This is a genomic window from Clostridium estertheticum, from assembly GCF_018861295.1.
GTDB classification, from domain to species: domain Bacteria; phylum Bacillota; class Clostridia; order Clostridiales; family Clostridiaceae; genus Clostridium_AD; species Clostridium_AD estertheticum_D.
Genome location: NZ_JAHLDM010000036.1, coordinates 1 through 51,385 on the forward strand (window position 1 = coordinate 1; position 51,385 = coordinate 51,385).

At 31.2% G+C, this 51,385-nt stretch carries 51 protein-coding genes, 1 pseudogene and 1 other annotated feature; of the genes and pseudogenes, 19 read left to right on the forward strand and 33 right to left on the reverse strand.

What is annotated here, in order from left to right; all coding sequences use genetic code 11:
- Window positions 1–407: 407 nt before the first annotated feature.
- Window positions 408–638, reverse strand: a complete 231-nt coding sequence (locus KPL54_RS23275) for a glutaredoxin family protein (protein WP_216108885.1) — start codon at window positions 636–638, stop codon at window positions 408–410.
- A gap of 294 nt (window positions 639–932) precedes the next feature.
- On the opposite strand from KPL54_RS23275, the gene hydE reads away from it, so the two are divergent.
- Window positions 933–1,976, forward strand: a complete 1,044-nt coding sequence (gene hydE / locus KPL54_RS23280) for a [FeFe] hydrogenase H-cluster radical SAM maturase HydE (protein ID WP_216108886.1) — start codon at window positions 933–935, stop codon at window positions 1,974–1,976.
- 37 nt (window positions 1,977–2,013) lie between these two features.
- Here the strand turns inward: hydE and KPL54_RS26650 are convergent, their stop codons facing one another.
- The 7 genes from KPL54_RS26650 to KPL54_RS23310 all read right to left on the reverse strand — a co-directional run bounded on the left by KPL54_RS26650 (window position 2,014) and on the right by KPL54_RS23310 (window position 8,759).
- Window positions 2,014–2,148 (reverse strand): hypothetical protein, encoded by a 135-nt coding sequence (locus tag KPL54_RS26650; RefSeq protein ID WP_257786571.1) that lies wholly within the window; start codon window positions 2,146–2,148, stop codon window positions 2,014–2,016.
- 83 nt (window positions 2,149–2,231) lie between these two features.
- A complete protein-coding gene (locus KPL54_RS23285) occupies window positions 2,232–4,010 on the reverse strand; it encodes a methyl-accepting chemotaxis protein (protein ID WP_216108887.1) in 1,779 nt (592 codons plus the stop codon).
- Window positions 4,011–4,246: 236 nt separating this feature from the next.
- The gene (gene aroD / locus KPL54_RS23290) at window positions 4,247–5,011 is read right to left on the reverse strand and encodes a type I 3-dehydroquinate dehydratase (protein ID WP_216108888.1); all 765 of its coding nucleotides are present in this window, start codon (window positions 5,009–5,011) and stop codon (window positions 4,247–4,249) included.
- A 17-nt stretch (window positions 5,012–5,028) separates the two neighbouring features.
- Complete coding sequence (locus tag KPL54_RS23295) at window positions 5,029–5,316, reverse strand: putative quinol monooxygenase (RefSeq protein ID WP_216108889.1); 288 nt, start codon at window positions 5,314–5,316, stop codon at window positions 5,029–5,031.
- A gap of 80 nt (window positions 5,317–5,396) precedes the next feature.
- Complete coding sequence (locus KPL54_RS23300; protein ID WP_216108929.1) at window positions 5,397–6,179, reverse strand: Cof-type HAD-IIB family hydrolase; 783 nt, start codon at window positions 6,177–6,179, stop codon at window positions 5,397–5,399.
- Between the two features lie 138 nt (window positions 6,180–6,317).
- Window positions 6,318–8,198 carry a molecular chaperone HtpG gene (htpG, locus tag KPL54_RS23305; protein ID WP_216108890.1) on the reverse strand — a complete coding sequence of 627 codons (1,881 nt, stop codon included), beginning with the start codon at window positions 8,196–8,198 and terminating at the stop codon, window positions 6,318–6,320.
- Window positions 8,199–8,366: 168 nt separating this feature from the next.
- Window positions 8,367–8,759 carry a bacteriohemerythrin gene (locus KPL54_RS23310; protein WP_216108891.1) on the reverse strand — a complete coding sequence of 131 codons (393 nt, stop codon included), beginning with the start codon at window positions 8,757–8,759 and terminating at the stop codon, window positions 8,367–8,369.
- Between the two features lie 411 nt (window positions 8,760–9,170).
- Window positions 9,171–9,476: a binding site (T-box leader), on the forward strand.
- 51 nt (window positions 9,477–9,527) lie between these two features.
- On the opposite strand from KPL54_RS23310, the gene trpE reads away from it, so the two are divergent.
- The 7 genes from trpE to trpA are packed head-to-tail and all read left to right on the forward strand — an operon-like array spanning window position 9,528 to window position 15,843.
- Window positions 9,528–10,958, forward strand: a complete 1,431-nt coding sequence (trpE, locus tag KPL54_RS23315; RefSeq protein ID WP_216108892.1) for an anthranilate synthase component I — start codon at window positions 9,528–9,530, stop codon at window positions 10,956–10,958.
- Window positions 10,958–11,548 (forward strand): anthranilate synthase component II, encoded by a 591-nt coding sequence (locus KPL54_RS23320; RefSeq protein WP_216108893.1) that lies wholly within the window; start codon window positions 10,958–10,960, stop codon window positions 11,546–11,548. Before trpE ends, KPL54_RS23320 begins: the two co-directional genes overlap by 1 nt.
- Window positions 11,526–12,527 (forward strand): anthranilate phosphoribosyltransferase, encoded by a 1,002-nt coding sequence (trpD, locus tag KPL54_RS23325; RefSeq protein ID WP_216108894.1) that lies wholly within the window; start codon window positions 11,526–11,528, stop codon window positions 12,525–12,527. Before KPL54_RS23320 ends, trpD begins: the two co-directional genes overlap by 23 nt.
- Window positions 12,524–13,291 (forward strand): indole-3-glycerol phosphate synthase TrpC, encoded by a 768-nt coding sequence (gene trpC / locus KPL54_RS23330; RefSeq protein ID WP_216108895.1) that lies wholly within the window; start codon window positions 12,524–12,526, stop codon window positions 13,289–13,291. The genes trpD and trpC overlap by 4 nt, the downstream gene beginning before the upstream one ends.
- Window positions 13,284–13,880, forward strand: coding sequence for a phosphoribosylanthranilate isomerase (locus KPL54_RS23335; RefSeq protein ID WP_216108930.1), 597 nt, complete (start codon window positions 13,284–13,286; stop codon window positions 13,878–13,880). The genes trpC and KPL54_RS23335 overlap by 8 nt, the downstream gene beginning before the upstream one ends.
- A complete protein-coding gene (gene trpB / locus KPL54_RS23340) occupies window positions 13,880–15,055 on the forward strand; it encodes a tryptophan synthase subunit beta (protein WP_216108896.1) in 1,176 nt (391 codons plus the stop codon). Before KPL54_RS23335 ends, trpB begins: the two co-directional genes overlap by 1 nt.
- The gene (gene trpA, locus KPL54_RS23345; protein WP_216108897.1) at window positions 15,052–15,843 is read left to right on the forward strand and encodes a tryptophan synthase subunit alpha; all 792 of its coding nucleotides are present in this window, start codon (window positions 15,052–15,054) and stop codon (window positions 15,841–15,843) included. Before trpB ends, trpA begins: the two co-directional genes overlap by 4 nt.
- A 270-nt stretch (window positions 15,844–16,113) precedes the next feature.
- Here trpA and KPL54_RS23350 read toward each other — a convergent pair whose 3' ends face one another.
- The 11 genes from KPL54_RS23350 to KPL54_RS23400 form a co-directional block, all read right to left on the reverse strand.
- Window positions 16,114–16,611, reverse strand: coding sequence for a shikimate kinase (locus KPL54_RS23350; RefSeq protein WP_216108898.1), 498 nt, complete (start codon window positions 16,609–16,611; stop codon window positions 16,114–16,116).
- A gap of 3 nt (window positions 16,612–16,614) precedes the next feature.
- Window positions 16,615–17,439 carry a shikimate dehydrogenase gene (gene aroE, locus KPL54_RS23355; RefSeq protein WP_216108899.1) on the reverse strand — a complete coding sequence of 275 codons (825 nt, stop codon included), beginning with the start codon at window positions 17,437–17,439 and terminating at the stop codon, window positions 16,615–16,617.
- 30 nt (window positions 17,440–17,469) lie between these two features.
- Window positions 17,470–18,591 carry a prephenate dehydratase gene (gene pheA / locus KPL54_RS23360; RefSeq protein WP_216108900.1) on the reverse strand — a complete coding sequence of 374 codons (1,122 nt, stop codon included), beginning with the start codon at window positions 18,589–18,591 and terminating at the stop codon, window positions 17,470–17,472.
- A gap of 15 nt (window positions 18,592–18,606) precedes the next feature.
- Window positions 18,607–19,677 (reverse strand): chorismate synthase, encoded by a 1,071-nt coding sequence (aroC, locus tag KPL54_RS23365; RefSeq protein WP_216108901.1) that lies wholly within the window; start codon window positions 19,675–19,677, stop codon window positions 18,607–18,609.
- Window positions 19,658–20,950 (reverse strand): 3-phosphoshikimate 1-carboxyvinyltransferase, encoded by a 1,293-nt coding sequence (gene aroA, locus KPL54_RS23370; protein WP_216108902.1) that lies wholly within the window; start codon window positions 20,948–20,950, stop codon window positions 19,658–19,660. The genes aroC and aroA overlap by 20 nt, the downstream gene beginning before the upstream one ends.
- Before the next feature lie 29 nt (window positions 20,951–20,979).
- Window positions 20,980–22,056 (reverse strand): 3-dehydroquinate synthase, encoded by a 1,077-nt coding sequence (gene aroB, locus KPL54_RS23375; protein WP_216108903.1) that lies wholly within the window; start codon window positions 22,054–22,056, stop codon window positions 20,980–20,982.
- A complete protein-coding gene (locus tag KPL54_RS23380; RefSeq protein ID WP_216108904.1) occupies window positions 22,049–22,909 on the reverse strand; it encodes a prephenate dehydrogenase in 861 nt (286 codons plus the stop codon). Before KPL54_RS23380 ends, aroB begins: the two co-directional genes overlap by 8 nt.
- Before the next feature lie 12 nt (window positions 22,910–22,921).
- Entirely contained in the window at window positions 22,922–23,935 is a 1,014-nt protein-coding gene (gene aroF / locus KPL54_RS23385) for a 3-deoxy-7-phosphoheptulonate synthase (protein ID WP_216108905.1), read from the reverse strand.
- 170 nt (window positions 23,936–24,105) lie between these two features.
- Window positions 24,106–24,273: a hypothetical protein gene (locus KPL54_RS23390; protein ID WP_162855523.1), complete on the reverse strand. Its 168-nt coding sequence runs from the start codon at window positions 24,271–24,273 to the stop codon at window positions 24,106–24,108.
- A 107-nt stretch (window positions 24,274–24,380) separates the two neighbouring features.
- On the reverse strand, window positions 24,381–25,019 hold the full coding sequence (locus KPL54_RS23395; protein ID WP_216108906.1) for a histidine phosphatase family protein: 639 nt from the start codon (window positions 25,017–25,019) through the stop codon (window positions 24,381–24,383).
- A gap of 237 nt (window positions 25,020–25,256) precedes the next feature.
- On the reverse strand, window positions 25,257–25,826 hold the full coding sequence (locus tag KPL54_RS23400) for a glycerol-3-phosphate responsive antiterminator (RefSeq protein WP_216108931.1): 570 nt from the start codon (window positions 25,824–25,826) through the stop codon (window positions 25,257–25,259).
- A 311-nt stretch (window positions 25,827–26,137) separates the two neighbouring features.
- On the opposite strand from KPL54_RS23400, the gene KPL54_RS23405 reads away from it, so the two are divergent.
- From KPL54_RS23405 to KPL54_RS23425, 5 genes are all read left to right on the forward strand, one after another.
- Window positions 26,138–27,577: an NAD(P)/FAD-dependent oxidoreductase gene (locus KPL54_RS23405; protein ID WP_216108932.1), complete on the forward strand. Its 1,440-nt coding sequence runs from the start codon at window positions 26,138–26,140 to the stop codon at window positions 27,575–27,577.
- A gap of 15 nt (window positions 27,578–27,592) precedes the next feature.
- Window positions 27,593–28,852: an NAD(P)/FAD-dependent oxidoreductase gene (locus KPL54_RS23410; protein WP_216108907.1), complete on the forward strand. Its 1,260-nt coding sequence runs from the start codon at window positions 27,593–27,595 to the stop codon at window positions 28,850–28,852.
- A gap of 6 nt (window positions 28,853–28,858) precedes the next feature.
- The gene (locus tag KPL54_RS23415) at window positions 28,859–29,224 is read left to right on the forward strand and encodes a DUF1667 domain-containing protein (RefSeq protein ID WP_216108908.1); all 366 of its coding nucleotides are present in this window, start codon (window positions 28,859–28,861) and stop codon (window positions 29,222–29,224) included.
- Between the two features lie 131 nt (window positions 29,225–29,355).
- A complete protein-coding gene (glpK, locus tag KPL54_RS23420; RefSeq protein ID WP_216108909.1) occupies window positions 29,356–30,846 on the forward strand; it encodes a glycerol kinase GlpK in 1,491 nt (496 codons plus the stop codon).
- A 78-nt stretch (window positions 30,847–30,924) separates the two neighbouring features.
- Window positions 30,925–31,632, forward strand: a complete 708-nt coding sequence (locus KPL54_RS23425; protein ID WP_216108910.1) for an MIP/aquaporin family protein — start codon at window positions 30,925–30,927, stop codon at window positions 31,630–31,632.
- 101 nt (window positions 31,633–31,733) lie between these two features.
- On the opposite strand, the gene hisE is transcribed toward KPL54_RS23425, so the two are convergent.
- From hisE to KPL54_RS23475, 10 genes are read right to left on the reverse strand one after another with little or no spacing between them, the layout of a single operon-like run.
- The gene (hisE, locus tag KPL54_RS23430) at window positions 31,734–32,057 is read right to left on the reverse strand and encodes a phosphoribosyl-ATP diphosphatase (RefSeq protein WP_216108911.1); all 324 of its coding nucleotides are present in this window, start codon (window positions 32,055–32,057) and stop codon (window positions 31,734–31,736) included.
- Between the two features lie 59 nt (window positions 32,058–32,116).
- Window positions 32,117–32,446 carry a phosphoribosyl-AMP cyclohydrolase gene (gene hisI / locus KPL54_RS23435; RefSeq protein WP_216108912.1) on the reverse strand — a complete coding sequence of 110 codons (330 nt, stop codon included), beginning with the start codon at window positions 32,444–32,446 and terminating at the stop codon, window positions 32,117–32,119.
- Between the two features lie 35 nt (window positions 32,447–32,481).
- Window positions 32,482–33,243: an imidazole glycerol phosphate synthase subunit HisF gene (hisF, locus tag KPL54_RS23440; protein ID WP_216108913.1), complete on the reverse strand. Its 762-nt coding sequence runs from the start codon at window positions 33,241–33,243 to the stop codon at window positions 32,482–32,484.
- A gap of 3 nt (window positions 33,244–33,246) precedes the next feature.
- Entirely contained in the window at window positions 33,247–33,963 is a 717-nt protein-coding gene (gene hisA / locus KPL54_RS23445; RefSeq protein ID WP_216108914.1) for a 1-(5-phosphoribosyl)-5-[(5-phosphoribosylamino)methylideneamino]imidazole-4-carboxamide isomerase, read from the reverse strand.
- Window positions 33,960–34,565 (reverse strand): imidazole glycerol phosphate synthase subunit HisH, encoded by a 606-nt coding sequence (gene hisH, locus KPL54_RS23450; RefSeq protein WP_216108915.1) that lies wholly within the window; start codon window positions 34,563–34,565, stop codon window positions 33,960–33,962. Before hisH ends, hisA begins: the two co-directional genes overlap by 4 nt.
- Window positions 34,566–34,576: 11 nt before the next feature.
- On the reverse strand, window positions 34,577–35,167 hold the full coding sequence (gene hisB / locus KPL54_RS23455) for an imidazoleglycerol-phosphate dehydratase HisB (RefSeq protein WP_216108916.1): 591 nt from the start codon (window positions 35,165–35,167) through the stop codon (window positions 34,577–34,579).
- 44 nt (window positions 35,168–35,211) lie between these two features.
- Window positions 35,212–36,252 (reverse strand): histidinol-phosphate transaminase, encoded by a 1,041-nt coding sequence (gene hisC / locus KPL54_RS23460; protein ID WP_216108917.1) that lies wholly within the window; start codon window positions 36,250–36,252, stop codon window positions 35,212–35,214.
- Window positions 36,252–37,544 (reverse strand): histidinol dehydrogenase, encoded by a 1,293-nt coding sequence (gene hisD / locus KPL54_RS23465; RefSeq protein WP_216108918.1) that lies wholly within the window; start codon window positions 37,542–37,544, stop codon window positions 36,252–36,254. The genes hisC and hisD overlap by 1 nt, the downstream gene beginning before the upstream one ends.
- Entirely contained in the window at window positions 37,544–38,191 is a 648-nt protein-coding gene (gene hisG / locus KPL54_RS23470) for an ATP phosphoribosyltransferase (RefSeq protein ID WP_071612752.1), read from the reverse strand. The genes hisD and hisG overlap by 1 nt, the downstream gene beginning before the upstream one ends.
- Window positions 38,192–38,193: 2 nt before the next feature.
- Window positions 38,194–39,483 (reverse strand): ATP phosphoribosyltransferase regulatory subunit, encoded by a 1,290-nt coding sequence (locus KPL54_RS23475; RefSeq protein WP_216108919.1) that lies wholly within the window; start codon window positions 39,481–39,483, stop codon window positions 38,194–38,196.
- Between the two features lie 430 nt (window positions 39,484–39,913).
- Here KPL54_RS23475 and KPL54_RS23480 point away from each other — a divergent pair, with 430 nt between their 5' ends.
- The 5 genes from KPL54_RS23480 (at window position 39,914) to KPL54_RS23500 (ending at window position 45,598) form a co-directional block, all read left to right on the forward strand.
- Entirely contained in the window at window positions 39,914–40,999 is a 1,086-nt protein-coding gene (locus KPL54_RS23480; RefSeq protein WP_216108920.1) for an ABC transporter ATP-binding protein, read from the forward strand.
- 14 nt (window positions 41,000–41,013) lie between these two features.
- The gene (locus KPL54_RS23485) at window positions 41,014–41,904 is read left to right on the forward strand and encodes an ABC transporter permease (RefSeq protein ID WP_216108921.1); all 891 of its coding nucleotides are present in this window, start codon (window positions 41,014–41,016) and stop codon (window positions 41,902–41,904) included.
- Window positions 41,905–41,906: 2 nt separating this feature from the next.
- Window positions 41,907–43,742 (forward strand): extracellular solute-binding protein, encoded by a 1,836-nt coding sequence (locus KPL54_RS23490; protein ID WP_216108922.1) that lies wholly within the window; start codon window positions 41,907–41,909, stop codon window positions 43,740–43,742.
- Between the two features lie 117 nt (window positions 43,743–43,859).
- Window positions 43,860–44,501 carry a pentapeptide repeat-containing protein gene (locus tag KPL54_RS23495; protein WP_216108923.1) on the forward strand — a complete coding sequence of 214 codons (642 nt, stop codon included), beginning with the start codon at window positions 43,860–43,862 and terminating at the stop codon, window positions 44,499–44,501.
- Between the two features lie 74 nt (window positions 44,502–44,575).
- Window positions 44,576–45,598 (forward strand): metal-dependent hydrolase, encoded by a 1,023-nt coding sequence (locus KPL54_RS23500; protein WP_216108924.1) that lies wholly within the window; start codon window positions 44,576–44,578, stop codon window positions 45,596–45,598.
- A gap of 76 nt (window positions 45,599–45,674) precedes the next feature.
- On the opposite strand, the gene gtfA is transcribed toward KPL54_RS23500, so the two are convergent.
- Together gtfA and KPL54_RS23510 are read right to left on the reverse strand one after the other, a co-directional pair.
- Window positions 45,675–47,144 carry a sucrose phosphorylase gene (gtfA, locus tag KPL54_RS23505; protein WP_216108925.1) on the reverse strand — a complete coding sequence of 490 codons (1,470 nt, stop codon included), beginning with the start codon at window positions 47,142–47,144 and terminating at the stop codon, window positions 45,675–45,677.
- Window positions 47,145–47,158: 14 nt separating this feature from the next.
- Window positions 47,159–48,115 carry a carbohydrate kinase family protein gene (locus KPL54_RS23510; RefSeq protein WP_216108926.1) on the reverse strand — a complete coding sequence of 319 codons (957 nt, stop codon included), beginning with the start codon at window positions 48,113–48,115 and terminating at the stop codon, window positions 47,159–47,161.
- Between the two features lie 132 nt (window positions 48,116–48,247).
- Between KPL54_RS23510 and KPL54_RS23515 the strand changes: the two genes are divergently transcribed.
- On the forward strand, window positions 48,248–48,970 hold the full coding sequence (locus KPL54_RS23515) for a phosphatase (RefSeq protein ID WP_216108927.1): 723 nt from the start codon (window positions 48,248–48,250) through the stop codon (window positions 48,968–48,970).
- A gap of 73 nt (window positions 48,971–49,043) precedes the next feature.
- Here KPL54_RS23515 and KPL54_RS23520 read toward each other — a convergent pair whose 3' ends face one another.
- Both KPL54_RS23520 and KPL54_RS26310 read right to left on the reverse strand, forming a co-directional pair.
- On the reverse strand, window positions 49,044–51,239 hold the full coding sequence (locus KPL54_RS23520) for an alpha-galactosidase (RefSeq protein WP_216108928.1): 2,196 nt from the start codon (window positions 51,237–51,239) through the stop codon (window positions 49,044–49,046).
- Window positions 51,240–51,284: 45 nt separating this feature from the next.
- Window positions 51,285–51,385: pseudogene (locus KPL54_RS26310) on the reverse strand (carbohydrate ABC transporter permease); the annotation flags it as partial.

Consider the following 51,385-nt stretch of genomic DNA (forward strand, 5'->3'; position numbering starts at 1 on the left):
GCCAGCGTTCGTCCTGAGCCAGGATCAAACTCTCAATTTAAAAGTTTACACTTTTTTAGTTGAAATAATTAATCTGCGACAACTGTTAAGTCGTTTAATCAACCGTTAGGTTGCTTCGCAAGCTCATTACATACTTTTTAGTCTTACGACTAAAATATTACTTTTACTAAAGTAATTAACTGGTTAAAATAAAATATTATTTCATTTCTTTACCTATTTTTCTGTTTAATTTTCAAAGACCGATAAAAACTATATATATTCGTCACTAAGTGACTACTTTTTAAAGTATATCAGCTAAGTTTATTCATGTCAATACTTTTTTATTTTTATATACTAAGATATATATAGACAATAAAAAGAAGCTAGTGTTAGCTTCTTTTTATTATACCATATATATTTTATTGTTTTTAAATCCCTAATATAGCAACCACTTTTTCCTTATCAAATCCAACCATTTCTTGCCCATTAATATCTATTACTGGTACTGATCTATATCCTTTTTTTATAAGTGCTTTTTTTGCTTCCAAATTTTCAGAAATATTATGCTCTGTATATTCAATGTTATTTTCTTCGAAAAATTCCTTAGCTAAATGACAAAATCCGCAACTATTACTTGTATAAATTTCAACTTTGTTCATGTATAATCTCCCCTTAAGTTTTATTATTTCCAATTTAATTGTATACAATTAAATCTAATTTCATATTATCATTTTTCTCAAGTTAAGTCAATATTATTAATTCAAATTTTAAAGAATTGTTTAACTAGTATTCCTCTAACTTACTAATTTATTAAAATATTTTCTTTATTTTATATTTACATATATTTTATATAATATTATGATAGTCTTAACACTATACGTTAGTGACAAAATACTTTATAATTATTTTGTAGTTTAAAGAGCTTAAGCATAAATATTAGGAGGTAGCAACTAATGATTAATTTATTGGAAATAATAAATAAAGCTAAAATTGAACATAACTTAAGTAAACTAGAAATCATTGATCTTTTAAAAAGTAATGATATGGACCAAGAATTGTTTAATGCGGCAGACGAAGTTCGAAAAAAATATGTGAGTGACGATGTTCATCTTCGTGGTCTTATTGAATTTACCAATATATGCAAGAATAACTGCCTTTATTGTGGACTAAGGCGAGATAATAAAAATTTAGTTAAATATAGATTAACACATGAACAAATTTTAGACTTTGCAACTAAGGCTAAATCTTTTGGTTATAAAACCATTGTACTTCAAGGTGGAGAAGATGATTACTATACCGTGGACAAAATCATCAAAATAATAAAAGATATCAAGGCTTTGGGTTTAGCTCTAACTTTAAGTCTAGGTGAAAAAACTTATGATGAGTATAAAGCCTTTAAAGATGCTGGTGCAGATAGATATCTTTTAAGAATTGAGACAACTGATAAGAAACTTTATGAAGATTTAGATCCTGGCATGAGTCACGAGTACAGACTTAATTGTTTAAAGAACCTAAAAAAATTAGGTTATGAAGTAGGAACAGGCGTTATGGTTGGTCTTCCAAATCAAACCATAGAATCATATGCGGATGACATATTATTTTTCAAAGAAATTAATGCTGACATGTTAGGAATAGGTCCTTTCATTCCTAATGAAGATACACCACTTGCAAGTTGCCATGGTCGCGAGCTAATTATGTCCCTTAAAGTTATGGCCATAACACGGTTGCTTCTGCCAGACATTAACATACCGGCAACAACTGCTATGGAATCCTTAAATAAAAATGGAAGGCTGATGGCACTTCAAAGTGGTGCTAACGTAGTTATGCCTAATGTTACAGAAGGTGAATACAGAAAATATTATGCATTATACCCTGGTAAAATTTGTACTGGAGATACTCCCTCTCATTGTAGGGGATGCATAACCGGTAAAATTAACAGTATTGGAAGAAACGTTTCAACTAATTATGGATTTCGCGGAAATAAAAACAACAAATGATTTTATAACATAAAAAAGAGCCCTATAGGCTCTTTTCTTAACGAAAAGTATGTTTTGCTTCTTTAATTGGTTTATTATTAACTGCTTCACCTTGTGCATCCTTAATTCCCGGTTTATTATGTTTCTTGTTTAGATCATGTTGTATATTCATTTTTGTAGCTTTATTTGGCATTAAAAACTCCCCCTTTCTAATATTAGATTAACCTAGAAGGCTAATTTTTATTCTACACTTCTGCTATTTTGAAATTACCCATATTACAGTATAAATTTCTGTACTATTTCATCTAACTTAGCTACAATCTTCTCAAAGTTATCAGCAGTATTTGATATATCCTCCATAGCACTCGTTTGCTCCTCCATAGATGCAGATATCTCCTGAGTTGAAGCTGCAGATTCTTCAGACACTGCAGACATTCCTTCTATAGATAACAATACCTTGTCTTTATTTTTATCTACCTTGTTAATATTAGAAACCAAAGTGTCTATTTGAGTAATCATATTAATAATAGATCTTTCTATGATATTAAATGATTTTTGTGATAAATCCATAGATAAATTTGCTTCTTTATTAATATTTACTCCCTTATTTATATTCGTTGTTACATTACTGATTTCTCCTTGAACTTCACCAATCATATTTGTAATTTCATTTGTGGCTTCTTCAGTCTTTTCTGCTAGTTTTCTTACTTCATCAGCTACTACTGCAAATCCTTTTCCAGCTTCACCAGCTCTAGCAGCTTCAATTGCAGCATTTAATGCCAAAAGATTTGTTTGTTCCGCTACCTCTTTTATAGTATTTATAATTTTTCCGATAGAGTCTGATTTATTTTGAAGTGTAGATATATTTTCTACGACTTCTTCATTTAAATTGCTACTTTCCTTAAATTTTTCAGTAAGTGATTTCATAGATCTAAGTCCCTCAGCATTAACTAACTTAGTTTCATTAGAATAATCTTTTAATAACACAGAACTATTTACAGCAGTGCTAATTTCGAGTGTAAGACTTGTAAGTTCATTTGCACCATTTTGCGCATCTTGCACTTGATTTGTAGCTCCTTTTGCTAATTCTTCAATTGCTACAGATACAGCTTCTATAGATTGAACAGTTTCGTTTGTAACCAGTGCCATAGTTTTTGAATACTGAAGAACCTCTATGGAATTTTCCTTCAAATCAACGATTATTTCTCTTAGTGCACTTCGTAGATCAATGACAGACCTTGCAATAATACCTGTTTCATCTTTATATTTTAAAATCATTTCAAGATTTTCATCATATGACAAATCAAGTTTCGCTGTCTTATCCACAAGCTTGCTTATCTTTAAAATAGGATTTGATATTTTCTTACTAAAATAAAAGGATATAAATATCGATAATCCGATAACAGCAATTGCTAAAATTATAAAATTAGTTACACTATTTATAAAAGCTTTGAGTAGAGTAGCCTTTTCATTCCCAACAAATTTGTCAATGTCATCAACATAGTTTCCTGTCCCTATAACCCAATTAAAGTCTTTAAAAGCCTTACTGTATCCTCTCTTTGGAGATGCAACTCCTTCCCCTTTTTTAGCAAACCAATAATCTGTATATCCACCGTTCTCCTTTAAACCATTTGCAATAATTTCTTTAATCATGCTTTTACCTTTTACATCCTTTAAATCATATCTGTTTTTACCTTCAGATACACCCCCAAGAAGCACAACATTGTCTCCATCAACTGTATCTACCCAAAAATAACCACCATCGCCATATTTCATCTCACGTATTAAATCTGCGCCAAGCTTTTTAGCTTCTATCAAACTTATTTTTCCGGATTGATATTTTTTATCAATGCCTCCTAGCATTGTTATGACATTTTCAACTTGATATTTAATTTTTTCATCATAATCTTTCCTAACTGTAATATCAATTGTCGATATAGTGTTTTTACTCAAGACTGACATTCTGTATGTTGCAAATCCTCCAATTAAAAGTGCAGTTAATAATACAACTGAAATATTTAGAGCTATTATCTTAGTGCTTATTTTTTTCAACATAAATCACTCCATTCTCTTTAAGATTTTATCCATAATTTTCTTAATGTTCTGTGAAAATAACGGTTACATTGTTATCGTATCTTTTTTATAAATCTTAATACATATTTTAATAAATAATAATTTTATAATTAGATTAATATAAAAACTCCCTTAGTCATTATTAATTTCTACAATATAAACGAAAAGAACTGCTCAAATTAAGCAGTTCTTTTCGTTTATATTGTGTTGTCATATTTTTATATATCGTTATGAAGCAACTGCATTATTTTGCGTAACTCTACTGCAGAAATTTGTCCCGGTGCTGAACTCTTCTTAGCAGCAGCAAATGTTAGTGCTGAACCAAATAACTCACCTGATAATCTACTAATAATCCCTTTTCCCGCCATTGATATTGATATAATGGGACCATTAGCATATTTTTCATTCATAATACGAGTTGCATCTAAAAGCGTAAGCACATCCGCGGCGCAAGTAGGCATTACTGCAATTTTAGGAATATCTCCACCTAATTCTTGGGCCTTACATAACCTTGATATAATTTCTTCTTTTCCTGGTGTTTTTTCAAAATCATGATTAGATATAATAACAAATACGCCATTCTTATGAGCTATATTTACTAATCCTAATACATCTTTCTCATCACTTAATAACTCAACATCTATAACTTCAACAAGTTTTGACGTGATAATTGCTTTATTTAAAGCGAAATAGAATTCTGTAGTAACTTCTTTCTGTCCACCCTCTTTAGCTGTGCGAAAAGTAAATATAATTGGTTTTTCACCTAGAACTGCTCTAATGCCTTGTAATGCTTGTTTTACCTTATCTATATTTGCAACGTCTTTAAAAAAATCTACACGCCATTCTAACACATCAAAATCAATATCTTTTAAACTTTCAGCTTCCTCTAAAAGTTCTGAAATAGTTTCTCCTACCATAGGAATACAAATTTTAGGTATCCCCTCACCAATTGTAACTTTTTTAAGCTTAACTATTTTTTTCATTTGAGCACCCTTATTATTTATTTTATTTTTTTATATAAATTAGTCTCTGATTTTTTTTCTATTAAATCTGCAAATTTAGGTACAATAGAAGTAAAATGTATTGATGCGTTATGACTCTTAATTATATCCTCATTTTCCCACTCTTCAATGAATGTAAATATATTATTATCATTAGTATCTTGATATAAAGTATAAGATACATTTCCTTTTTCTTTTCTGCTTTCATTAATAAGTTTTTCTGCTAAGTTTTTAAATTCCTCTGTTTTCCCCTGCTTTATTGAATTTTTTGCAACTATAGTAATCATATAATTTCTCCTTCTTATAATTTATTTAATAAACCTTTATATTACAAAATTATAATACTTGTCCCCTTTTTTTACCGTTTCTACAAAGATGCTATAACGTTATAAACTCCATGGTCATTATTACTTTCTGCAATAAATTTCGCATGTTTTTTCACATCTTCAGGTGCATTTTTCATTGCATAACTGTAATGAGCAGCTTTAAACATAGCCAAATCATTATAATAATCACCAAAAACCATTGTGTTTTTTTGATCTATTTCAAATTTTTCTTGAAGTATTTTTATAGCGCTTCCTTTGCTTATACCTTTATTCATTATATCTATCCACTTATCCCCAGATACAACAAATTCAAGTTTCTCATGCAATTTTTCTTTTAGAAGATTTACTATGGATAGATTTACTCCGCCGGCCATATAATAAGTAATCTTATATATGGGACTTTTTAATTTACTAAATGATTCTAGTTTTACAACAGGAACATCAACCGCTGTAAGTTCATTAAAAATAACTTCTGATGGATTTACTATAAAGGCCTCATTTTCTCCAGCTAAAAAGACTTCTTCTCCGAGCTTTGGGTTTAGATTTATTACGTGTTCTATTTCTTCTTTAGCAATATTATTTGAATATATGGTCTTTCCTTTGTTATTATACTTAACAAGAGCCCCATTATGAGCAATAAATATCATATCTGTATTTACCTTTTTAAAATTTACGCTTAGTTGTGAATAAAATCTACCACTTGCTGCTGCAAATTTTATATCCTTCTTGTTTAAATCACGTATCAAATCAAATATTTTTTCATCTATATTCCCTTTATCATTTAATAATGTACCATCCATATCAGTTGCAATGAGTTTTATGATAAGTATTTCCCTCCCTTATAATGTTAAACAAGCACATTTAAGAACAAATTTTATTTACTAGTAAAAATGAGCTATAAATGAATTAATATCCATTTATTGCCCATAAATTTGTTTCAATTTCATTAAAATATACTTAAATTATACCATTACTTTGCATATATTGTTTGTAAATTCTACTGGATCACTAATTGGTAATCCCTCAATTAGTAGAGCCTGATTATACAATATATTAGTATATAAATCTAATTTATCTTTGTCAGTGTCAAAGCAACCTTTAAGTACTTTAAACATATCATTATTTATATTTATTTCAAGCACCTTGTCTGCTTTAACATTTTCATTGTTAGGCATAGAATTTAATGTTTTTTCCATTTCTATTGTGAGTTCACCATCGTTTGATAAACACACTGGGTAATTTTTAAGTCTTTTTGATGCACGAACATCCTTAACCTTACCAGACAAAGTAGTTTTCATATATTCGAACAGCTCTTTATTTTCCTTATCATCAGCAATAGATGGTTTTTCCTTTTCTTCAACATCTATTCCTAAATCACCACTTGATACAGATTTAAATTCTTTTTCTTTGTATTTAGATATCATTTTAACAGCAAATTCGTCTACCTCATCCGTGAAGTATAAAATTTCGAACCCTTTATCTGATACCATTTCTATTTGTGGTAATTTCTCAATCCTATCGTTCGTTTCACCTGAAGCATAATAGATATATTTTTGGTCTTCTGGCATTCTAGAAACATACTCATCTAAAGTAACGTTCTTTTTCTCCTTTGATGAATAAAACAGTAACAAATCTTGCAAAGTGTCTTTATTACTACCATAATCGGAGTAAATACCGTACTTTAATTGTCTTCCAAATGATTTGTAAAATATTTCATATTTTTCTCTTTCATTTTTAAGTAAAGTATCTAACTCACTTTTTATTTTACTTTTAATGTTTTTAGCTATTAATTGAAGTTGTCTATCATGTTGTAATACTTCTCTTGATATGTTAAGTGATAAGTCCTCTGAATCTACTATTCCTTTTACAAAACTAAAATAGTCAGGTAATAAGTCTGCACACTTGTTCATAATTAAGACACCGTTTGAGTAAAGCTCTAAGCCTTTTTCATATTCTTTTGTGTAGAAATCATATGGTGTTTTTTCTGGAATATATAAAATAGAATTATAACTTATAACGCCATCCACACTTATATGAATGTGCTTTAATGGTTTATCAAAACCATAATGTTTTTCAGAATAAAAATTATTATAATCTTCATCAGTTAATTCGCTTTTATTCTTTCTCCATAAAGGAACCATACTGTTTACAGTCTTTTCCTCAACGAAATCCTCGTATTCTGTTTCACTACCTTCTTTAAGTTTTGAATTACTTACATTCATTTTAATTGGGTACCTAATGAAATCTGAATATTTCTTTATGATAGATTTCAATCCATTTTCATCAAGAAATTCATCAAAATTATCATCTTCTGTGTTCTCTTTTATTTTAAGTGTAATTTCTGTACCAACAGAATTTTTATCGCAAGGTTCTATAGTATACCCATCTGCACCTGTAGATTCCCACTTATAAGCTTTATCGCTACCAAATGCTTTACTTATAACAGTAATATTATCAGCTACCATAAATGCAGAATAAAATCCTACACCAAATTGTCCAATTATATCATAACCATCTTTTATTTCATTTTCTTTTTTAAATGCTAAAGATCCACTTTTAGCTATAACACCTAAATTATCAGTTAGCTCTTTTTCGGTCATTCCAATCCCAGTGTCAGAAATTTTTACTATTCTATTTTCTTTTTCACTCGCTATAGTAATGTAGTATTTATCTTTCTCAAAAGTTAATGTATCATCCGCTAATGTCTTATAATAAATTTTATCAATAGCATCACTAGCATTAGAGACAAGTTCTCTTAAAAATATATCTCTATGAGTATATATTGAGTTTACCATCATATCTAGGATTCTCTTAGATTCTGTTTTAAATTGCTTTTTTTCCATTTAAAATTTCCCCTTTCGTACCAAATCTTTTTAATTTTATATTTTGTTAGCACTCTATGCTTCTGAGTGCTAAGGATAGTTCTAAAATACACCTTTTTTTATGATTTGTCAATGTTTCACTCTACTATTTCTATTATTTAAAGAGTTAAATCTAATACCAACATAATTTTACTCTGCTGGTATTAGTAAGTCTTTCTGAACTATATGATTAATTAACCACTCATTTAAAAAAGTTAATATTTTCATTATAGCTTCATCTTGATTATCATCAATCTCACTTAAATTAACCTCATTTATTTTTTTGATGAAAAATGCATGGTCTATTTTTTGTGTAAATAATCTTTTATAATTTATGCTAATCATATACTCTTCTTCCGCATTAAAATGATATATTGTATATGCTTTTAATTCTTCAATTACCGCTACTATTTTATCATATTTATCTGTATCATATTTATCTATTAATAATTGGTAAGCTCTTTCCCCTATTTCAAACAATTTTTCATGCTCTACATTTATTTTAGGAATTTTTGTCATATATTTTTCCTTCATCTCAAACATTAATTAATTTCCCCCTCAAATTTGATATTACAACTTGTCTTTCACACTAAAATTAAATTCATATATCTATATTACTTTGTTTTAATTTATTTTACAAGAATAATTTCCCTAATATTCTATTTATATACCATTGTTTTTTTATTCTACATTACCTCATTAAAGCATATTACTTTTTTTCTACTTCACCTTTCAAAAAAGCTCTTCTCCTACGGTACTCAATAATAGGCATATCTCTTTGAATAAGATTTTCATTTTATTTCCCATATAATTATTAGATTGATACTTTTTGTTTTCAAATAATTATTATCAATTAAATAATATCATATTTTATTAACTTAATAAAGACATTTTAATTTAATTAAATTATAAAGTATTAGTTGACAAGCGTTAATTAACACTGTATTATGTTAAATAATATCAATGAGCAGAAATAGTAGATAAGGGAATTTAGTTTAAGCGAACCTGGATTAGTGAAAGCTGGGTACTGTAGCCGTTATTGAATGGGTCTGTGAGATGTGATGCGAACTAGTAGTAGCATTAACCGGAGTGTCTACCGTTACATGGACAGGGCAATCGAGAAATCTGTGCCTGACAAAGATAATTATTTAGGTGGTATAACGAAATTTTGCATTTCGTCCTTTAGTGGGATGAAGTGTTTTTATTTTTTTATAACTAAATAACTAATATGGGTGGCACCGCGGTCACTTCGTCCCATTATACGGATGAAGTGTTTTTTATTGTACAAAAAAATAAAGGGGTGGTTATAATATGGTTAATTTAACTCAGAAAGAATTTGAAGATAAAAAATCTTTAAACGTAATTTTTCCAATGTTTATTAAAATTAATGGTGATGAACTTACACCAGTAAATATTTACTACAAACTAAAAGGTAAATATAAATTTTTACTAGAAAGCGCTTCATCCTCAAAAGAGGAATCAAGGTATTCCTTTCTTGGCAGTAGTCCCTATATGATATTAAGCAGCTACGGTAAAAATATAACGATAACAAAAGAAAATGAAGTTAAAAATAAAACAGGTAAGATATTAGATTTTGCAGAGGGTCACTTACTTAAGCAATACGATAGGAATGATTTAGAACTGCCTTTCATTGGAGGTGCAATCGGATATATTGGTTATGATGTAGTACGACAATATGAGAATTTACCCGATAATAATCCAGACGAATTAAATTTACCAGAGACATGTTTACTTTTTTATAAAGAATTTATATGTTTTGATCATTTTAAAAATACATTAATGTTAATTCATAATGTGTTTCCAGAGGAAGATGAAGATTACGATACTGTTTTAAATAAGCTAAATACTATGAAATCAATGGTAAGTTGCGAGAACGTACATCATAAATTAATTGAAAATTCACAAAATAAAGAATTAATTTCTAATTATAAAAAAGAGGATTTTTGTAAACTTGTTGATAAAGCAAAAAATTATATAACATCAGGTGATATTTTTCAAGTAGTCTTATCTCAAAGATTTAAGGTTGAAAATAGCATGGATCCCTTTGAAGTATATAGGAAACTACGCCGTAGCAACCCGTCACCTTATATGTTTTATATAGATTTCGAAGATTTTAAGTTAGCTGGTGCATCACCTGAGAGTTTAGTTAAAGTTAAAGGTAACGTGGTAATGACTAATCCTATTGCCGGCTCAAGGCCAAGGGGTAAAACCGCAAAAGAAGATGAGTTATTAAAAGAAGAATTGTTAAATGATGAGAAAGAACTTGCAGAACATTTAATGCTAGTTGATCTTGGTAGAAATGATATAGGGAAAATAAGTGAATTTGGATCTGTAAAGCTAGATAAATTTATGGAGGTCGAAGCCTTCTCTCACATAATGCACATATGTTCAAAGGTTTCAGGCACTTTAAAAAATGAATTAAATTGCTTTGATGCTCTTAAATCTTGTTTACCTGTAGGAACAGTCTCCGGGGCCCCTAAGATAAGAGCAATGGAAATTATTGATGAACTAGAGAATACAAGACGTGGTATATATTCAGGCGCCATTGGTTATTTTTCATATGGTGGTGACATGGATACTTGCATAGCCATAAGAACAATAGTATTTAAGGATGATTTTGCTTATGTTCAAGGTGGTGCAGGAATAGTTTATGACTCTGTGCCAGAGACAGAATACACCGAAACCTTAAATAAAACTATGGCTTTAATGGAGGTATTGTAATGATTCTAATAATTGATAATTACGATTCCTTTACTTATAATTTATATCAATATGTAGGAGAATTGTATAAAGACGTAAAAGTTTTAAGAAATGACGAATTTACCATAGAAGAATTAAAAAAGCTACCGCTAGAAGGCATTATTATTTCTCCTGGACCAGGAAGACCAGAAAATGCAGGTTTAAGTGTTGAAGTAATAAGAGCTTTTGAAGGCACTATACCTATTATGGGCATATGTTTAGGACATCAAGCTATAGGTTATGCCTATGGATCAAAAGTTATAAAGGCACCGGAAATAATGCATGGGAAAACATCTATTATTAGCCATAATAGAAAAGAATTGTTTAATGGTTTAAAAGACAATCTAAAAATAATGAGATATCATTCTTTAATTGTTGAGAAATCTACCTTGTCAAAAGATTTAGAAATTACTGCCCAAACAAAAGATGGATTAATAATGGCAATAATGCATAATAATTTCCAGACATATGGGCTTCAGTTTCATCCCGAATCTATATTTAGTGAAGGAGGAAAAGAAATAATTAAAAATTTCGTGGAGGTGATTTGTAATGTTAAAGATGATGTTAAGTAAAATTATACAAAATCAAAATTTAACGCAGAAAGAAGCTTATGATTTTATGAATGGGATAATGAAGGGAGAAGTAACTCAGGCTCAAATAGGAGGATTCCTTGTTGGTTTAAGGATGAAAGGTGAGACAATTGATGAAATTACAGGTTGTGCAAAAGCTATGAGGGATAACGCAAAACATGTAAATCTAATTAGCAATTATGCTATTGACACCTGTGGCACTGGTGGTGACGGAGGTAAAACTTTTAATATATCTACTGCCAGCGCTATAATAACATCTGCTGGAGGAGTAAAAGTTGCTAAACATGGTAATCGTGCAGTCTCTAGTCAAAGTGGAAGTGCAGATGTACTTACCGAGCTTGGGATCAATATAAATATAGACCCAAGTCTTGCTGCAAACTTAATTGAGGAAAAAGGTATGGCTTTTCTATTTGCTCAAAACTACCACTCAGCTATGAAAAATGCAGCATCACCAAGGCGTGAAATAGGAACTAGAACTATTTTTAATATCTTAGGACCATTAACAAATCCAGCTTTTGTCCGTGGACAGACCCTTGGTATTTTCAGTAAAGACCTAACGAACCCAGTTGCCAAGGTTTTAAGAAATCTTGGATCAGAGAGAGCTCTTGTAGTTCATGGCGAGGATGGACTTGATGAAATAACCACTACAGGTTTTACTTATGTCAGTGAATTAAAAAATGGAATTGTAACTGATTATAAAATATACCCAGAAGATCTTGGTATTAAAAGAACAATCCTTAAGAATATTGTTGGAGGAAGCGCTAAGGATAATGCAGCTATTATTTTCAATGTTTTAAAAGGAGAAAAGGGTCCTCAAAGAGATATTGTAGTAATAAACACAGCTGCAGCTTTATATATTGGCAAAAAGTGTGAAACTATAAAAGAAGGAGTATTACTCGCTAAAGAATTAATTGACTCAGGTAAAGCCCTAAAGAAGCTTGAGGAGCTTAGATTATCATGAATATATTAGATGAAATAGTTAAAAACAAAATACTTCAAATTGAGAATGAAAAAATTCAAAAACCATTAGAAAGTTTAACTAATATAGAGCACAGAGTAATAAGAAATTTTGGAAAAGCACTTAGTAAAAATGGCCTATCTATTATAGCTGAAGTTAAAAAAGCTTCTCCATCCAAGGGCCTTATTGATCCAAATTTTGATCCTATTAAAACAGCTTTAAACTATGAAAAATATGGTGTTGACGCTATCTCCGTTCTTACTGAGAAAAAGTATTTCTTAGGAGATGATAAAAATATAGGATTGGTTAAAAAAAATACATCTATGCCCATATTAAGGAAAGATTTTATTATAGATAAATATCAAATATATCAATCTATTGCTCTTGGTGCTGATGCTATTTTATTAATCGCTGCTGTTCTTAAGGATAAACTTAAATCTTATTTTGAACTTGCAACCTCTTTAGGTCTTCATTGTTTGGTAGAGGTCCATAATAGCTTTGAAATAGAACTTGCCCTTGAATGTGGCTCAAAAATAATAGGTATAAACAATAGGGATCTAAGTAATTTCCATGTTGATATTCACACTACTGAGAAACTAATGAAGTATATACCAAATGATAAAATTGTAGTGTCTGAGAGCGGAATAAGTTCAATAGGTGATGTTTTGTATTTAAAATCAATCGGAGCAAGCGCAGTACTTATCGGGGAGTCCTTTATGAGAAGCCCTGATAGTGTTGAAACCTTCCTTAATGCCTGCCATGACTAAAATTAAAATTTGCGGAATTAGAAGACCTTGCGACATAGAGTATCTTAATGATTTGCTACCAGAATATGTTGGATTTGTTTTTGCTAAAAGCAAACGTCAAGTAGACTGCGAGCATGCATGTAAATTAATCGAAAATTTGAGTGAAGGCATTCAAAAAGTTGGCGTTTTTGTTGATGAAGATCCATCGGTTGTGATATATATTGCAGAAAAATTGCATCTTGATGTTCTCCAGTTTCATGGTCACGAAAACCAAGAATATATAAATAAGTTTAAAGGATATGAAATTTGGAAAGCACTTAAAATTAATAATCTTGAAAGTATTTCCGAAATAAGCAACTATAAATGTGCAAAATTTCTTTTAGATAATAGTACTTCCGGTTCCGGAGAAAGCTTTAATTGGAACCTTGCTTATAAAAAAGTTGATGGGAACACCATTATGCTCGCTGGTGGATTAACTAGTGAAAATGTTAAGCAAGGGATTACAACATTAAACCCTTATGGGGTTGATGTATCAAGCGGAGTAGAAACAGATGGATTTAAAGATTATGAAAAAATAAAAGAGTTTATTAAGAAAGTGAGGAATTTATAATGAAAGGTAGATTTGGAGAATACGGTGGTCAATATGCCCCCGAAACAGTAATGAATGCAATTATAATACTAGAGGAAGAATATGAAAAAGCTAAAGTGGATCCTGAGTTCATAGCTAAATACAAATATTATCTTAAGAACTATGCTGGTCGTGAAACTCCATTATATTATGCAGAGCATCTCACAAAAAAGTTGGGTGGAGCAAAAATATATTTAAAGAGAGAAGATTTAAATCATACAGGAGCTCATAAAATTAATAATGCACTAGGACAGATACTACTTGCAATAAGAATGGGAAAGAAACGAATAATAGCCGAAACCGGAGCAGGCCAACATGGGGTTGCAACAGCTACTGTAGCTGCAATGTTTGGACTTGAGTGTGAAGTATTCATGGGCGAGGAAGATATACAAAGACAATCTCTAAATGTATTTAAAATGAAGATGTTAGGAGCTAAGGTAACTCCTGTTACTACTGGCACAGGCACCTTAAAAGATGCTGTTAATGAGGCTATGAAAAATTGGGTCAGTAATGTGGAAGATACTTTTTATGTTATAGGATCTACCATGGGATTACATCCATATCCAACAATGGTTCGTGACTTCCAAAGGGTTATTGGAGATGAAGCTAGAAGGCAGATATTAGATTCCGAGGATAGATTACCTGATTATATAATAGCATGCGTTGGTGGAGGGAGTAATGCTATGGGCATATTCTACCCTTTCATCGAAGATAAAGATGTAAAACTTATTGGAGTTGAAGCAGCTGGCAAAGGGCTAAATACAGATCAACATGCCGCAACTATCACTAAGGGTACTGTAGGTATAATCCACGGAATGAAAACATATGTACTTCAAGATGAGGACGGTCAAATAATGCCTGTTTATTCAATATCCGCAGGTCTTGATTATCCTGGAATAGGACCTGAACATGCTCATCTTCATGATATACATCGTGCTCAATATTTTAGTGCTACAGATGACGAGGCCGTAAATGCATTTATGGAACTTACAAAAATTGAAGGAATAATTCCTGCTATAGAAAGTTCTCATGCAGTTGCCTATGCAATGAAACTAGCACCAACACTTCCAAAAGATAAAATAATTATTATTAATCTTTCAGGACGTGGCGACAAAGATATAAATACAATTGCGCAAATTATGGGGGTAAAGTTATGAATAGAATAGTTGAGAAATTTAATTATCTTAAATCAAAAAACGAAAAAGCATTTATACCTTTTATAACTGGTGGAGATCCAGATTTAGATACCACCTTAGAATTAGTTCTAACTCTTGAAAAAGCTGGTGCTGATATAATAGAGATTGGTGTTCCCTATTCCGATCCTATGGCAGATGGGCCAGTAATACAGGCCTCCTCTACAAGATCATTAGCTAATGGTACTAAAATAAAATCTATTATGGATAAAGTTTGTCAAATAAGAGAAAAAACACAAATTCCACTAGTATATTTACTTTATTATAATTCAATATTTAAATATGGTGATATTGAGTTTTTTAAAAAATGCAAGGAAGTTGGCATTGATGGATTGATAATTCCAGATCTTCCACTTGAAGAAAGGGCCGAAGTAATAAAAATCGCAGATAAATATGATGTATGCATAATACCTATGGTTGCTCCAACATCGAAATCAAGAATAAAAGCTATAACTAATCTTGGAAAAGGTTTTGTATATTGTGTCTCCGTAAACGGGGTTACAGGAACAAGGCAAAAACTTAATACAGATATTAAGGAGTATATGGATTTAGTTTCTGCGTATACGGATATGCCTAAAGGACTTGGTTTTGGAATATCAAATGCTGAAATGGCAAAAGCATACGCCCCTTATTGTGAAGCCATTATTGTTGGAAGTGCAATAATTAAATTGGTTGCTGAGGGTGGTTCGCGAAAGGAAATATTAAAAAGAGTATACGATTTTGCACTAGGTATAAAAAATGCAATAAATTAAACAAGATGTAATTCATATTCAGCCGGTTCGCTAGCCTTCCTTCCAGGAAGTCTAACGAGAATTTTATATTGGCAAAATAAGAATTTCTAAATCAAATTACAATGTTCCTGCACTTCTTATTTCAAGTCACTATAGAGAAAATTTATACTATTATGCATCTAATAATATCTGAATACTAAAAAGCTGTTGAATCTCAACAGCTTTTTAGTTTGATTTATTAAATTAATGATTCTTTAGCTATGGAAATTATTGTATTCACTATAATAATGACTACACACTTTTGTTATAGATTTGTATAATACTATTTACTACATCGTTTATTTCCCTAATATTCATTACCTCATAATCGCAATATTTTTTATAAAGTGGTCCTCTCTCCTCAAACAATTTAGATATTCTACCTGGATCCTTTGCAAGTAAGGGGCGCCCCTCAATATTTATATCAGATATTATATTTTCAATTGGACGATTGATGTAAATAATGATGCCATTTCTCTTAAGATTTAATATATTTTCATATCTTTTAATTACTCCACCACCAGTTGAAATAACTACATGATTTTTTTTCGATAAGTCCCTAACTGCAATAGATTCTATATCTCTAAATACTTCTTCACCATTTTTAAATATTTCAGTAATGGAACGGCTTGTACTAGATTCAATAAAAACATCTACATCTATGAAGTCCATCTCTATTTTCTCTGCAAGTATTTCTCCAATTTCACTTTTACCACAACCGGGCATTCCAATCAGAACTATATTTTTCATATTCTAATTCTCTACTCCTCTACCTAATTCTTCATAAATTTCATCAATTGTTTCCTTTGGAATTTTAATATTATTCCATATTTCCTGAGCACAAGTTGCCTGACCAACAAGCATATAAAGACCATTAACTGCTTTTAAACCCGCCTCTTTCGCATACTTTAGAAATAGAGTTTCTTTAGGATTGTAGATCATATCCACGGCACTTGTAAATTTACCAATATATTTTTTTTCAATAGGTGAATTGTTTAGGTTAGGGTACATTCCAAGTGGTGTACAGTTTATCGCAATGCTCGGCTCTTTAATTTCCTGAATTTCATCATAAGAAATCACTCTGCAAGAGTTAAAGCTACTATTTTCCTTAAGCTTTGATACATTTCTTGTCACTACAGTAATTTCACTGATTCCATTATTTAAAAGGTAATTCACCATAGCAACTGCTACCCCGCCATTACCAAATATCGTTGCTTTTTTATTTTCCACTTGTATATCATTTTTATTAAATAACATTCCAATTCCAAAGTAATCTGTATTATACCCAATAGTTTTACCATTTTCAAACTTTATGGTGTTTACAGCTCCGATTGCTTTTGCCTCTGCACTAACCTCATCAAGGAATTCCATAATTTTAATTTTATAAGGAATGGTTACATTAATACCTCTTGGTTTAATAACCTTAAACCCTTCCATAACCGCTTTAAGATCTTTTTTTTCTACTTCAAACAAATGATAATAACCCTTCATTCCTAATTTATTAAAGATTTTTGAATGTATTTGCGGAGAAACACTATGTGATAGTTTTTCTCCAAGTAGACCATATAACTCTGACATAACTTCCCCTCATTTCTTTAATAGCAATTATTAAATATTGATTATATCACTTCTATAATTACCCAATATCTTAAAATAACGACTATTCTTTTTTATTAGTTCAATTGTATTTATACTTTTATTTTCGTTAATATTTCCCTGGAAATCAATGTAAAAAAAGTATTCCCATGGTTTATCTTTAATTGGTCTAGATTCAATTTTCATAAGATTTATATCATTTTCTGCAAAATGCTTTAAGACATGATACAGCGAACCTGCCTTGTGGGTAGTTGATAAAACTAAACTTGTTTTATTGCTTTTCGTATTTGACTCCATCTCTTTGCCAATGACAACAAATCTAGTCATATTTGTTGCATTTGAATTTACATTTTTTTGTAGTATTTCAAGGTTATATATCTCTGCTGCTTTAGTGCTAGCTATCGCAGCTAGAGTTTTATCGTTTTTATTTTTAACTAATTCTGCACTTTTAGCAGTACTCTTATAAGGAACCAATTTCCACTGTTTATATCCTTTTAAAAATTCCATGCTTTGCTCAAGTCCTTGCGGATGGGAATAAACCTCTTTAATATTATCTAATGTTGAACCTTTAATTCCCATTAAATTCTGACTTATTTTCAGATATTTTTCTCCTGTTATATAAAAATCATATTTATTAAGAAGGTCATAAACCTCAGATATTGCACCAGTTGAAGAATTCTCTATAGGAATAACCCCATAATTTATTTTTCCATATTTAAGATCTAAAAATATATCTTCAAACTCACTTATTTCTTTTGTGTCCACCTTTTCTCCAAAATACTCTTTTAATGCCTGTTCGCTAAATGAACCTGTAACACCATAAAAACCAACAGTCAAATTCTTATCAGCAGGTAAAACTTGACTTTTATTTAAAGTTTTATCTTGAAACCCTCTACTTATTTCCATAACTGATTTAAAAAACTCTTCTACCTCTGAGTATAAATCCTTATTTTTAACAATGTCTAAATTTTTCTTTATAACTGCTTCTTCACGTCCTTGATTTAAAATGGCAATATCATTTGCCTTCTTATACTCAGCTACCTTTAAAACTGTTTCCATACGCTTTTCAAATAATGATACAAGACTAGCGTCAATTTCATCAATTTTATTTCTTAAATCATCTAAATTATCCATTAGAACACCTTCCTCCTATATAAAATCTAAAATACTCATTGCTGCGCAAGCTTCAATTACTGGCAGTGCTCTTAAAACTATACAAGGATCATGTCTACCTATAACCGATATTTCTGAATTTTCACCAGTTGCCATATCAATAGTATTTTGAGTTTTTGCAATTGAAGGTGTAGGTTTCATTGCAACTCTAAAAATCACAGGCATTCCATTAGATATTCCCCCATTTATTCCACCATTGTTGTTTGTTTTAGTAAGTACCTTTTCTTTATATATATAAGGAACATCATTAGCCTTGCTTCCTCTGATTTTTGTTATTTCAAATCCCATTCCAAATTCCACACCCTTTACTGCAGGTACAGAAAATAACAATTGTGCTAAATTACTTTCTAGCGAATCAAAGAATGGTTCTCCTAATCCGCAAGGCAGATTTAATATAGAGCCTTCGATTATCCCTCCAACTGAATCAGTCTCTTCCTTAGCTTTTAATATAATATTCTTCATTTCTTTCCCTTTTAAATCATCAAGCACAGGAAAATCTTTTCTTAGAACATCTGCTAACGTCTGTATTTTTAAATTAACACCATCAAAATAGTTGTCAAACACATTCCCAATACTTAAAATATGACTTCCTATTACAATTCCCTTATCAAAAAGTATTTGTTTTGCGACCGCCCCTGCAAAAACAAGTGGCGCTGTAATTCTTCCTGAGAAATGACCTCCACCTCTGTAATCATTAAAACCTGAATACTTAACTTTTCCGGTGAAATCTGCATGACCTGGCCTTGCTAAATTTTTTAACTTGTCATAATCTTTTGAATTTTGATTTTCGTTAAAAATAACGCCACAAAGAGGTGTCCCTGTGGTATAACCATTAAAATATCCACTTAATATTTCAACTTTGTCTCCTTCTTTTCTTTTAGTTGAAAATTCATCACGTCCTGGTGCCCTTCTTTGCATTTCACCATTTATAAAATCCATATCAAGCTTAATGCCTGGTGGTAATCCATCAATAGTTATTCCTATTCCTCTACCATGAGATTCTCCAAATATAGAATACTTAACTTTTTTACCCCATTGTCCGCTCATTAACTTTCCCTCCTAGGCTCTTAAAATCTTCATAAAAATCTGGATATGATTTTTTTACGGCTCCGCTATCTTCAATTGTAAGCTCCTCGCTGCATCTAATTGAAGCAATTGCCATGGCCATAGCTATTCTATGATCATTCCAACTACTTACAACCCCGCCGCAAAGATTTGGCTTACCATGAATTATCAGTGAATCCTCTTTTTCTATAATTTCTGCACCAATTTTATTTAGCTCTGTTGCCATAGCCTTTAATCTATCCGATTCCTTTATTCTAACTCTACCTGCATTAATAATCTCCGTTGTTCCCTCACTTAATGCAGCAAGAACAGCAACTATTGGTACAAGGTCAGGACATTGAGATGCATCAACAATAGTCCCTTTTAAATTTGATTTTGATGCCTTTAAAATACCATCTTTAATAGTAATATTTCCGCCCATCTTTTTAATTATATCTACAATTACTTTATCTCCTTGAAGAGATTCCATATTTAAATCCATACACTGCACTTCTCCGCCTAATACACCCGCAGCAAGATAAAACGCTGCTTGAGAAAAATCACCTTCAACTCTGTAATCTCTCTTTTTGTATTGTTGATTACCCTTTATCTTGAATTCTCTATAATTATTATTTTCTATTTTTACACCAAATTTAGAAAGTACATCTAAAGTTAGATCTATATATCCAATAGATTCCATTTTAGTAGTAATCTTAATTATTGAATCCCCGTGTAATAAAGGAAGCGAATAAATAAGTCCAGTAATAAACTGAGAACTTACATCCCCTCTAAGTTCGAAAACACCAGGTTCAAGGCTCCCTTCTACCGTTAAGGGCAGATTACCGTTATTTGTAGTGTAATTTATGTTCTGCTTATCAAAAATATCATAATATGGTTTAAGTGTTCTTTGTACTAGTTTAGACTTACCATTAAATACTATTTTTTCTCCAGTCAGCATCGCTATAGGAATTAAGAACCTTAAAGTTGATCCGCTTTCATTACATTGTAGTTCATTATTTAGATTTTCACTAAGTTTAAAGGTCGGCTTACCTTTTCCACATACTTTAATGTTACTTGGTAATTTTTTAATATCAACTCCAAGTTTCTCCATTATTTCGCAAGTGGCTATTATATCCTCAGACATACTAATATTATCAATAGAACATTCTCCATTACTTAATCCTGCTGCTATAACTGCTCTATGAGATAATGATTTTGACGGTGGAATTTTCACTTTTCCATTTAAATAAGAAGGTTTAATTATAACTGATTTCATTTTTCAGCACCCCAATTCAATATAATAAATCATTTTATGATTTTATGAAGATAATTCTCTATCTTAGTTTTATCAATTTTTTCAATAAAGCTATTTCCGATGGATTCTATTAATATTAAATTCATGGCTCCCCCAATATTTTTCTTATCATGACTAATAGTTTCAATTATAGCTTGAGTTCTTATTTCAGGCAACTCCCATGGCAGATTATACTTAATTAAAATATCTTTTATAGCAATAGAGGACCCTATCTTAGTTAATCCTAGTTCTTCTGAGAGTTTAGTTATAGAATACATCCCCATTGCTACTGCCTCTCCATGTGAATACTTCGTAAAATTAAAGAACTGCTCAATTGCGTGCCCAATGGTATGACCATAATTTAATAACATTCTTTCTCCTGTATCCTTCTCATCTAATTCAACAATATTTGATTTAATAGAGCAACAAGTATATATAATTTTATCTATTTCTCTCAAAAGGGCTTCTTTATTTTCATATTTCATTAAGGTATTAAATAACTCACTATCTTTGATAGCCCCATATTTTATAACTTCACCCATACCATCATTTAAATACTTATCATTAAGTGTTCTAAGAAGTAATGGATCGATAAAAACTGCCTTAGGCATATAAAAACTTCCCACTAGATTCTTACCACGCGGCAAATCTACTGCCACCTTCCCTCCTACACTACTATCCACCTGTGCAAGTAGTGTGGTTGGAATTTGTATAAGGGAAATACCTCTTAAGAAAGTTGAGGCTGCAAAACCAGCCATATCACCAACCACTCCACCACCTAATGCAATAATAATATCTCCTCTATTTATTTTAAAATCTAAGAGTTTATCATACACCTCAAGCAGAGTTTTAAATGACTTGCTTTCTTCTCCTGCTTTTACCACAATTTTAAAAGTTTCAAAACCTGACTCCTTTAATGAGTTAATGGTCTTTTGCCCATAAAACTCGTTAACATTATCATCTGTTACAATAGCAATTCTTTTTCCTTCATATATCTTCTTAATTTCTACTCCAATTTCACCTAACAATCCATTTTTAATATATATTGGATAACTTCCGCTGGAAGCCTTAACTTCTATATTAAACATCTTTAACAATCTCCTCTCTTTTCTTTGTTGCATCTTCAAACCTTTTTTTAAGAAAAACATCATCATTATTTATTATTGCGGTTTTTATTTCTTTTATGTTTTTTTCAAAATCTTCAATCTTACTAATTATATTTTCCTTATTATATAAGAGTAATTCAGGCCATAATTCACCATTTATAGTAGCAACTCTAGTCGTGTCCCTAAAGCTTCCTCCAATGAACTTAGATGTCCCTTTAATTAAACTATTACAATCGATTAAAGAAACAGCTATAATATGTGGTAACTGACTCGTATAAGAAATTATATCATCATGCTCTTTCGGGGTAAGATACACTACTCTTTTGCAACCCATACCCTTAGCAATAGTCCCTACTAAATTTATATTTTCTTCTTTGTTTCCATTAATCGGGGTTATAATGTAATTTGCATTTTTAAACATATCCTTTGATGCAGCCTTAAGCCCTGATTCTTCTTTTCCTGCCATAGGATGTCCACCTATAAAATCTAAATCTTTCCTAAGTACAGGCATAATTTCATGTATTAAATTGCTCTTAATTCCAGCAGTATCAGTAATAACTGCATCACTTTTAAATAAATCCATATTGCTTTTTACAAAATTTATAGTCTTTTGAGGATAAACTGCAAGTATAACAATATCTGAATTACTAAGTGGTATTTCTGGACTTAAATATCCCTTATCAATGATATTCATTTCCTCCGCCACTCTTAGCGTTTCTTTATCAATGTCAATAGCCCAAATGTTTTTAGGATTTAATTTTCTTAGTGCCATGGCAAAGGAACCCCCTATAAGTCCTAAGCCTACAATTGTAATATTAAAGTCAGTACAATCCAAATTTACCACCTCTTAAACTATTTTGTTTTGTGTTTTTGCAATTACTCTTATAGAGTCCATAAGAGCTTCGAATTTTTCAGGCTTTAAAGATTGAGGGCCATCACTAAGTGCATTAGCAGGATCATAGTGTACTTCAATTTCAAGACCATCTGCACCAACTGCTATGGCAGCTTTTGCAAGCGGCTCTACTAACCACCATTTTCCAGCAGCATGACTTGGGTCTACTATAACTGGTAAATGACTAAGTTTCTTAAGTACAGGAATTGCGCTTAAATCTAAAGTATTTCTTGTAAAAGTTTCAAATGTTCTAATTCCTCTTTCGCATAAAACTACTTTTTCATTTCCCTCAGACATTATGTACTCAGCAGACATAAGTAGCTCTTCAATAGTTGCGCTCATACCTCTTTTTAATAAAACAGTTTTATTGCATCTTCCTACTTCCTTTAAAAGATCGAAATTTTGCATATTCCTAGCACCAATTTGTAGAACATCAGCATATTGAGATATTTTATCAACAAGTTCAACACTCATAACTTCGGTTACTATTGGGAGTCCTGTTATTTTTTTAGCCTCTAATAATATTTTTAGTCCTTCTTCTTCCATTCCTTGAAAACTGTATGGTGAAGTTCTTGGTTTGTAAGCCCCTCCTCTTAGGAAATTAGCTCCTGCTCTTTTTACATCTTTTGCAATATGTATTAATTGCTCTTCGCTCTCAACAGCGCAAGGCCCAGCTATTATCGCTAGTTCTTTTCCACCAATTGTTAGCTCATCTACCTTTATTATTGAATCATCTGGATGAAATAGTCTGTTACCTCTTTTGTAAGGTGCCTGAACTCTCATAACCTTATCAACACACTCTACTGCTTCAATTTGACTTTCGTTTATTGTAGTTGTATCTCCAACGAGCCCTAAAACACAATGACTTTCTCCCTTAGAAACATGAACCATGAAACCTAATTCCTCTAATTTTTTCTTCATAGCCAAAATTTGATTCTCTTTTGCATTTGCTTTCATTACGATTACCATATAAAACTCCTCCTAAAATATTACTTTAAACTTAGCTTAAAAAATATACTTAACTTATAATTTGTTATAAAGAATTATAAAAAAAAGGAAGCCCCCTTATAATGGGACCTCCTTTTTAAAAAGAAGGAACCCCTATAATGAGTCTTCCTTGCGTACAGACTTAGTTTTTTCTATAATTCAGCATAGGCCGGTATTATAGTTTTATTTCTAAACTCATTATTTAAAGAAATCTTATATATTTTTTTGCACAAAAAGTAACCAATGCTAAAATAACGATAGCCCCAGCTAAAATAAAAATATACTTTTTTAGTGATTTCTTTAATAATGATATTTTTCATAATAATACCTCACAAATTTATAATTAGTACCTGTAAATTCTTTAATGTTTAAATATTATAACAAACTGGAGTATTTGTCAAGGATTTGCTTCTAAATTCTTAATATTCTAAACATAAGATTTTATCCTATAGTTGTCAGGAAGATGGCTTGTATCATTTAATGTAATTATTTTAGGACTTAATTCATTATCAAAAATTATTTTACATACAGATGTATTTCCTAAAACTATTTTATGATACATAGTCATTTTAAGGTCAAAGATGCCTAGTAGCCCAGCTTTAATAATTCCGCCGTGAGCTACTATAATGATTTTTTTCCCTGGATGCTTAGTTGCGATATTTAAGATTGCCTCCTTAGCCCTCATGCTGGCAATTTTAAGACTTATCTCTCCACCACACATAGGTCCATTAAGTTCATCGGTTCTCCATTGAACTAATTCTTTTGGGAAGTTTGTTTCAACTTCCTTAATGGTAAGACCTTCCCACTCTCCAAAATCTATTTCGGTTATACCTGGTTCAACTATCGGTATAATATCACTACCTTTGGATATGATTTCTGCTGTTTCATGTGCTCTTTTTAATGGACTTGTATAAATATAATCAAATTTGTTTTGAAATCTTTCATTTAAATATTGAGCTTGAAGTATTCCTTCATTTGATAGAATAATATCTTTACACCCTTGGAATTTTCCTAGAACATTCCAGTTGGTTTCACCATGTCTTACTAATGTTATTGTTGTATTCAATATTATTCACTTCCTATTATTAGTTATTAGTTTTTTCATAATATAGCATATAGCAAATGTACAAAATATACTAAGCGGTGATACCTTTAGTATCACAAATTTCTAACATAATTTAACGTCTCCTACACTAGTATATAATTAATAACAACTATATCATATTATTGATATAGTTGTTATTTTCTATATTTTAACCTACATGTTTTGTATCGGCTATTATTTTTTTACTTTATATTTAAATTATTCCTCAGATAAACCCCATAATTCTTGTTTTGATGTAGAAATAGCCATTGCCCCTGCACCAATTGCCTGCATTATATCCTTCTTAGTTTGAATTAAGCCCCCTGCTATAATTGGTACTCGCACTTCGTTTTCAATATTTTTAATAATATTACTTGCAATGCCGGGTAAAAGTTCTACAGCATCTGGTAGAATTGATTGTATATTTCTTATTCCTGTCTCAAGCGACAAAGAGTCTAATACAAATAATCTTTGAATAACGCAAAGTCCTAATTTTTTTCCGTTTTTTATATTAGTAGGCCTTGTGCTTATTATTCCATATGGATCTCCACATTGTTTTATAAAGAGCAGTCCTGCATAATCACCCTTTACTCCTTCTACTAAATCAACATGAATAAATACTACTTTCCCAGCTTCTTTAAGACTCTCACATATTTTCTTAATATTCATTATACTTCCATATAAGACAAACACAATAAGAACTTTGCTAAGAATTACTTTTTCCAAATCTTTATCATTTCTTATTGCCGCAATAACTGGGTTTTCTATTAACAGTTGTTCTAAATTCACCAATGATATTTCCTCCAAAAAATTTATTTAAAACCATAATTTATATTACCTTAAATTGTTTTTCAATTATAGTCATATTTATTTTATTATGCTCAGTCTATCACAATATTATTTTTCATTCAAGAATTTTATATTATTATGTTATCGTTTAGAATTTACGTATTTTTTAGTATTTACCCTTGTAATCGTCTAATTAGTATGATAATATGTACTTAAATAAGTAAAGGCGGAGAAAAGAGAGCCTTGATCTATGGACATGTTATGTCCATTAATCAAGGTTCTCTTTTTATTTGCATTTAGGAGGTAAAATGATGTTTGATGTAACTATTATTGGAGCTGGTGTTATTGGCTGCTCAATATCAAGAGAGTTATCTAAATATAATGTAAAAACATGTGTGCTTGAAAGATCTAGTGATGTTGCTTCTGGTACAACAAAAGCAAACAGCGCAATTGTACATGGTGGTTTTGATGCTAAGCCAAGTACTTTGAAGGGAAAATTAAATGCAAAAGGTAATGCAATGTTTACGGACCTTGCAAAGGAATTAGATTTCCCATTTAAGAGAAATGGTTCTTTGGTTCTTTGTTTCGACAAGAAGAATATGCCTGATATTGAACTTTTACTAGAACAAGGTAAAGTAAATGGAGTCCCTGATTTAGTTATTCTTGATGGTGACCAGGTTAGAGAAATGGAACCAAATGTAACAAAGCATTGTGTTGGTGCACTTTATGCTCCAAACGGAGGAATAGTTTGTCCTTACGAAATGACTATTGCTCTAGCTGAAAATTCATATAATAACGGTGTAGAATTTAAATTTGAAACTGAAGTTAAAAATATTGAAAAGAGCTCAAGTGGATATATTATAAAAACTAATAAAGGTGATATTGAAACAAAAATTGTAATAAATGCTGCAGGTTTATATTCAGGTGAAATGAATAATATGGTTAGCAAGAACAAAATCAATATAATACCAAGACGAGGCGAATATGTTTTATTTGACAGAACTGCTGGATCTCTAATAAAAAATACTATTTTTCAACTTCCAACTAAACTTGGAAAAGGAGTTCTAGTTACACCAACTGTTGATGGCAATCTGCTAATTGGACCTAATGCAGTTGATTTAGAAGACAAAGCAGATTTGGATACAACTCGTGATGGTATTGATGATATTATTAAAAAAGCTCAATTAAGCATTGAAATGGCATTCCCTATGAATATGGTTATAACTTCTTTCGCAGGAAATAGAGCTCATACTGAAACAGATGATTTTATTATTGAAGAAGCATCTGATGCTAAGGACTTTATCAATGTAGCATCAATAGCATCCCCAGGATTAAGTAGTGCTCCAAGTATAGCTTTAATGGTAGTGGATATGGTAACAAATAAATTAAATCCAGGAAAAAACTTAAAATTTAATCCAATAAGAAAAGGTATAAGAAAATTCAGAGAAATGTCTAATGAAGAGCGAAAAGCAATCATTAAAGAAATACCTGAATATGGAACAGTTATTTGTAGATGCGAAACTGTAACAGAAGGCGAAATTATAGACGCTATAAGAAGACCTCTAGGAGCAAAAACACTTGATGGAGTTAAGCTTCGTACAAGGGCTGGAATGGGTAGATGTCAATCTGGTTTCTGTTCAACAAAAGTTGTAGACATTTTAGCAAAAGAACTTAATATACCTCGCTCTGAAGTTACAAAATCCGGTGGAAATTCTATTTTGATTACTGGAACAAATAAACAATCTTTATAAATTGGAGGAATAAATATGCAAGAATATGATTTAATCATAATTGGTGGAGGTCCAGCAGGACTTGCAGCTGCAGTTTCTGCAAAGGACCAAGGAATAGACAGTATTTTAATTTTAGAAAGAGATAATCAATTAGGTGGCATTTTAAACCAATGTATTCATAATGGATTTGGTTTACATACATTTAAAGAAGAGCTTACCGGACCAGAGTATTCACAAAGGTTTATAGATAAAGCTACTGATCTTAAAATTGAGTATAAACTAAATACAATGGTTTTAGATGTAAATTCGGATAAACAAGTTACAGCTGTAAATACAGAAGATGGTATTTTAGAACTTAAGGCAAAAGCTATTATACTAGCTATGGGATGTCGTGAAAGACCAAGAGGAGCTTTAAACATTCCAGGTTCAAGGTGTGCAGGTATTTATACTGCTGGGACAGCGCAAAAATATGTTAATGCTGAAGGATTAATGCCAGGAAAAGAAGTAGTAATCCTTGGTTCTGGAGATATTGGTCTTATAATGGCAAGACGGATGACTCTTGAAGGCGCAAAAGTAAAAGCTTGTGTAGAGTTAATGCCCCATTCAAGCGGACTTAAAAGAAACATCGTACAGTGTTTAGATGATTTTAACATTCCTTTAAAATTAAGCACAACTATAATAAATATACATGGTCATGATAGACTTTGCGGCGTTACTATTGCCAAGGTTGATGCTAACAGAAAACCAATAAATGGGACTGAGGAATACATTGCTTGTGACACCTTATTATTATCTGTTGGACTTCTTCCTGAGAATGAGCTTTCTAGAAAAGCAAATATTGTACTTAATAAAGTTACAGGTGGACCAATAGTCGATGAAAGTATGCAGACAAGCATTCCTGGAATATTTACCTGTGGTAATGTGCTTCACGTTCATGATTTAGTAGATAATGTAACCACTGAAAGTTATACTGCTGGTAAAAATGCTGCTGATTGTATAAAAGGAATTCACCAGGAGGGACAGAGTGTTGAAGTAATCGCAACTGGTGGAGTTAGGTATACAGTACCAAGTACTATTAATCCTAAAAACATAGGTAATGCAATAGATGTTAGATTTAGAGTAGGCGAAGTCCATAAAGCTGCTTATATATCTGTCTACTTTGATGATGTTCGAGAGATGCATTTAAAGAAAAAGATACTTACACCAGGTGAAATGGAAAGTGTTAAATTAACTAAGGCAGTTTTTGATAAATATAGTGACTGCAAAAAAATTACTATTAAAGTTGAAAAGGAGTAATATATTATGAGTACAAGGGAATTGACGTGCATAGGCTGTCCTGTAGGTTGTGCTCTTACAGTAGAACTTAAGGGCAAAGAAGTTATAAACGTATCAGGAAATAATTGTAAGATTGGTGAGACTTACGGTAAGAAAGAATGTACTAATCCTACAAGAATTGTCACTTCATCTGTTTTTGTTTCTGGAGGAAACGCTAAAGTACTTCCTGTAAAAACTGAGAGTGATATACCAAAGGATTTAATGTTTGATTGTGTAAAATCATTAAAAGGTATTGTAATGAAAGCTCCTATTCATATAGGTGATGTGGTTCTCGAAAATGTACTTAATACAGGAGTAAATATTATAGCCACTAAGAATATTTACGTGGTATAATACTATTATCATTACAATATATTAGTATTATATTAATGAAAGATTCACGATATTATTCAATATAATATCGTGGTTTTTATAAATTCGAAGTAAACGGTTACCAAATTAAATTAATGAGGGGTGTAAAAATTATGGCTCAGTATGTAATTGCACTAGACCAAGGAACAACAAGTTCAAGATGTATTTTGTTTAACAAAGAAGGACTAATTGTAAGTGTAGCTCAAAAAGAATTCACACAAATATTTCCTAAACCAGGTTGGGTTGAACACGATCCTATGGAAATTTGGGCTACTCAATTAGGTGTAGCACAAGAAGCTATGGCCAAAATTGGTGTAACAGCAAAAGATATTTCTGCCATTGGTATAACTAATCAAAGAGAAACTACAGTAGTTTGGAATAAAAACACTGGTGTTCCAGTTTATAACGCAATTGTTTGGCAATGCAGAAGAACAGCTGGTATATGTGATGAACTAAAAGCTACAGGCTTTGATAAAATAGCAAGAGACAAAACTGGTCTCATACTTGATGCTTATTTTTCTGGAACTAAAGTTAAATGGATACTAGATAATGTTGCTGGCGCAAGAGAAGAAGCAAACAAAGGTAATTTAATATTTGGTACTATTGATACATGGTTGATTTGGAAATTAACAAATGGAAAGGTTCATGTAACCGATTATACAAATGCTTCTAGAACAATGTTATTCAACATTCATGAATTAAAATGGGATGATGAAATACTTAGAACTCTAGATATACCAAAATCAATGCTTGCAGACGTTAAACCATCAAGTTATTGTTATGGATATACTGACAGTTCAATATTTGGCTCTCCAATAGCAATAGCCGGTGCTGCAGGAGATCAACAAGCTGCATTATTTGGACAAACCTGTTATGAGGCTGGAACAGCTAAAAACACTTATGGTACTGGTTGTTTCCTATTAATGAACACTGGTGAAAAAGCAGTTGAATCACATAATGGTTTACTTACAACTATAGCTTATGGTATTGATGGTAAAATTAATTATGCTCTCGAGGGAAGTGTATTTGTTGCAGGAGCTGCAATTCAATGGTTAAGAGACGAATTAAGGATGATTAAGAGTTCACCTGAATCAGAAGAATACGCTACTGCTGTTGAAGATACAGACGGTGTATATATGGTACCTGCCTTTGTTGGACTTGGTGCACCATATTGGGATCCTTATGCAAGAGGAACAATAGTTGGTTTAACTCGTGGAACTAAAAAGGAGCACTTTATAAGAGCAGCCCTTGAATCTCTAGCTTATCAAACAAATGATGTATTAAAAGCTATGCAAGAGGATTCAGGCATTACACTTAAATCATTAAGGGTGGACGGTGGTGCATGTGCTAATAACTTCTTAATGCAGTTCCAGTCAGATATATTAGACGTTCAAGTTGATAGACCAGAAGTTATTGAAACAACAGCTTTAGGTGCCGCATATTTAGCAGGCCTTGCAGTTGGATATTGGAAGAGTCAAGAAGAAATTTCAAAAAACTGGGCATTATCTAGATCTTTCCGTTCAAAAATGGATGAAGAAAAAAGAGTTAAACTTTTAAAAGGATGGCATAAGGCTGTCGGTAGGTCTAGGGATTGGGAAGAATAAATAAAATATATTATCAGAAGTAGAATGCTTAATGCATTTTACTTCTGGACTAAATAAATTATATAGGGGGATAATATTATGTTACCATATTATGCAGAGTTTTTCGGAACAGCGTTACTAATTCTTCTTGGCGATGGCGTAGTTGCAAATGTAGTTTTAGATGATACAAATGGACATGATGGCGGATTAATAGTTATAGCTTTTGGTTGGGCATTCGCAGTTGGTATTCCGGCTTACATCTTTGGAACAGCTAGTGGTGCGTCATTTAATCCTGCACTTACTATAGCGCTCGCTGCTATTGGTAGTTTATCATGGTCAGTAGTACCTGGTTATATCGTAGCTGAGATGCTTGGAGGAATAGTCGGTGGAGTTTTAGTTTGGCTTATGTATTACCCTCATTGGGCAGTTACAGATAACAAAGCAGGAAAACTTGCTGTATTCTGCACAGCACCTAGAATTAAATGTACACCAGCAAACTTTTTATCAGAATTTATAGGTACATTTGTATTAGTATTTGCATTACTAGGAGTTGCTCAAACAAAATCATCTCCTGGATTTGGTCCACTTATTGCAGCATTTGTAATTTTAGTAATCGGTTTATGTTTAGGCGGTCCAACTGGATATGCTATTAATCCTGCAAGGGATTTAGGACCAAGAATAGCTCATGCAATATTACCAATCGCTGGTAAAGGCGATTCTAATTGGGGATATGCATGGATACCAGTAGTAGCTCCAATTTGTGGTGGTCTTGCTGGAGCATTCGCAGTCGTTGCTATGTTTGGTTAACTTCATTTAAAAATAACAGTCGTAATAATAACTTAATAATTAATGAAATAAAACATCCAATTATAATATTGGATGTTTTTATTTGCTTGTAACTACTAACTTTAAATATCTACCCTCTTTTGTTTTTTATTGCATATCTTTCCTCGTCTTTTTTCTAGTTCAGCTACAACATCGTCTATTTTTATACCCTTTTCCACCATAAGTACTAATGTGTGATAAAATAAGTCTGATATTTCTCCAACGGTCTCCTTATCATCATCGTTTTTGCTGCTAATTATTACTTCCGCACTTTCTTCTCCAACTTTTTTAAGAATTTTATCAATTCCTTCTTCAAAAAGATAACTAGTGTATGACCCTTCTATAGGGCTAGCTTTTCTTTCCTCAATTATCTTATAAAGTTCCTGTACTACATTAGTTTCACTCATTTTACAGTTCTCCTTTTATATTTATTTTAAAGCATTAATTGTTGTTATTGCTTTTTCAGTTATGATTTTTGCTTCCAGATTTCTCTGTAAAAACAAGTTTTATTTCCAGTATGACAAGCTGCTCCCACTTGCTCAACTTTAATAAGAATTGTATCTCCATCACAATCGAAACTTATACTTTTTACATATTGAAAATGCCCTGACGTTTCTCCCTTGTTCCACAACTTATTTCTTGATCTACTAAAAAACCAAGTCGTTCCAGTTTCCATTGTTTTTTTAAAAGACTCCTCGTTCATATATGCAAGCATTAAAACTTCTCCACTACATTGTTCCTGAATAATCGCAGGTATTAATCCATTATTAAATTGAATTTCTTTTATCTCTTCCATACTAACCACCACATTTCTTTATTTTTTACTATTTACTAAATTCTAATTTCTACCTCTTTAATTTTAAGATACTCTTTTACCTCTTTTATGGAAAGCTCTTTGTAATGGAACAAAGAAGCTGCAAGGGCTGCATCTGCTCCACTTTTTTCAAAAACATCATAAAAATCCTCTATTTTCCCACATCCACCTGATGCAACTACAGGTATATTTACAATATCTGTTATTGCATTTATAAACTCTATATCATACCCTTGTTTTGTTCCATCTGCATCCATACTTGTTAAAAGTATTTCACCTGCGCCTAGTTCTTCAACTTCTTTTGCCCATTTAACTGCATCGAGCCCTGTATTTATTCTTCCACCATTTATAACTACATGCCACCCTATATTATTCTCATTCTTCTTTCCATCTATTGCAACAACAACGCATTGGCTTCCATATTTTGATGCTGCCTGCGTTATAAGTTTAGGATTACGAATTGCAGCAGAGTTTATAGATATTTTATCAGCTCCTGCTCTAAGTATTTCCTTAAAATCCTCTATACTTTTAATTCCTCCACCTACAGTGAGAGGAATAAATACTTTCTCAGCAGTCCTTTTTATAACATCTATCATTGTTTTTCTTCCCTCATGAGTAGCTGTTATATCTAAAAATACAATTTCATCTGCGCCTTCGCTGTTGTAGAACTCTGCAATTTCAACAGGATCTCCTACGTCAGTTAAGTTCACAAAGTTTATTCCTTTCATTACTCTCCCATTAGTTACATCAAGACAAGGAATTATTCTTTTAGTAAGCATCGACTAAGCCCTCCCCGCAAGTATCGCTTCTTCAAGCGATATGTTTCCACTGTAAAGTGCTTTTCCTATAATTGCTCCATATATATTCATTTCCTTAAGTTTCTTTATATCATCAATGTTTTTCATGCCACCAGATGCAATAATATCGCAAGAAACCTCGTCATTAATTTTCCCAGTTGCCTCAAAATTAGGTCCAGTCAAAGTTCCATCACGACTTATGTCAGTAAATATTATAGTTTTTATGCCTATATTCTCCATTTGTTTTGCAAAATCTATATATTCAACTTTACTACTTTTTTGCCAACCTTCTACTGCTACAAAACCATCTCTTGCATCTATTCCAATTGCAATTTTATTTTCAAATTTTTTCACTGCTTCTTTTACAAGTGACGGATTGTTTAAAGCTGCAGTACCAAGTATAACTCTACTTAATCCTTTATTAATTAACATGTCTATGGTATCTATACTTCTAATTCCACCGCCAAGTTGTATAGGGATTTTCAAATCATTTATAATTTTATTTATACTATTTAAATTTTCAATAGATCCTCTTAATGCTCCATCTAGATCTACCATATGTAAATATTCTGCTCCCTTCTTCATAAAGTTCAAAGCAGTTTGTAGGGGATCTTCCCCTACAACTTTCGCTGACATAAATTCACCTTTAAAAAGTCTAACACATTTTCCATCTTTTAAATCTATTGCTGGAAATATTTTCATTTCACTACCTCCGCGAAGTTTTTAAGTAATTTCATCCCAAAGTCTCCACTTTTCTCTGGATGAAACTGCATGCCAAATATATTGCCCTTACTTACAATTGCAGGTATCTTTTTCTCGTACGTACTATATGCATTTACAATACCATCCTCACAATTTACAGCATAATAAGAATGTACAAAATATACATACTGATTTTCTTCTATGCCTCCAAGTAATGGGGAATCATTTTCAAAGGATAAACTATTCCATCCCATATGTGGAATTTTTATAGAACCCTCTAGTTTTATGATGTTTCCTTTTAATAATCCTAGTCCCTGGCATTTTTCAACCTCACAACTTTCATCAAAGAAAAGTTGCATGCCAAGACATATGCCAAGTATTGGTTTTCCTTCTTTAGCAGCCTGTTTAATTACCTCATCTATTCCTGATTCTTTCATATTTTTCATTGCATCTGGAAAGGCACCTACTCCAGGAACAATAATGCTTCTACATTTTGATATTTCCTCAGCATTCGATGATATAATCGACAAAATATTCAATGATTTAAGTGCATTTTGAACGCTATTCAAATTTCCAACACCATAATCAACTATTGCTATCATAGTTTTCCTCCTTATAAAGATCCCTTTGTAGACATAACACCTTTTATCCTACTGTCATATGTTGAGGCCTCACTTAATGCTTTTCCAAAAGCTTTGAATAAGCCTTCCACCATATGATGATTATTTTTCCCGTAAATTATTCTTGCATGAAGCGTTATACCACTATTCATAGCTAAAGCCCTAAAAAATTCTTCCACCATTTCGGTATCAAAATCTCCAATTTTATCTACTGTAAAATTTGCATCGAATACAAGGTAAGGTCTACCACTTAAATCTAGTGACACTGTAGCCAATGTTTCATCCATAGGTACAAAACTAGTTCCATACCGTTTTATCCCCTCTTTGCCTTTTAGTGATTCCTTTATTGCAAGTCCAAGCACTATCCCTACATCTTCAATAGTATGATGAGAATCTACAAATAAATCTCCCACAGCCTTAACATATAAATCTAGAAGTCCATGTTTTGCAAAAAGGTTTAACATATGATCAAAGAAGCCTATACCTGTATCGCCCTCAAAATTTCCAGTTCCATCTAAATTTATACGTGCCTCAATATTAGTTTCATTACTTTTTCTTGATATTTTTGCTTCTCTTTGAATCATATACCTCACTCCTTTTGAAATGTTAATTTATATAGTACATATTTTTATATGATATTTTTTAATAAACAGTTGTTTTCTGCTCTACTTCCTATCGTTATTCTCAAACAGTTTACTAATTTCCCTGAAGTATAACAACGCACATTTATACTCTGTTTTAAAAGTTTTGATTTAATTTCTAAAGCATTTGGGACCTCAACTAGTATAAAATTTGCTTTAGCTTTATAAAGCTTTATTCCATTAATATTGCTTAATTTTTCCCATAAGTAAACTCTCTCTGCAAGTATGTTTTTAACATTGTTATATATTATTTCTGGCTTTTTTAATATAACACATGCTATACTTTGAGTAATAGAATTCACATTATAAGGTGGTTTTACTTTTTTAAGCTCAGACATTAAAACGTTATTAGTAATCATAAATCCGAGCCTTATAGCTGCAAGACCAATTTTCGAACAAGTTCTGAGTACAATTAAATTCTCATAAAAATCTATTTTATCTAAGATACTCTCGCCATAAAACTCAAAGTATGCCTCATCAATTACTACAATACATTTGCACCCTTCTATTATTTTAATAATATCCTCTCTTTTAATAATATTACCAGTAGGATTATTAGGGTTAGATAAAAATACGATTTTAACCTTTTCACTATTAGCCATGGAAATAAAACCATCTACATCCAATTCTAATGCAGGTCCAAGCGGAAATTCAATTGGAATTCCTCCAGCAACTTTAGTATATAAACCATACATGGAGAAATCAGGGCTTTGCATTGCTACTTTATCCCCAGCATTTAAAAATGTATGAGCGATTATTTGAATGCACTCATCTGAACCATTTCCAGCCATTACGTTTATACTTAAAACATTAGCATATTTAGCATAAAGATCACATACCTCGAGTGCATCTGGATCTGGATACCTATTATAAATGGAGTTTTCTATTGCCTTACCTATTTCTTTTCTAGTTTCAAAATCAAGGTTACTAAAACTTTCATTGGCGTTTAACCTTACTTTATAATCAGTTTTACCTGCACTATATGATTCAAAATCACTTAAATCTTCTCTAAAAAAATCTTGTACCATTATTTAAACCTCACTTTAATAGAATTTCCATGAGCTGTAAGCCCTTCAACATCTGATAATTTTATTACCTTGTCCTTAACTTCGCTTAGTGCTTCCTTAGTATAATATATATAACTTGATTTTTTAATAAAATCATCTACAGATAATGGTGAAAAGAATCTTGCAGTTCCGCTTGTTGGTAGAACATGATTAGGTCCTGCCATATAATCTCCTAGTGGTTCCGGAGCATACTCACCTAAAAATATGGAACCGGCATTTTTTATATCACCCAAATAATTAAATGGATCACGAACCATTACCTCAAGATGCTCAGGTGCAGTGTCATTTGCAAGTTCTATAGCTTCCTTTATATTTTGAGCTATTAAAATAACTCCGTATTTTTCTAAAGATTCCTTAATGATTTTGCACCTGCTCATATCTTTTATCTGTATTTCTAGTTCCTTAACTACCTTGTTTGCAAGGTCTCTTGAAGTAGTTATAAGCATAGCTGACGCAAGAATATCATGCTCTGCTTGCGACATTAAATCCGCTGCAATGAAGCGTTCATTTGCAAACTCATCTGCAATAATTAAGATTTCACTAGGACCTGCAATCATATCTATTGCAACGCAGCCAAACACACTCTTTTTTGCCATAGCAACATAAATATTTCCTGGTCCTACTATTTTATCAACTTTAGATATTTTTTCTGTTCCATATGCAAGTCCGGCAATCGCTTGTGCTCCACCCATTTTGTAAATCTTATCAACACCAGCTATGTCTGCTGCAACTAGAATATGAGGATTCACAGTTCCATCATTAAGTGGTGGTGTTACCATAACTAGATTTTCAACACCTGCAACCTTTGCTGGAATTGCATTCATAATAACAGATGACGGGTAAGATGCCGTGCCACCAGGCACATATATTCCAACACTTTCAAGTCCTCTTACAGTTTGGCCTAAAATAGCACCCTTTTCTTTTGTCATCATCCAAGCATTTCTTTTTTGTTTTTCGTGAAATTCCTTAACATTTACTTTTGCTAGTCTTATAGCATCTAAAAAGTCTTGGTCAACCATTTTATATGCATTTTTAATTTCTGCATCTGTTACAACAAAATTTGCAAGTGTTACAAATTTACTATCAAATTTCTGAGTGTATTCAATTATAGCTTCATCGCCTCTAGTTCTTACGTCTGCTAAAATTTTATCTACTATGATATTTACATCTTTTTGAACATCTTCCGTCCTCTTTTTTAAAAACTTCATATATTCTTTTCCATCAGTGCTATTTGCCTCTATAATTTTTATCACTATATCATCGCCTCATTTTTATCTACATATTGTTGAACCTTAACTATTAAATTACCTATCTCATCCTTTTTCATCTTCATGCTAGCTCTATTTACTATCATTCTTGCACTAATATCACATATTTTTTCTATAATAATCAATCCGTTTTCACGAAGAGTGTCTCCTGTTTCAACCAAATCCACAATTGCATCTGATAATTCAAGGATTGGAGCAAGTTCCACTGACCCATCTAATTTAATAATTTCAACATCTTCATTATTTTTTTTGAAATATTCTTTTGCAACTGTTGGATATTTAGTAGCTATTTTTTTACGATTATATCCATCATAACTTTTAAAACTTGGTAATGCTGCAACTGCAAACATACATTTTCCAACCTTTAAATCTACTACTTCATAAAATTCTTTATTTTGCTCCATTAAAGTATCTTTACCAACGATTCCAATATCTGCTGCACCATGCTCTACATAGGTTAAAACATCTGTAGACTTAACTAAAACAAATTCTATATTGTTTTTTACATCCTTAAGAATTAATTTTCTTCCCTTATTTTTAAGATCTGTGCAGTCTATTCCTATATCTTCAAACATAGAAATAGCATACTTTTCTAATCTTCCTTTTGTTAATGCTATACGTATTACTTTCATAGTTATTCCTCCAAAATATTAATATACATATCTAAACCATTAATAAATTTCTCAGTACTTGTCTTAAAGCTTTTTTTACTTTTAGTATCTATTAATTCAATTTTGTTCCCTTCTAATATACAAATCATTTTATCTATTCCCTTTATCTGCGCATAAATCAGAGTTTTTTCTTTTTCTTCAAATAAACTTAATTCAGTACTAAGACCTTTGGCTCTAATTTGCTCTGCAAACTTATATGCACATGCTACTAAAGCATTTTCAAAATAAATCATGAATTTTTCATTGACCTTCTCATTATCATTACCTTGCTTTGAAAGGACAGACTGAATATTGTCCACATCTATGGCAAATCCAACTGCTGGCATTGATGCACCAAATTTTGATATTAGGTTATCATATCTTCCTCCACTAATTATTGTCGTTCCAACTTCACTACTATATCCTCTAAATGTTATCCCAGTATAATAATCAATATGCTGTACCATTCCTAAATCAATAGAAATATATTCACCAAATCCTACGCTTACTATACGCTCATAAATTTTTTCTATAGTATCGAGCGCTGCAAGTGCTCTCCTGTTTTGAGTTAACATTCTTGCAGTTCCAAGTATTTCAATCCCACCAAACAGCTCTGGCAATTTTTTCAAAGCTTCTACATTTTCTATACCAAGAGTTAATTCTTTATCATCTATAAATTCTCTTAATGCTCCAAAGTTCTTATTTTCAACAAGACCCCTTAACCTTTCCATTTCTTCATGATCAAGATCTATATCTTCAATAAGTCCCTTGAAAAACTCAGCTTGACCAATTTCAAGTTCAAATTTTTTTACTCCTATAGCAAGTAATGATGAAATAGCTGTTATAATTACTTCGGCATCTGATTTTGGACTTTCACTTCCTATTATTTCAATTCCAGATTGCGTCATTTCACTAACCTTTCCATTCCAGTTTTCATTTATTCTAAATATATTACCGCTATAACATATTCGAAGCGGATATGCTGAATCCCTAAGCTTTGTCGCAGCAATTCTAGCTATTGGCATAGTCATATCTGGTCTTAACACTAATATTCTTCCTGCATTATCAAAAAGCTTATACATTTTTTCTTGTTCAATTGATACGTCATCACCCTGAAAAACATCATAAAATTCCAGTGTTGGAGATATTACTTCTAAATAACCAGTACTTATATACAAGTTCCTAAGTGTATCTATAATCTTAATTTTATTATTACAATCCTCGAAAAGTATATCTCTTGAACCTTCCGGTATATGTCTTTTCCAATTATTCATAATTTCACTCCTTTAATTGTGCTTTATTACTTTATTACTTTATTACTTTATTACTTTATCACTTTAACGCTTCATCTTGTTGAAATATTACCATCTTTCTATAGGTAAGTCAACCTTTAATTTTTTAAAATTTCTATAAGTTCTAAAAATTACAACAATTGATATTTATATATTAAATTATTTCTTTAATTAAAATTCGTTTATAGGGCAATTATATCATTCACCCACTATTCATTCTACTTCTTTTACAAAACTCTCATACATTGTATAAAAAAATTTTCTACAATATAATATCAAGTTATTGATATTTAAAATTTATTATGCTATTATTCATAAAGTCATTATTATTCAAGATAATACATAATTATAAATTTTAATAAAGAAGTTTCAAACATAATATAGCGTTTTACTAAAAAGGAGCTGTTACGGTGTGACAAAAGGTGTTTTCGTTCAATTGTTAAATATTTGTAAGAGTTTTAACCAAGATGACCCTATCATTAAAAACTTAGACCTTGACATACATCAAGGTGAATTTCTAACCCTACTCGGACCAAGTGGTTGTGGAAAAACCACTACCTTAAGAATGATTGCTGGTTTTGAATTTCCCACAAGTGGCGAAATTGTAATTGATGGAGAAAATATTACGCAAAAATCACCTTACCTTAGGAGTGTTAACACAGTATTTCAAAACTATGCATTATTTCCTCATATGAATATCTATGATAATATAGCCTTTGGTCTTAAAATGAAGAAAATGCCGAAGAATGAAATAAAAGACAATGTAAATAAGATGTTGAAAATGGTTCAACTTGAAGGTTTTGAGAATAGAATGCCCTCTATGCTAAGTGGTGGACAAATGCAACGTGTTGCGATAGCAAGAGCAATCGTAAATAAACCAAAAGTTCTTCTTTTAGATGAGCCTCTAGGTGCACTTGATTTAAAGCTCCGCAAACAAATGCAATTGGAACTTAAGCATCTTCAAAAAATTCTTGGAATAACCTTTGTTTTCGTGACCCATGATCAAGAAGAGGCTTTGACGATGTCCGACCGAATCGTTGTTATGAACAGTGGTGTTATTGAGCAAATTGGTACACCAGAAGAACTTTATGAGCATCCTAGAACTAAATTTGTAGCTACATTTTTAGGAGAAACAAACATCTTAGAAGGTGAGATTATTAAATTAAAAGAGAATGAAGTTTTGCTTAAGCTTTATCAAGAAGAAGATATAATTAGAATACCTAACCATAATTATAATTTAGGTGATAAATTTATAGTTTCTGTTAGACCTGAGAGGATTAAAATAAAAGAAACCGTTGAAGAAGGCGACGTTTGGTTAATTTGTAAATTCAAGGAAAGAATTTATGTAGGTTCAACCATTAAAGTTATTATGCTTCTTAAAGATAATAAAGAAATTATAGTTAATGAGCCAATAGGACAAAATTTTGTATTTATAAATGAGACAAAAAATTATTTTGTAACATGGAATCCTAATCATACTATAGTTATTAAGGAATAAAGGAAGTTGAGCAAATGAAAACTAATAAATCAAGAAATCCTATAAATAAATATTTAACCTTACATCTAAAATATTTAACAACAATTTCCCCTGCTCTTATATGGCTAATAGTATTTTTTGTTATGCCACTTTTATTTATAGTTGTAGTAAGTTTTTCTACTAGAGGCGAAGTTGGCAACATCATATATAAGTTTACTTTAGAAAATTATATGAGGCTTTTAGACCCTCTTTATATTAATATTTTTCTAAAATCAATCCTGATAGCTACATATACTACTATGGTATGTTTGATTTTCGGCTATCCTTTTGCATACATAATAGCAAATGTTAATAAAAAATTTAAGCCACTATTACTTTTACTAATAATCCTCCCATTTTGGACTAATTCATTAGTTAGAACCTACGCTATAATAGTATTACTTAAAACCGAGGGGATTATAAATACATTATTATTACATTTTCATATAATAAATATACCTCTTAATTTAATGTATAACAATTTTGCGGTTATGATTGGCATGCTATACATGATGTTTCCATTTATGGTTCTTCCTCTATATACTTCCATAGAAAAACTTGACAAGAGAATATTAGATGCTGCATCTGATCTTGGAGCAGGTCCATTTTATAAATTCATCAAAATTATTCTTCCACTTACCAAAGGTGGTATTATATCAGGTTCTATTTTAGTTTTTATTCCTACCCTTGGACTTTTCTTTGTAACTGACCTTATGGGAGGTAGTAAGGTAATCCTTATGAGTAATCTAATCAAAAATCAGTTCCTTACTGCAAGAGATTGGCCCTTCGGTTCTGCTATATCAGTTATTTTAATAATTGTTATGTTATCTGTTATTTTATATAGTACAAAACTAACTGGAACTAAAGGAACTAAGGAGGTATTATAAAGATGAAAAGCAAAAAAACAAATTCACTGAAATTTTTATATTTGATCTTAATATTTATGTTTTTATATATACCTATTATAGTACTTATCGGATTTTCCTTTAACCAGTCAAAATTAAATGTAGTTTGGACCGGTTTCACATTTAAATGGTATGGTAGTCTACTCCATAATGCAGGCATATTAGATGCTGTTAAGAACTCATTTATTATAGCTATAATTAGTACAATAATTTCTGTAATTATAGGAACTTTGGCCGCCATTGGAATGTATAGATATAAATTTCGCGCTAAAAAATTAGTTGACGCAATACTTTATGTACCTTTAGTTATACCTGAAATAGTTATGGGTATATCCCTACTTGCTTTTTTCTCCATAGCAAAGATCCCTTTAGGTAGAGTGTCTTTAATTATTGCCCATGTTACTTTCAGTATAGCTTACGTTGTAGCAGTGGTTAAAACTAGACTTGACGGCTTCGATAGGTCTGTTGAAGAAGTTGCTATGGATCTTGGTGCTACACCTATAAAAACCTTTTTTAATATAACTCTACCAATTATTATGCCAGGTGTTATTGCAGGAGCATTACTTGCCTTTACTTTATCGCTTGATGATGTAATAATTAGTTTTTTTGTAGCTGGACCTGGTAGTGTTACTTTGCCTCTTAAAGTATTTTCTATGGTAAAGTTTGGTGTTACGCCTGAAATTAACGCCCTATCTACCATACTAATATTTTTAACCATTATTATAATTTGTTTTGCACTTTTAATTCGAAATGTAAATATAAATATGAAAAAGATTGGAGCTATAGTAACTTCAATTTTGATTGTATTTGGAAGTATTGGTGGTGGAATATTCACTTATGCTAACCACAATGCGCAGCCTGAGGAAGTTTTAAATGTTTTTAACTGGTCTGAATATTTACCACAGTCCGTTATAGATAAATTTGAACAAACCTATAATATTAAAGTAAATTATAGTACTTTTTCATCAAATGAAGAAATGCTAGCAAAGCTTATGGCAGGTGGTGGAAATTATGATTTAACAGTAGCTAGTGACTTTATGGTTGAAATATTAAGTAAACAAGGACTTATAACACCGATAAATAAAAGTAGTTTAACAAATCTAAACAATATAGGACCTCAATATTTAAACCTACCCTTTGATCGTGGTAATAAATATAGTGTCCCTTATATGTGGCTTGCAGGGGTAATCTCCTATGATAGTTCAAAAATCCCTGAAGGCACAATAAAAGGATATAAGGACCTTTGGAAACCTGAGTTTAAAAATTCTTTAACTGTACTTGATGATGAAAGAGTTATAATTGGAATGACCCTTAAGATGCTTGGGTATCCACTAAATGAAACTAGCCCAGCAGCTCTTCAAAAAGCAAAAGAAGCACTTATAAAACTTCAACCTAATATTAAATCTTATGATAGTGATAGTCCCAAAACAAGCCTTATAAATGGAGAGTCAAAAGCAATGTTCGCCTGGGGAGCAGAAGGAAATCTAGCACGCCTCGAAAACCCAAATATAAAATATGTAATCCCGAGGGAAGGACTATTTCTTCAGCAGGACAATTTTGTAATTCCAAAAGCTGCAAAAAATGTTAAAGCTGCGCAGCTTTTTATGAATTTTATAATGCAGCCTGAAATAAGTGCTGAGATTTCTCATAACTTCCCTTATGGAAATCCTAACACCGCAGCATACAAATACATTGATAAAAAAATACTAGATGATAAAGCAGTTTATCCTCCTAAAGAAGTTGTAAAAAAGGGTGAATACTTAAAGGATATAGGGAAATCAGTAACAGATTTAGATAAGATATGGACGGAAGTTAAATAAAAGATTGACTTTTATTAAAATTGTGTATAATATTTATAGTGAAATAAAAAACTTCTACCCATTTTTGGAAATTGGCTAGAAGTTTTTTGATGTTTATCAATTTAAGGGAGGCAAATAATGGCTACAAATAGAAGTGTTAAAGGTAATTTTAATTATAACAATATAGAAAAAACAGGAAAAAATTTTATGTATAAAAACCTTGAAAGAAGCAATTGTTATAATAGTGATTTTTCAGATTCAAATTTTAATTATGTTAACTTTAGAGGAGCTCACTTTAAATCATGTGTTTTTCTTGAATGTACATTTAAATGTGCCGAATTTATTGGAACAAATCTAAAGGACAGCGATTTTCAAAATACTGTATTTGAAAATACTTTATTTGATTCTACAAATTTAGATGGAGCAGATTTTAAAGATGCGGAATTTAAAAACACTATATTTTTATTAACCGATGTTCATAAAGCTAAAAATCTAAGCCTTAAAAATCCAGAAATAAGAATTTTTGATGAAATACCAGCATTAGAAATTAGTGATGATCTTCGTTTCGCAATTTTAAAAGTAATGAAAAATAAATATGTAAAAGCGGCAAGAGTCCTTGATACAAAAAATGGTGATATTAATATAATAAATGTAATGATATTACTAGAAAATTTTGACGAAGAAACTTTGATTAAAGGATTAAATCTTGTTAGTGATGATTTGAATTGTGATTTTCATACATTAAGTTACATAATTAAATATATAAAAAATAATATGTAATTACGTATTAAAACAAATTTTTTTAAAATAAAATATTATTATAATGACATCTAAGCGAGTAAGGAGTACATAAGATGAATGGGCGGTCACATCAAAAAATAGCAATCTTATCATACGCAATAGTAGCTACAGTACCTATAATTAATTCAATGACAATATTCAATAATAGATATATTCATGTTCCAATGGGAATAAGCCTTATAGGTCTTTGCACTGCATGTCTTTCAGGATTGATTGTAGATGCTGATAGTCAAAACAGTAAGATAAACCATATGAACCCACTTACAGGTACAAGTAATAAAGTAACCCATGACATAGAAAAGGTATTAAAATTATTAGTAAGATTGCTTTTGGGCGTTGGGCTATGTGCACTAATAATATGGAATTCCAAAACTATTATAGCGCAGTTATCAAGAATAAAGTTTATAGGTGAATATGCAAAGATATGTACATATTTTATGTCTTTTATTTTTTTAGTTATAGGCATTACTAATGAGCGAATTTACAAAAGGGTCCCTGTAATTGGGTTCGTTTATAAGAAATTATCAAATATAATAAGTAAGGGATCAAATAATTTCAAAAGAACAACCATGGTCTTAACATATATCGGTTCGAGTCTTATATTAGCGCTTTACAATGTCACTAATTTGAACGATAGTTCTATTTATCTTATTTGTGTCTTATTAATATGTATCGCAATATTCCCTCACAGAACATTTTTGCACTCAATAGAGGGGGTTATTGTTTTTACTATTTCAGCATCATATGTGTTTAATAAATTAGGATACGAGTATTTAACAGGCTGTTTTTTTGTTGGGTATATAAGTCATATCTATTGGGCTGATATATTTACAAAGGAAGGCGTACCAATACTCTCAACACCAAGGTTTATTGCTGAATTTTTAAAAAAAATAGGAATTCACAATAAATTTGTTTATATACTAGAAAGAATAGGAAAATTCAAATTAAAATTGCCACCACATATCACCACAGGTTCTGATGCTGGGAATCTATTTGAAGTGATATATATTATAATATTATTTATTGTATTTGTAGTGAGTTTCAATGTTTATGGCGGTAATTTCAAAGTAATCTAAACAAAACATCAGTATTTAATAAAGAACTAGTATCAGTATTAAAAAGCTGACACTAGTTTTTTATTATTATTTGTTACTAAATTTTATATAATATTAAATTGTTTAAATCGTCCATATATTCAATAACTGAATTATTGTTTTTCAAATCTATCTTCAATGTACAAATTTTATCGTTCTTTTGCCACGAAAGATTAATTTCATGTTCAGTGGAAGATAAAACCTTGAATTCACCGTTAAAAGCGGGATATTCATTTCTAAACCGGATAAGTTGTAGCAATCTTTGTACAACTTTTTTTTGCAGTGATTCATCAATCTCTGTAGTGCTAAAATTATGTCGGTTGATTTCACGCCCTTCACCTGTAGCTGCTACTTTTTCATTATCATTTTCACCAGCGAGTAGTCCTACATAATAAACTTGTGGGATTCCCGGAGCAAAAAATTGAATGGCTCTTGCAGCTAAGTATGCATCGTCATCGCAATTAAGAACTGAATAATAAGAACATCTTATTTGATGAACATCAAAGCCGTCTTTATCTTTATGCTCAGAAGAATAAATTAGGCTGAGGTTAGAACCTCTTTCAACACAGATATCTGTAAGCTTCTTTGCATCATCAGTTGTTATAAGACCATCTAGATCCGGCTTAACAGGAATGCCATCGTGACAGTCTAGCATAGTAAATTGTTTATGAGGACGAACCTCAAGATACTTGCACAGACTAACGCTTGACTTATTTATTAGAGTATCAAGAATCATATATGGCAATATAAAATCGTATATCCAATTGCCATGCTCTGCTAATTTAAACTGTGTTTTATATTGTGCATGGACTTCTGGAAGTAATTCAATTCCCATCGAATTTGCCAACTCGGTTATCCAATCTATAAATCTATATATTTCAGGCTCTACAAAAAAACAACTTGTCCCTAGTTTTTTAATTATATATCCAACGGCATCCAGTCGAACCATCTTTATATTTTGCTTACTGAAGTTTACAAGAAAGTCTGTTAAGAGTTTTCGGGTTTTTTCTGAATTAATATCAATATCGATTTGCTCAGATGGATTCTCTTTACCAAAAGTTGTCCATACTTTTTGAATTCTACCTGTTTTTTCAATTGTAAAGCTAGAAAAAGGCTCCTTTCTACGCAGGAACATCTTTGAAACATCCTTTTCAACAGGATTACCATCATTCCAAACCTTATTCAATGTAATAAAAAGATCAGCATACTCTGAATTACATCCATTTTTTAAAAAATCTTGAAAATATGTAGACTGTTTAGAAATATGATTTACCATCAGATCTAGAAGAATATCAAAATTTTCACCAATGTTTCTAATATCTTCCCAAGAACCAAATGTTGATTCGATTTCTAAGTACGTTAAAGGGGCAAATCCTCTATCACCAGAAGAAGGAAATGGAGGTAAAATATGAATCCCACCTTTAAATATATCGGAAAAATATTTTAAAAGTATATTATTAAGTGTCTTCAAATCCCCTCCAAGAGAATCGGGATAAGTGATGAGCTGTACTTGGTTTTTCACTGTCATATTATAAATCACTCCTATATGTTATAAATATTCTTTATTTCTTCAATAGATGGGAGATTTACTACCGCACCTAAATACTTAAGTTTATAAGCACTTACTGCAAACCCAAGCTCCAAAGCCACTTTTATTGGATATCCTTTAATTAATGCAGTATAAAACCCTGACCAGAAAGCATCTCCGGCACCTGTGGTATCAATTACTTTTGAAGCTAAAGAATCAAAAGCAATTTTGTTTGCTCCATTAGAAACTATAGCACCTTTACTTCCTAGGGTCATTATTACTAACTTTGCACCTAATTTTATAAATTTATCAATTTGATTTTGAGGAGTATCTTCACCAAAAATTCTATTAGCATCGTCTTCTGAAGGCTTTACTATATCAACCTTACTGATTAACTGTTTTATGTATTCTATTCCATCATGTTCTTTTTCCCATATCATTTCATGATAATTAGGATCAAATCCTATTATCACTCCATTTTTCCTTGCTTCTATAATTACCTTTTCAATAGTACTTCTTGAAGTTTTTTGAGAAATTGGCCAACAAGAAAAATGTATGATTTTAGAATTTTTTACTGCAGCTTCAATTTCTGGAGTATATTCTAAATTATAATCTGCACCTCTATAAAATATAGGTATAGGTGTTGTTTTACTCTTAGTAACAAGTACCATACTAGTAGAAAAATCAACTCTGCTAATGTAACTGGTATCTATACAATTTTCCTCTAGGTGTTGCTTTAAAAAATCTCCTAATCCATCTTTTCCTATTGAAGCAGCTATAGTAGAATTCGCTCCTAACCTTTTTACATTCATGGCAATATTTGCAGGAGACCCCCCGAAATATTTAACATAATTACTACACTTAAAATCTTCACTATAATCACTTGATATCATATCTACAAGCAATTCCCCTATTGTAAAGATATCAATATTTTTATTTTCAAACTCAAAAGTATCACAAAAATTTATCAATTTTCTCCCCCTTAAATTAATAATAAGTTTTTCTTTAAATAAATTTATAAAAATAACATCCTTTTAACCATAAGTCCCAATTTAGGTATACAATTAAAGATATACAAAGAAACAAATGAGAGGAGAGATTTTATGAAATTTATAGCTGATTTACATACCCATACTGTAGTTAGTGGTCATGCATATAGTACTTTAATGGAAAATGCAAAATATGCTAGTAAAATAGGTCTTAAAATATTAGGAACTACAGATCATGGTCCTAATATGCCAGGTGCGCCTGATCTTTGGTATTTCGGAAATTTCAAAGTACTTCCAAGAGAATTATTCGGTGTTAAAATGCTTTACGGATGTGAGGCTAATATAATTGATTATGAAGGTAATCTTGATATTCCAGTAGAGGTTCAAAGTGGTCTTGACATAATGATAGTAAGCATGCATGAACCTTTAATGGAAGGAGGAAAAAGTGCAGATTTAAATACATCTACTATTTTAAAAGCTATGGATAATCCATATGTCAATATTTTAGGACATATAGGAAATCCTAAATTCCCTATACATGAGGAAGAAATAATAAAAAAAGCAAAAGAGAAAAATATACTAATAGAATTAAATAATAGTTCTTTTGTAAGTTCAAGACTCGGCAGTGATAAGAATTGCACTAAAATAGCAATACTTTGCAAAGAATTGGGAGTAAGGATTATTGTAAATAGTGATGCTCATTTCTGTTTTTCTATTGCAAATTTTAGTGCTGTAGAAAAAATACTTGCAGAGATACATATGCCTGAAGAACTTGTTATTAATACAACTAAAGAAAGTTTGATAAAATTTCTTAAAGAAAAAGGTAAAAATATATAATACAGTATATAAAAATCAGCAGCTTCATTAAGTTAAACTGCTGATTTTTATATGTAAACATTATAATATTACATTATAATGTTTTTTTTAATCTCCAAACATAGCTTGTGAAATCGCCCTTAAGTTCTGGGATAACCATACCAGCATACATTAGCTCATCTCCACCATATACTTCATCTGTACCAATTACTCTATAATTCATTTCTGGATCTAACCCTTTAAACTTTAAAACTTTCAACTTTATATTACATTCAGCTAATTTTTTAAAATAACTTACAACCACATCTTCCTTATTTTCTGAAATAAACATCCAAGCAGCATCATTATTTTCAAAAGGACTTATTAATCTGTAAAAATCTCCAAATTGAACTATATGTCTAATTTCTTTATAATCACTAATTTGTTTTTTTACAGTTTGTTTTTCTTCATCAGTCATCTTAATAACATCTAATTCATATCCAAAATTTCCACCCATTGCAACGTTACCTCTTGTTTCTAAGGGCGTAATCCTATGTACTTGATGATTAGGAACAGCTGATACATGGGCCCCCATAGTTATACTTGGATAAACCAAACTAGTGCCATATTGAATTTTTAATCGTTCTATTGCATCAGTATCATCACTAGTCCAAGTTTGAGGCATATAATAAAGCATTCCTGGGTCAAATCTACCACCACCACTAGCACAACTTTCAAATAGAACCTCTGGAAATTTTGTTATTAATTCCTCCATTACTCTATAAAGTCCTAGCATATATCTATGTGCAGTTTCTCTTTGTCTATTAGCATCTAATGTAGAAGATCCAACTTCTGACATAAATCTATTCATATCCCATTTCACATATGAAATATTATAGGTTGAAAGATTTTCTGATAACATTTCAATTATAGCATCACATACTTCTGTTCTAGAAAAATCTAAAACCAATTGATTTCTTCCAAGTGATCTCTCTCTTCCTTTAACATGTATACACCAATCTGGATGTGCTCTATATAAATTGCTATTCTCTGAAACCATTTCTGGTTCAAACCATAATCCAAACTTAAGACCAATTTCATTTATATCCTTTGAAAGCTTTTTGAGTCCATTGGGTAGCTTTTCTTTATTTACATACCAATCACCAAGGGAAGTAGTATCATCATTCCTATTTCCAAACCAACCATCATCTAAAACAAATAACTCTATTCCAAGTTTCTTAGCCTCTCTTGCGATATTCTTTATACTCTCTTCAGTAAAATCAAAATAAGTTGCTTCCCAATTATTTATAAGAATTGGTCTTTCTTTATCTCTATAATTTCCCCTGCAAAGACGTTTTCTATATAAATTGTGAAAAGTTTGTGACATCTTAGAAAGCCCACTATCTGAATATACCATAACTACTTCAGGTGTTTGAAAATCTTCACCTGGTTTTAAAAGCCAACTAAAATCAAATGGATTAATTCCAATTTGAACTCTAGCGGTTCCATATTGACATACCTCTACATTAGCTAAAAAATTACCACTATACACCAAATTAATTCCGTAAACTTCTCCCTTATCCTCATCTGCATCTTTTCTCATTAAAGCTATAAATGGATTTTGTTGTGGACTACTTGCACCTCTTCTACTTTCAATAGATTGATTTCCACTAACTAAAGCTCTTTTAATAATACTTCTTTCTCTTGACCAAGCACCTGATAATTGTAGTAAATCAAAATTGTCATCACTAAAATCCACACTAGCACTTAATGCCCTCAACACCTTTAAATCTTTGGAGCTTGAATTAATTATCGTAGAAGATCTTGTAATCACGTCATAGTCCTTATAGACTGTATAGCTTAGCACTACTAATAAGCCACTTAATTCATCTTTTAAGGTTATTTCTAAAGTCTGCGCTTCTTCATTTTTTTCTACATATGTGCTAGGCAATCCTTTTAACTTTTTCTTTCCTGAAAAAATCTCATGACTTAGATATTGCAAATCTGAAATTGTAGATCCATCTTCAAATTGTGTTTGATATGCTGGTGAACGCAAATCCGTATTCCCAAACGATGGGTATTCTTGTGGCAAAATATCTAAAGAAAAACCATTTACGTTATCCTTTGCAAACATAAATCCGTTTAACTGATCACCTTTAAAAGGTTTCAAATAATCTAATTTAAAATTTCTTATTTTCTTACCCCAATAAATATGTTGTAAATATTTTGATTCAACTATTTGAATTATATAACTTGTGTCTTTTGCTTTAAGATGAAAAATTTTATTTTCTTCAAAATAAGAAATTAGCATTTTGTCTTCCCCCTAGTGGTTATAATATAATAATTTGTTTTATCACTAACTCTTTGAACCTGTACTTGCAACACCTTCAATAAATTGCTTCTGAAATATAATAAATATTATAAGCATTGGCCATATAGCTATCATTGAGCCTGCCA

Excerpts from the sequence above, each read along its gene's own strand:
- aroD (WP_216108888.1), bottom strand. The coding sequence starts at position 5,011 with ATGAAAAAAATAGTTAAGCTTAAAAAAGTTACAATTGGTGAGGGGATA.
- KPL54_RS23475 (WP_216108919.1), bottom strand. The coding sequence starts at position 39,483 with ATGAATAATTGGAAAAGACATATACCGGAAGGTTCAAGAGATATACTT.
- KPL54_RS23335 (WP_216108930.1), top strand. The coding sequence starts at position 13,284 with ATGACTAAAATTAAAATTTGCGGAATTAGAAGACCTTGCGACATAGAG.
- KPL54_RS23485 (WP_216108921.1), top strand. The coding sequence starts at position 41,014 with ATGAAAACTAATAAATCAAGAAATCCTATAAATAAATATTTAACCTTA.
- hisC (WP_216108917.1), bottom strand. The coding sequence starts at position 36,252 with ATGGTACAAGATTTTTTTAGAGAAGATTTAAGTGATTTTGAATCATAT.
- KPL54_RS23515 (WP_216108927.1), top strand. The coding sequence starts at position 48,248 with ATGAAATTTATAGCTGATTTACATACCCATACTGTAGTTAGTGGTCAT.
- KPL54_RS23520 (WP_216108928.1), bottom strand. The coding sequence starts at position 51,239 with ATGCTAATTTCTTATTTTGAAGAAAATAAAATTTTTCATCTTAAAGCA.
- KPL54_RS23415 (WP_216108908.1), top strand. The coding sequence starts at position 28,859 with ATGAGTACAAGGGAATTGACGTGCATAGGCTGTCCTGTAGGTTGTGCT.
- hisF (WP_216108913.1), bottom strand. The coding sequence starts at position 33,243 with ATGCTTACTAAAAGAATAATTCCTTGTCTTGATGTAACTAATGGGAGA.
- gtfA (WP_216108925.1), bottom strand. The coding sequence starts at position 47,144 with ATGACAGTGAAAAACCAAGTACAGCTCATCACTTATCCCGATTCTCTT.
- htpG (WP_216108890.1), bottom strand. The coding sequence starts at position 8,198 with ATGGAAAAAAAGCAATTTAAAACAGAATCTAAGAGAATCCTAGATATG.
- trpD (WP_216108894.1), top strand. The coding sequence starts at position 11,526 with ATGTTAAAGATGATGTTAAGTAAAATTATACAAAATCAAAATTTAACG.
- KPL54_RS23310 (WP_216108891.1), bottom strand. The coding sequence starts at position 8,759 with ATGTTTGAGATGAAGGAAAAATATATGACAAAAATTCCTAAAATAAAT.
- hisI (WP_216108912.1), bottom strand. The coding sequence starts at position 32,446 with ATGGAAGAGATAAAAGAAATTCAATTTAATAATGGATTAATACCTGCG.
- hydE (WP_216108886.1), top strand. The coding sequence starts at position 933 with ATGATTAATTTATTGGAAATAATAAATAAAGCTAAAATTGAACATAAC.
- hisA (WP_216108914.1), bottom strand. The coding sequence starts at position 33,963 with ATGAAAATATTTCCAGCAATAGATTTAAAAGATGGAAAATGTGTTAGA.
- KPL54_RS26650 (WP_257786571.1), bottom strand. The coding sequence starts at position 2,148 with ATGCCAAATAAAGCTACAAAAATGAATATACAACATGATCTAAACAAG.
- KPL54_RS23500 (WP_216108924.1), top strand. The coding sequence starts at position 44,576 with ATGAATGGGCGGTCACATCAAAAAATAGCAATCTTATCATACGCAATA.
- trpA (WP_216108897.1), top strand. The coding sequence starts at position 15,052 with ATGAATAGAATAGTTGAGAAATTTAATTATCTTAAATCAAAAAACGAA.
- KPL54_RS23390 (WP_162855523.1), bottom strand. The coding sequence starts at position 24,273 with ATGAAAAATATCATTATTAAAGAAATCACTAAAAAAGTATATTTTTAT.
- hisG (WP_071612752.1), bottom strand. The coding sequence starts at position 38,191 with ATGAAAGTAATACGTATAGCATTAACAAAAGGAAGATTAGAAAAGTAT.
- KPL54_RS23285 (WP_216108887.1), bottom strand. The coding sequence starts at position 4,010 with ATGTTGAAAAAAATAAGCACTAAGATAATAGCTCTAAATATTTCAGTT.
- hisE (WP_216108911.1), bottom strand. The coding sequence starts at position 32,057 with ATGAGTGAAACTAATGTAGTACAGGAACTTTATAAGATAATTGAGGAA.
- KPL54_RS23490 (WP_216108922.1), top strand. The coding sequence starts at position 41,907 with ATGAAAAGCAAAAAAACAAATTCACTGAAATTTTTATATTTGATCTTA.
- aroA (WP_216108902.1), bottom strand. The coding sequence starts at position 20,950 with ATGAAATCAGTTATAATTAAACCTTCTTATTTAAATGGAAAAGTGAAA.
- aroC (WP_216108901.1), bottom strand. The coding sequence starts at position 19,677 with ATGAGCGGACAATGGGGTAAAAAAGTTAAGTATTCTATATTTGGAGAA.
- hisH (WP_216108915.1), bottom strand. The coding sequence starts at position 34,565 with ATGATAGCAATAGTTGATTATGGTGTTGGAAATTTGAATAGCGTTCAA.
- aroE (WP_216108899.1), bottom strand. The coding sequence starts at position 17,439 with ATGTCAGAGTTATATGGTCTACTTGGAGAAAAACTATCACATAGTGTT.
- KPL54_RS23320 (WP_216108893.1), top strand. The coding sequence starts at position 10,958 with ATGATTCTAATAATTGATAATTACGATTCCTTTACTTATAATTTATAT.
- pheA (WP_216108900.1), bottom strand. The coding sequence starts at position 18,591 with ATGGATAATTTAGATGATTTAAGAAATAAAATTGATGAAATTGACGCT.
- hisB (WP_216108916.1), bottom strand. The coding sequence starts at position 35,167 with ATGATTCAAAGAGAAGCAAAAATATCAAGAAAAAGTAATGAAACTAAT.
- KPL54_RS23275 (WP_216108885.1), bottom strand. The coding sequence starts at position 638 with ATGAACAAAGTTGAAATTTATACAAGTAATAGTTGCGGATTTTGTCAT.
- KPL54_RS23350 (WP_216108898.1), bottom strand. The coding sequence starts at position 16,611 with ATGAAAAATATAGTTCTGATTGGAATGCCCGGTTGTGGTAAAAGTGAA.
- aroF (WP_216108905.1), bottom strand. The coding sequence starts at position 23,935 with ATGGTAATCGTAATGAAAGCAAATGCAAAAGAGAATCAAATTTTGGCT.
- aroB (WP_216108903.1), bottom strand. The coding sequence starts at position 22,056 with ATGTTTAATATAGAAGTTAAGGCTTCCAGCGGAAGTTATCCAATATAT.
- trpC (WP_216108895.1), top strand. The coding sequence starts at position 12,524 with ATGAATATATTAGATGAAATAGTTAAAAACAAAATACTTCAAATTGAG.
- glpK (WP_216108909.1), top strand. The coding sequence starts at position 29,356 with ATGGCTCAGTATGTAATTGCACTAGACCAAGGAACAACAAGTTCAAGA.
- KPL54_RS23425 (WP_216108910.1), top strand. The coding sequence starts at position 30,925 with ATGTTACCATATTATGCAGAGTTTTTCGGAACAGCGTTACTAATTCTT.
- KPL54_RS23410 (WP_216108907.1), top strand. The coding sequence starts at position 27,593 with ATGCAAGAATATGATTTAATCATAATTGGTGGAGGTCCAGCAGGACTT.
- KPL54_RS23405 (WP_216108932.1), top strand. The coding sequence starts at position 26,138 with ATGTTTGATGTAACTATTATTGGAGCTGGTGTTATTGGCTGCTCAATA.
- KPL54_RS23495 (WP_216108923.1), top strand. The coding sequence starts at position 43,860 with ATGGCTACAAATAGAAGTGTTAAAGGTAATTTTAATTATAACAATATA.
- trpB (WP_216108896.1), top strand. The coding sequence starts at position 13,880 with ATGAAAGGTAGATTTGGAGAATACGGTGGTCAATATGCCCCCGAAACA.
- trpE (WP_216108892.1), top strand. The coding sequence starts at position 9,528 with ATGGTTAATTTAACTCAGAAAGAATTTGAAGATAAAAAATCTTTAAAC.
- KPL54_RS23295 (WP_216108889.1), bottom strand. The coding sequence starts at position 5,316 with ATGATTACTATAGTTGCAAAAAATTCAATAAAGCAGGGGAAAACAGAG.